47 protein-coding genes (2 of these 47 cut by a window edge) are annotated in these 57671 nt (G+C 58.9%); 10 read left to right on the forward strand and 37 right to left on the reverse strand.

Translation table 11 applies throughout. The features are described from left to right. Both I2I05_RS14840 and I2I05_RS14845 read right to left on the reverse strand, forming a co-directional pair. Nucleotides 1-1517, reverse strand: partial view of a carbamoyltransferase family protein gene (locus I2I05_RS14840; protein ID WP_196283061.1) — the 5' portion only. The gene continues 193 nt to the left of window position 1, outside the view; the window shows 1517 of its 1710 coding nt (coding positions 1-1517); its start codon is at nucleotides 1515-1517; its stop codon lies off the left edge, out of view. 249 nt (nucleotides 1518-1766) lie between these two features. Then, nucleotides 1767-3437 (reverse strand): M1 family metallopeptidase, encoded by a 1671-nt coding sequence (locus tag I2I05_RS14845; protein WP_196283062.1) that lies wholly within the window; start codon nucleotides 3435-3437, stop codon nucleotides 1767-1769. 256 nt (nucleotides 3438-3693) lie between these two features. Between I2I05_RS14845 and I2I05_RS14850 the strand changes: the two genes are divergently transcribed. Next, on the forward strand, nucleotides 3694-4659 hold the full coding sequence (locus tag I2I05_RS14850) for an EamA family transporter (protein WP_196283063.1): 966 nt from the start codon (nucleotides 3694-3696) through the stop codon (nucleotides 4657-4659). Nucleotides 4660-4772: 113 nt separating this feature from the next. After that, nucleotides 4773-5159 (forward strand): group III truncated hemoglobin, encoded by a 387-nt coding sequence (locus I2I05_RS14855; RefSeq protein WP_196283064.1) that lies wholly within the window; start codon nucleotides 4773-4775, stop codon nucleotides 5157-5159. Nucleotides 5160-5228: 69 nt separating this feature from the next. Here I2I05_RS14855 and I2I05_RS14860 read toward each other — a convergent pair whose 3' ends face one another. The 3 genes from I2I05_RS14860 to I2I05_RS14870 form a co-directional block, all read right to left on the reverse strand. Further along, a complete protein-coding gene (locus tag I2I05_RS14860; protein ID WP_196283065.1) occupies nucleotides 5229-5753 on the reverse strand; it encodes a DUF4126 family protein in 525 nt (174 codons plus the stop codon). A gap of 112 nt (nucleotides 5754-5865) precedes the next feature. Continuing rightward, on the reverse strand, nucleotides 5866-7596 hold the full coding sequence (gene odhB / locus I2I05_RS14865) for a 2-oxoglutarate dehydrogenase complex dihydrolipoyllysine-residue succinyltransferase (RefSeq protein WP_196283066.1): 1731 nt from the start codon (nucleotides 7594-7596) through the stop codon (nucleotides 5866-5868). A gap of 113 nt (nucleotides 7597-7709) precedes the next feature. Continuing rightward, nucleotides 7710-10640, reverse strand: a complete 2931-nt coding sequence (locus I2I05_RS14870) for a 2-oxoglutarate dehydrogenase E1 component (RefSeq protein WP_196283067.1) — start codon at nucleotides 10638-10640, stop codon at nucleotides 7710-7712. Between the two features lie 662 nt (nucleotides 10641-11302). Here I2I05_RS14870 and I2I05_RS14875 point away from each other — a divergent pair. Continuing rightward, a complete protein-coding gene (locus I2I05_RS14875) occupies nucleotides 11303-11644 on the forward strand; it encodes an RlpA-like double-psi beta-barrel domain-containing protein (protein WP_196283068.1) in 342 nt (113 codons plus the stop codon). 88 nt (nucleotides 11645-11732) lie between these two features. Here the strand turns inward: I2I05_RS14875 and I2I05_RS14880 are convergent, their stop codons facing one another. From I2I05_RS14880 to I2I05_RS14895, 4 genes are all read right to left on the reverse strand, one after another. Continuing rightward, the gene (locus I2I05_RS14880) at nucleotides 11733-12920 is read right to left on the reverse strand and encodes an SMP-30/gluconolactonase/LRE family protein (protein WP_196283069.1); all 1188 of its coding nucleotides are present in this window, start codon (nucleotides 12918-12920) and stop codon (nucleotides 11733-11735) included. Nucleotides 12921-13075: 155 nt separating this feature from the next. Further along, the gene (locus tag I2I05_RS14885) at nucleotides 13076-14014 is read right to left on the reverse strand and encodes an SHOCT domain-containing protein (RefSeq protein ID WP_196283070.1); all 939 of its coding nucleotides are present in this window, start codon (nucleotides 14012-14014) and stop codon (nucleotides 13076-13078) included. A gap of 25 nt (nucleotides 14015-14039) precedes the next feature. Beyond that, the gene (locus I2I05_RS14890) at nucleotides 14040-14771 is read right to left on the reverse strand and encodes a hypothetical protein (RefSeq protein WP_196283071.1); all 732 of its coding nucleotides are present in this window, start codon (nucleotides 14769-14771) and stop codon (nucleotides 14040-14042) included. Nucleotides 14772-14800: 29 nt separating this feature from the next. Next, complete coding sequence (locus I2I05_RS14895; protein WP_196283072.1) at nucleotides 14801-15055, reverse strand: hypothetical protein; 255 nt, start codon at nucleotides 15053-15055, stop codon at nucleotides 14801-14803. A 133-nt stretch (nucleotides 15056-15188) separates the two neighbouring features. Here I2I05_RS14895 and I2I05_RS14900 point away from each other — a divergent pair, with 133 nt between their 5' ends. Continuing rightward, complete coding sequence (locus I2I05_RS14900; protein ID WP_196283073.1) at nucleotides 15189-15377, forward strand: hypothetical protein; 189 nt, start codon at nucleotides 15189-15191, stop codon at nucleotides 15375-15377. 245 nt (nucleotides 15378-15622) lie between these two features. Continuing rightward, on the forward strand, nucleotides 15623-17557 hold the full coding sequence (locus tag I2I05_RS14905) for a sensor histidine kinase (protein ID WP_196283074.1): 1935 nt from the start codon (nucleotides 15623-15625) through the stop codon (nucleotides 17555-17557). A gap of 54 nt (nucleotides 17558-17611) precedes the next feature. Here I2I05_RS14905 and I2I05_RS14910 read toward each other — a convergent pair whose 3' ends face one another. From I2I05_RS14910 to I2I05_RS14930, 5 genes are all read right to left on the reverse strand, one after another. Beyond that, on the reverse strand, nucleotides 17612-19771 hold the full coding sequence (locus I2I05_RS14910) for an FUSC family membrane protein (protein ID WP_196283075.1): 2160 nt from the start codon (nucleotides 19769-19771) through the stop codon (nucleotides 17612-17614). Nucleotides 19772-19890: 119 nt separating this feature from the next. Next, nucleotides 19891-20763: a cyanophycinase gene (locus tag I2I05_RS14915; protein WP_196283076.1), complete on the reverse strand. Its 873-nt coding sequence runs from the start codon at nucleotides 20761-20763 to the stop codon at nucleotides 19891-19893. A 38-nt stretch (nucleotides 20764-20801) separates the two neighbouring features. After that, nucleotides 20802-22376: an FAD-dependent oxidoreductase gene (locus tag I2I05_RS14920; RefSeq protein ID WP_196283077.1), complete on the reverse strand. Its 1575-nt coding sequence runs from the start codon at nucleotides 22374-22376 to the stop codon at nucleotides 20802-20804. 87 nt (nucleotides 22377-22463) lie between these two features. Beyond that, complete coding sequence (locus I2I05_RS14925) at nucleotides 22464-23429, reverse strand: bestrophin family protein (protein ID WP_196283078.1); 966 nt, start codon at nucleotides 23427-23429, stop codon at nucleotides 22464-22466. A gap of 157 nt (nucleotides 23430-23586) precedes the next feature. Beyond that, nucleotides 23587-24000, reverse strand: a complete 414-nt coding sequence (locus I2I05_RS14930; RefSeq protein WP_196283079.1) for a RidA family protein — start codon at nucleotides 23998-24000, stop codon at nucleotides 23587-23589. 173 nt (nucleotides 24001-24173) lie between these two features. On the opposite strand from I2I05_RS14930, the gene I2I05_RS14935 reads away from it, so the two are divergent. Both I2I05_RS14935 and I2I05_RS14940 read left to right on the forward strand, forming a co-directional pair. Beyond that, the gene (locus I2I05_RS14935; RefSeq protein ID WP_196283080.1) at nucleotides 24174-25004 is read left to right on the forward strand and encodes an energy transducer TonB; all 831 of its coding nucleotides are present in this window, start codon (nucleotides 24174-24176) and stop codon (nucleotides 25002-25004) included. 68 nt (nucleotides 25005-25072) lie between these two features. Further along, complete coding sequence (locus I2I05_RS14940; protein WP_196283081.1) at nucleotides 25073-26569, forward strand: DNA integrity scanning protein DisA nucleotide-binding domain protein; 1497 nt, start codon at nucleotides 25073-25075, stop codon at nucleotides 26567-26569. A 36-nt stretch (nucleotides 26570-26605) separates the two neighbouring features. Here the strand turns inward: I2I05_RS14940 and I2I05_RS14945 are convergent, their stop codons facing one another. From I2I05_RS14945 to I2I05_RS15055, 23 genes are all read right to left on the reverse strand, one after another. Beyond that, nucleotides 26606-27100 carry a PaaI family thioesterase gene (locus I2I05_RS14945; protein WP_196283082.1) on the reverse strand — a complete coding sequence of 165 codons (495 nt, stop codon included), beginning with the start codon at nucleotides 27098-27100 and terminating at the stop codon, nucleotides 26606-26608. A 47-nt stretch (nucleotides 27101-27147) separates the two neighbouring features. Then, nucleotides 27148-27696, reverse strand: coding sequence for a PPC domain-containing DNA-binding protein (locus I2I05_RS14950; protein WP_317192356.1), 549 nt, complete (start codon nucleotides 27694-27696; stop codon nucleotides 27148-27150). Between the two features lie 78 nt (nucleotides 27697-27774). Next, nucleotides 27775-29031 (reverse strand): hypothetical protein, encoded by a 1257-nt coding sequence (locus tag I2I05_RS14955; protein WP_196283083.1) that lies wholly within the window; start codon nucleotides 29029-29031, stop codon nucleotides 27775-27777. Continuing rightward, complete coding sequence (locus I2I05_RS14960; protein WP_196283084.1) at nucleotides 29028-29801, reverse strand: hypothetical protein; 774 nt, start codon at nucleotides 29799-29801, stop codon at nucleotides 29028-29030. The genes I2I05_RS14955 and I2I05_RS14960 overlap by 4 nt, the downstream gene beginning before the upstream one ends. A gap of 125 nt (nucleotides 29802-29926) precedes the next feature. Beyond that, the gene (locus I2I05_RS14965) at nucleotides 29927-30499 is read right to left on the reverse strand and encodes an RNA polymerase sigma factor (protein ID WP_196283085.1); all 573 of its coding nucleotides are present in this window, start codon (nucleotides 30497-30499) and stop codon (nucleotides 29927-29929) included. Nucleotides 30500-31153: 654 nt separating this feature from the next. Continuing rightward, nucleotides 31154-32386: an acyltransferase family protein gene (locus tag I2I05_RS22455; protein WP_196283086.1), complete on the reverse strand. Its 1233-nt coding sequence runs from the start codon at nucleotides 32384-32386 to the stop codon at nucleotides 31154-31156. Nucleotides 32387-33143: 757 nt separating this feature from the next. Further along, nucleotides 33144-34454 (reverse strand): acyltransferase family protein, encoded by a 1311-nt coding sequence (locus I2I05_RS14975; RefSeq protein WP_196283087.1) that lies wholly within the window; start codon nucleotides 34452-34454, stop codon nucleotides 33144-33146. Between the two features lie 9 nt (nucleotides 34455-34463). Further along, complete coding sequence (gene amaB / locus I2I05_RS14980; protein WP_196283088.1) at nucleotides 34464-36071, reverse strand: L-piperidine-6-carboxylate dehydrogenase; 1608 nt, start codon at nucleotides 36069-36071, stop codon at nucleotides 34464-34466. A gap of 280 nt (nucleotides 36072-36351) precedes the next feature. Beyond that, nucleotides 36352-36813 carry a hypothetical protein gene (locus I2I05_RS14985; RefSeq protein WP_196283089.1) on the reverse strand — a complete coding sequence of 154 codons (462 nt, stop codon included), beginning with the start codon at nucleotides 36811-36813 and terminating at the stop codon, nucleotides 36352-36354. Between the two features lie 275 nt (nucleotides 36814-37088). Then, complete coding sequence (locus tag I2I05_RS14990) at nucleotides 37089-38594, reverse strand: S1C family serine protease (RefSeq protein ID WP_230688358.1); 1506 nt, start codon at nucleotides 38592-38594, stop codon at nucleotides 37089-37091. A 232-nt stretch (nucleotides 38595-38826) separates the two neighbouring features. Further along, nucleotides 38827-39264 carry an Hsp20/alpha crystallin family protein gene (locus I2I05_RS14995; protein ID WP_196283090.1) on the reverse strand — a complete coding sequence of 146 codons (438 nt, stop codon included), beginning with the start codon at nucleotides 39262-39264 and terminating at the stop codon, nucleotides 38827-38829. Between the two features lie 349 nt (nucleotides 39265-39613). Next, nucleotides 39614-40465 (reverse strand): hypothetical protein, encoded by an 852-nt coding sequence (locus tag I2I05_RS15000; RefSeq protein WP_196283091.1) that lies wholly within the window; start codon nucleotides 40463-40465, stop codon nucleotides 39614-39616. A gap of 30 nt (nucleotides 40466-40495) precedes the next feature. Then, a complete protein-coding gene (locus tag I2I05_RS15005) occupies nucleotides 40496-41686 on the reverse strand; it encodes a M20 metallopeptidase family protein (protein WP_196283092.1) in 1191 nt (396 codons plus the stop codon). 16 nt (nucleotides 41687-41702) lie between these two features. Continuing rightward, nucleotides 41703-42260: a hypothetical protein gene (locus tag I2I05_RS15010; RefSeq protein WP_196283093.1), complete on the reverse strand. Its 558-nt coding sequence runs from the start codon at nucleotides 42258-42260 to the stop codon at nucleotides 41703-41705. After that, nucleotides 42241-42909, reverse strand: coding sequence for a deoxyribose-phosphate aldolase (deoC, locus tag I2I05_RS15015; RefSeq protein WP_196283094.1), 669 nt, complete (start codon nucleotides 42907-42909; stop codon nucleotides 42241-42243). The genes I2I05_RS15010 and deoC overlap by 20 nt, the downstream gene beginning before the upstream one ends. A gap of 31 nt (nucleotides 42910-42940) precedes the next feature. Next, a complete protein-coding gene (locus tag I2I05_RS15020; protein WP_196283095.1) occupies nucleotides 42941-44764 on the reverse strand; it encodes a T9SS type A sorting domain-containing protein in 1824 nt (607 codons plus the stop codon). A 159-nt stretch (nucleotides 44765-44923) separates the two neighbouring features. Further along, a complete protein-coding gene (secA, locus tag I2I05_RS15025) occupies nucleotides 44924-48328 on the reverse strand; it encodes a preprotein translocase subunit SecA (protein WP_196283096.1) in 3405 nt (1134 codons plus the stop codon). Nucleotides 48329-48559: 231 nt separating this feature from the next. After that, nucleotides 48560-49738 (reverse strand): UDP-galactopyranose mutase, encoded by a 1179-nt coding sequence (gene glf, locus I2I05_RS15030; RefSeq protein WP_196283097.1) that lies wholly within the window; start codon nucleotides 49736-49738, stop codon nucleotides 48560-48562. Nucleotides 49739-49811: 73 nt separating this feature from the next. Then, a complete protein-coding gene (locus I2I05_RS15035) occupies nucleotides 49812-51113 on the reverse strand; it encodes a glycosyltransferase family 1 protein (protein ID WP_196283098.1) in 1302 nt (433 codons plus the stop codon). Between the two features lie 192 nt (nucleotides 51114-51305). Beyond that, nucleotides 51306-51845: a GNAT family N-acetyltransferase gene (locus I2I05_RS15040; protein ID WP_196283099.1), complete on the reverse strand. Its 540-nt coding sequence runs from the start codon at nucleotides 51843-51845 to the stop codon at nucleotides 51306-51308. Between the two features lie 23 nt (nucleotides 51846-51868). Then, nucleotides 51869-52666: a diaminopimelate epimerase gene (dapF, locus tag I2I05_RS15045; protein ID WP_196283100.1), complete on the reverse strand. Its 798-nt coding sequence runs from the start codon at nucleotides 52664-52666 to the stop codon at nucleotides 51869-51871. A gap of 144 nt (nucleotides 52667-52810) precedes the next feature. Continuing rightward, the gene (locus I2I05_RS15050; protein WP_196283101.1) at nucleotides 52811-54634 is read right to left on the reverse strand and encodes a peptidoglycan D,D-transpeptidase FtsI family protein; all 1824 of its coding nucleotides are present in this window, start codon (nucleotides 54632-54634) and stop codon (nucleotides 52811-52813) included. A gap of 223 nt (nucleotides 54635-54857) precedes the next feature. Continuing rightward, nucleotides 54858-55346, reverse strand: a complete 489-nt coding sequence (locus tag I2I05_RS15055) for a DinB family protein (protein WP_196283102.1) — start codon at nucleotides 55344-55346, stop codon at nucleotides 54858-54860. 148 nt (nucleotides 55347-55494) lie between these two features. On the opposite strand from I2I05_RS15055, the gene I2I05_RS15060 reads away from it, so the two are divergent. From I2I05_RS15060 to I2I05_RS15070, 3 genes are all read left to right on the forward strand, one after another. Then, nucleotides 55495-56379: a class I SAM-dependent methyltransferase gene (locus I2I05_RS15060; protein WP_196283103.1), complete on the forward strand. Its 885-nt coding sequence runs from the start codon at nucleotides 55495-55497 to the stop codon at nucleotides 56377-56379. A 137-nt stretch (nucleotides 56380-56516) separates the two neighbouring features. Then, nucleotides 56517-57470, forward strand: coding sequence for a Ppx/GppA phosphatase family protein (locus I2I05_RS15065; protein WP_196283104.1), 954 nt, complete (start codon nucleotides 56517-56519; stop codon nucleotides 57468-57470). 131 nt (nucleotides 57471-57601) lie between these two features. Next, nucleotides 57602-57671, forward strand: partial view of an Ldh family oxidoreductase gene (locus I2I05_RS15070; RefSeq protein ID WP_196283105.1) — the 5' end (the start) only. Its footprint extends 995 nt past the window's final position; the window shows 70 of its 1065 coding nt (coding positions 1-70); it begins with the start codon at nucleotides 57602-57604; the stop codon falls past the right edge of the window.

Raw genomic sequence — 57671 nt, forward strand, 5'->3', positions numbered from 1 at the left:
CGCACAGATTGCAGGCGGCCCGTTCCGTCGTCGTGCGTCACGGCGGGCAGGCGGGCCTGCACCTCGGGGCGCAGGGGAAACACTTTTTCCATGAAATAAGCGGTTTCGCCAGGCGGCAAATCGAAGATTTCGTGCTGGCGCTCCTCCGGCACGGCCGGCGCAAAAGGCCGGAAGCCTTCGCGGTGCTTGATGCTGGCGTTTACGCGGCCCTTCATGTCGGGGCGCGTGGGGTCGGCTAGGATGCTGCGGTGGCCCAGCGCGCGTTGCCCAAACTCCGAAGCTCCCTGGAACCAGCCTATCACCAGCCCGGCGTGCAAGAGCGCCGCTACCGCAGCCGGCACTTCGGCCAGCCGCTCATAGCGCAGCTTGCGCCGCTGCAGCTCGGTTTCAATAGCGGCATCAGAGTACTCGCGTCCGAAGAAATTGTGAGACGCAGACACGTCGGCGGGCACTGGCAGCCCTAGCACAACTTGCCGGCCATACAGGGCGCTGCCCACGCTGATGCCGGTATCGTCGGGTGTGCCGCCGATGAAAATTTCTTCGTACGGCGTGCGGTGGCGCAGCTTGCCATTAAGCACGGAGTTCATCAGCACGCCGCCGCCCAGCACGAGGCGGCGCTGACCGGTTTGGGCGTGCAGGTTGGCCAGGAGCTCAACCACCACTTCTTCTACCAGATGCTGCACGGCAGCCACAATGTCGTATTCCCGCTGGGTGAGTGGGGCGTTGCGGGCCAGCGCCGGGCCCAGCAACGCTTCCAGCTTGGGCGAATAATAATGCGGCGTGAAGGGCAGAAAAAACTCGAAATAGCTCAGGTCTACCTCGTAGTGCAGGCCGGTTACAGTGAGCAGGGGCTGGAGCTGCTCGTAGTATTTCCGCCAATCGCCGCGGGCGGCCAGCGCCATTATTTTCCACTCGTCGCCGTTGGGCTGAAAGCCGAGAAACTCGGTGAAAGCGGAGTAAAACAGCCCCAACGAGTGCGGCGTGCGGTTGGCGGCCAGCTCGGCGAGGCCCGCGGGCGTGCCCGTGCCCAGCAGACCCGTGGTGGTTTCCCCAAAGCCATCGGCGATGAAGAAATCAGCTTCGGCAAAGCCCGACGGAAACCACGCGTTGGCCAAATGCGCGTGGTGGTGGTTGACGTAGTGCAGCCGGGTTTGGCTGCCGGAAAAGTCGGTCAGGGTTTGGCCAACGCTGGCAACACCGCCCGACAGACTGGCCAACTCGGCCATGGCCAGCTGGGCCAGCTGGCCGCGGTCTTGGAAAGCCGTTTGGCCGCTCAGGGCCGATTTGGTGAGATACGAAGCGGGGTTCCAGCCAATGAAAACGTCGGTGACCGACGCCAGCGAAATCCCGGCCGCATCGCAGCAATACCGAATGGCCCGGCGCGGAAACGATTTGTCCTGCTTGATGCGCGTGAGCCGTTCTTCCGCAATGGCCACCCGCACTTCGCCCGCCGGGCCCAGCAGGCACGCCGACGAATGAAATCCACTGCAATTGATACCCAGAATAACAGGTGGCATGAAGGGGCTTTGGTAATCGAATGGCCAAATTACGGCGCAGGCGCTTGGGGCCACTTGGCGCGCTTCAAGAAACGTTGAGCAACAGCATTGGGAGCTTTTTTGTCCCTCTGTTAAAAGCCATCACGAACCGGCCGCAAACACCGGTCATGCAGAGCGCAGCGAAGCATCTCGCGTGCTCCCAGTAATTAGTTAAAGCACGCAAGATGCTCCGCTCTGCATGACCGGCATTATTCTGCATGACCGGGGGAATTACTCCACCAGCACGCCGATGTAGTAGTTGAACGTGTCGACTTCCAGGTTTTCTTTGGTGGCGCCGGCCAGTTCTTTAACGGGTTCAAACTTGGTGGTGAGCGGAATAAACTGGTATTCCCCGCCTTTCAAGCGCATGCGAACCGGCATGTCGAATCCTTTCACATCGGATACCCAGCGTGCCAGCACTTGGTTGTTTTCGAAGCGTATTTCCAACGTGGGCAGGCTGGGATGGCGCAAGTATTGGTCGAAGATTTTGGTAAGGTCCCGGCCGCTTTCGCGGTTGAAATAGTCGATGACTTGCTGGCCGGTCACGGTTTGGTGGTAGAAAGTCGATGACAAGCCACGCAGCAGCTGGCGCCACTTCGCGTCGTCGTTGATGACGGTGCGCAGCATGTTGAGCAGGTTGCTGCCCTTGTCGTACATGTCGCCCGAGCCTTCCTGGTTCACGCCGTAAGGGCCGATGATGGGGCCGTTGTTCTGAATGTTGCGGCGCTGGCCGTGGATGTATTTCTGCCCGGCTTGCTTGCCAAACTGGCTTTCAACAAACAGGGCTTCTGAGTAGCAGGTGAAGCCTTCGTGCACCCACATATCGGCAATATCCTTGGTGGTGATGTTGTTACCGAACCACTCGTGCCCGCTTTCATGGATGATGATAAAATCCCACTTGGAACCCCAGCCCGTGGCCGACCGGTCGTTGCCGAGGTAGCCGTTCTGGTACTTATTGCCGTAGGCCACGGCACTTTGGTGCTCCATCCCGAGGTGTGGAGCATCTACCAGCTTGTAGCCGTCTTCGTAGAAAGGATACGGACCGAACCAGTTTTCCATGGACTTAAGCATGGGGGGCACGTTGTCGGCAAACTGCTTTTTGGCCTTGGCCAGGTTTTCGGGCAGCACCCAGTAGTCAACCGTGAGAGGACCCTTTTCGCCGGCGTAGGTGCCGCCGCTGAAGTGCTGGTAGTTGCCCACGTTCAGGGCCACGTCGTAGTTGTTGATGGGGTTGCGCACGGCCCAGTCGAAACGGGTGTAGCCGCCCTTGAGCTTGGTGGTTTTGCGCAAGCGGCCGTTCGACACGTCTTTGAGGCCATTGGGCACGCTCACACTGATGAGCATGCTGTCGACCTCATCGGCTTGCTGGTCCTTCGTGGGCCACCAGATGCTGGCACCCGTGCCCTGGCAGGCGGTGGCCACCCAGGGCTTGCCCTTGGCGTCCTGCGTGAAGACCATGCCGCCGTCCCAGGGCGCTTTTTTCGCCACGGTGGGATTGCCGGAATAGTACACCTTGAACTCGTCGCGACTGCCTTGGGCAATGGGTTTGGGGAAAGTGACGAACACCGCATTGGCCTCGCGGGTAAAGGGTACTTCCTGGCCCTGGTAAAGCACCTTCTCCACTTTCAAGTTGGCAAACAAGTCGAACTGCAACCGGGTAAAATCCTGCGCGGCCGTGAAGCGAAACAGGTTGGAGCCGCTGATGAACCGCTTGGCCGGGTCCAGCTTCACGTCGAGGTGGTAGTAGTTGAGGTCGTAGCAGGTGCGCAGCGGTGTGGTGAGGCTGCCCCGCAGCGAATCGGCGCGGGTAAAGGCAGGCTTGGGTTGCAGCAACTGGGCCGTGGCGGTACCGACAGAACCTAGCAGCAACAGCAGTAGAGTAAGCGCTTTGTTGTTCATCATGCTACAAAGCAACAAAGGCAACGGGTATTAATGCTACGTGCTTGGGTCGGCTACGATGCTGTAAGAACGTCTGCCTCTGAAAAATGTCATGCAGAGCGCCGCGAAGCATCTCGCGTGCAGATAGTAAAACCAACCGATTGAGTTAGTAGTGGCACGCGAGATGCTTCGCGGCGCTCTGCATGACGGCCTTTTTACAAAGCTTTCCCACGTTGCCGCGTGCCCCGAACGTAATTTTGCGGCAGTTTTTATCGATTGTATGCCGAATTCGAATTTAGTTGCTGCCCCGTCGCGGGTGGCCCTGTTGTTAGCATTTGCTGCCGTTTATCTAATCTGGGGCTCTACCTATCTGGTTATGAAATTTGCCGTGGCCAGCATGCCGCCGCTGCTCATGGCCGGCACGCGCTATGGCATTGCAGGCGGGCTGCTCTATGCTGCCATGCGGCTGCGCGGCGAGCCCCGACCCACCTGGCGGGGTTGGGGCCATGCCTTGGTCATCGGCATTTGCTTGTTGGGTTTTGGTAACGGCGGCACCACGTTTGGGGTGCTGTATCTGCCCAGCGGCACCACGTCGCTGCTGGTGGCCACGGTGCCCATGTTCCTGGCGTTGCTGGGGTGGTTGAGCGGCGTTACGCCCCGGCCCACGCGCTGGGTGTCGGTGGGGCTGGCGGCGGGCCTGCTGGGTATGTATTTACTGGCCGCACACCCCAGTTCGGCGGGCGTGCCGCGGCCGGGCCACTCTGAAATTGGCATTACGCTGGTGCTGCTGGCGGCCGTGATGTGGTCGGTGGGCTCACTGTACTCCAAGAAGCACCAGCCGGCTTCCTCGCCTTTCATCTCGGGCGGCATGCAGATGATTTGCGGCGGTGTGGCCATGCTAATTCTGGGCCTGGCGCGGGGCGAAAGCGCAGGATTCGAGGTAGCACAGGTTACCGCCAAATCCTGGATGGCCTATGCCTACTTGGTCACGTTCGGGTCCATCGTGGCGTTCACGGCTTATATCTGGCTGCTGCGCGTGGTAGAGCCGGCACTGGCGGGCACCTATGCTTTCGTCAATCCGGTGGTGGCCGTGCTGCTCGGCTGGGCTTTCGCCGGCGAAGTGCTGAACCCGCAAATGCTGGGCGGCGCGGCGCTCATTGTACTGGCCGTGGTGCTGGTGGTGCTGGGCGGGCGACGCAAAACCGAAGCACCAGTTACCGTACCTGAAGTAGCAGTAAAAAACTGAATCTGCTAGCTGTGGGCACCCGGCGCGGGGCTAGCGGTGGTGATTAAATCCCGCGCGGCCCACTTTCAAGGCCAACGCATTTATCCCTAATTGGCACCATTGCCCGCTTTCCCATGGCCACTCCCCTGCCCGACCTGAATACCGAAGCCTACATCGTGAAGCTCGTCGACACCTTTTATGCACGCGTGGATGACGATGCGCTGCTCCGGCCCATCTTCAACGACGTGGCGCAGGTGGACTGGGCCACGCACCTGCCCACCATGTACGACTTTTGGAGCAGCGTGCTCCTCGGCACCAGCCGCTACAAGGGCCGGCCCATGGCCAAGCACTTCCCATTGCCCATCAAGGCGGCGCACTTTCAGCAATGGCTGGCGCTGTTCAACGCCAGTGTCGACGAACTGTTTGCCGGGCCCCATGCCACCGAGGCTAAGCTCAAAGCCCAAAACATTGGGGCCATGTTCGAGCACCGCATGAGTCCCAACCCGCTGTCATTGCTATAATAGCGTGGACTTTGCGAGTCCGCGTATGCACGGATTGGCCGAACGAAACGCGGACTCGCAGAGTCCACGCTACATGGGGTGCCACTCGCTAGCAGCCGGGCGCTGGGCGCTAATCAGTGCCGCGCCACTGGCCAGCACCAGCGCATCCTCGCCCACGCCCACCAGCGCAATCGGTACGCCCGATTTATCGCTGATGCCCGTGCGCAGCGCGTAGCTCACGATGGTGGCCGCAAACGCCGCTGCGGAGCCCAATAGCCCGCCGCCTACTGCGCTGCCGTGTCGCGATTTGTACCAAGCTGCTCCCACCAACGCCCCTGAAATCAGCCGCCCCGTCATCACGGGTAAGGCAATGCGGTCGGGCGTATTCGGCAGTTTGTCGGCCACGATTTCGCCAGCCGCCGCCAGCTTCAGCAAGCCTGCCGTAAATGGCTTTTGCAGGAAGCGCAGCGGCGAGCCATCCAGGCCGGCATGGGGCTGCCGCGAGAGGTAATGGCTTAGAAAGGCCGGCGCACTCATGCTGCGCATACCAGCCAAAGTGGCGAAACCCATCACGGGCCAAAATTTAGCGGGGCGGGACTTTTTGGATTGTTTCATAGCGAGAGCGGATGAGTCCTCTTAAACGCCAGGAAATGACTTTGGGCCATCCAGCGCACAAAAAAAGTGGCCGACATTACTTGTCGGCCACTTTTTGTATCAAAAATCCAGCTTACACGCCCAACAGCAGGCGCGTGGGGTCTTCCAGCAGCTCCTTCACCCGCACCAGGAAGCTCACCGATTCGCGGCCGTCGATGATGCGGTGGTCGTAGCTCAGGGCCAGGTACATCATGGGGCGAATCACCACTTGGCCGTTTTCGGCGATGGGGCGCTGCACGATGTTGTGCATGCCCAAAATGGCCGATTGCGGGGCGTTGATAATCGGGGTGCTCATCATCGAGCCAAACACGCCGCCGTTGGTGATGGTGAACGTGCCGCCGGTCATCTGCTCGATGGTGAGCTTGTTGTCGCGGGCCAGGGTGGCGAGGCGCACCACTTCCTTCTCCACGCCATCAAATGACAGCAATTCGGCATTGCGAATCACCGGCACTACGAGGCCTTTCGGGGCCGAAACAGCGATGCTGATGTCGCAGAAATCGTTGAACACGATATCCGTGCCGTCAATCTGGGCGTTCACCGAAGGCCATTCCTTCAGGGCCACGCACACGGCCTTGGTGAAGAAGGACATGAAGCCGAGGCCCACGCCGTTCTTTTCCTTGAACTTGTCCTTGAACTTCGTGCGCAGGTCCATGATGGGCTGCATGTTCACCTCGTTGAAGGTGGTAAGCATAGCCGTCTCGTTCTTCACCGTCACCAAGCGGCGAGCCACCGTTTTGCGCAGGTTGCTCATCCGCTCGCGGCGCTGGGTGCGGGTGCCGCTGGCGGCGGGTGCGCTGCTGGCGGCCGGGGCCGGAGCGGCCGGAGCAGCGGCTGGCGCGGCCTGAGGGGCTGGCGCAGCTGGTTTGGCCTGCGCGTTTTGGGCATCTTCTTTGGTGATGCGACCGTCGCGGCCGGTGCCGGCCACGTCGGTGGCCGCAATGCCTTTTTCACCCAAAATCTTGCCAGCAGCCGGCGAAGGCACTCTAGTAGCATACGTGGCCGCACCACCAGCGGCGGGGGCCGAAGCCAGCGCGGCAGTAGGAGCAGCTTGCGCAGCCGGGGCCGCAGCGGCCGGAGCCGGGGCAGCACCAGCGCCACTGCCGCCTTCAATCCGCGCAATCACGGTGCCGATGGCAATAGTTTCGCCTTCTTTCACGGCGTGGCGCAGGGTGCCGCTGCCTTCGGCGGGCAGCTCAAACGTGGCTTTGTCCGATTCCAGCTCGGCAATTACCTCGTCGCGGCTCACTTGGGCGCCGTCTTCCTTCAGCCACTTGGCCACGGTTACCTCGGTGATGGACTCGCCCACGGTGGGGATTTTCATCTCAATGGTTCCGCCACCAGCCGGGGCGGCACCGCCAGCAGCGGGCGCAGCAGCAGCTGCCGGAGCGCCGGGCGTAGCCGGGTCCTTGCTCTCGTTGCCAGCGGGCGCGCCGCCGTAGCCAGACTGGTTGCTGGCCGCCGGGTTTTCCTCGCCTTTAGCAACTGGGTCGGCCGTCGCTGTGGGGACTGCGGCTGGCGCTGCTGCCGGAGCAGGACTTGCTGCCGCCGCAGGGGCCGCACCGTTGCCGCCCGCGCCATCCAAATCGGCGATAATGGTGCCGATGCCGATGGTTTCGCCCTCGGCCACGCGAATTTTCAGAATACCGTCGGCTTCGGCGGGCAGCTCAAACGTGGCTTTGTCCGATTCCAGCTCGGCAATTACTTCGTCGCGCTTCACGGCGTCGCCGTCCTGTTTGAGCCACTTCGCAATCGTGACTTCGGTAATGGATTCGCCAACGGCGGGAATTTTGATTTCGAGGGCCATAAACTAGGGTGGCGGGAAAAGAAATTTTCTGAATTTGATTGAGTGCTAGGCAACGCTCACTTCCTACGCAGAAAGTAAGCTGAACCGCCACATCGGCGGCCCACAGCCGGCAGCTAGTCCTGTTTCTTGGCGATTTCCGCCGTGGCTTCAATGGTGTCGTTGGCCACGGCCTCTTTCGGCTTGTCGAAAGCCCGGCCCACCAGGTCCTTCTGCTCTTTTACGTGGATTTTGTTGTAGCCCGTGGCCGGCGACGCCGACGGCTTGCGGGCAATAACGTCTTCCAGCTCGCGGCGCATGTAGCGGAGCATGTAGTTCCAGTAGCCCATGTTTTCGGGCTCTTCCTGCACCCAGTACAGCTTGGCCTTGGGGTACTTGGCCAGCTCGGCATCGAGCTGCTTTTTGGGGAAAGGGTGCAACTGCTCGAGGCGCACAATGGCCACGTCGGTGCGCTTGGATTCGCGCTGCTCTTCCAGCAGGTCGAAGTAGACTTTGCCCGAGCACAGCAGCACGCGCTTCACCTTTTTGGCGTCGGCAAACGTGTCGCCGAGCACCTCGCGGAAGGTGCCGTTGGTGAACTCCTCAATGGGCGACACGCACAGCGGGTTGCGCAGCATCGACTTCGGCGACATCACCACCAGTGGCTTGCGGAAGCTCCAGGTGAGCTGGCGGCGCAGGGCGTGGAAGAAGTTGGCCGGCGTGGTCATGTTGGCCACCACGATGTTGTGCTCGGCCGCCAGCTGCAGGAACCGCTCGGGGCGGGCGTTGGAGTGCTCCGGGCCCTGGCCTTCGTAACCATGGGGCAGCAGCATCACCACGCCGTTCATGCGCTGCCACTTGCTTTCCGAGCTCACGATGAACTGGTCAATCATGGTCTGAGCGCCGTTGGCGAAGTCGCCGAACTGCGCTTCCCACACCACCAGGGCCGTGGGGTTGGCCATGGCGTAGCCGAATTCGAAGCCCAGCACCGCGTACTCGCTCAGCAGCGAGTTATAGATGCTCAGTTTCTCGTTCTCGCCTTCCATGAAGTTCAGCGAGTTGTAAGGCGCCGAGGTTTCGGCATCATGCAACACGGCGTGGCGGTGCGAGAACGTGCCACGCTGCACGTCCTGGCCGCTCACGCGCACAATGTGGTTTTCGGCCAGCAGCGAACCATACGCCAGCAATTCGCCGGCGGCCCAGTTCAGCACACGGGTGTCGTAGAACATTTTCTTGCGCTCCTTCAGCAGGTTATCAATCTGCTTCAGCGGCTTGAAGCCTTCGGGCAAGCTGGTCAGAGCTTTGGCCACGCGCTGCACCGTGTCTTCGCTGACGCCGGTTTCGGGCGACTGGTCGAAGTCCTCGGGCTTGGAGCGGCGCAGGCTGCGCCACTCGTTTTCCAGCGCCTGGTAGTTGTAGGGGAGCGGCTTCTGCTTCACCAAGTCCAGGCGGGCCTGCAGGGTGTCGCGGAACTCCTTGTCCATCTGGGCGGCCAGTTCGGCGTCCACGTCGCCGCGCTGCACCAGCATGGCGTTGTACACCTCGCGCGGGTTCTGGTGCTTCGAGATGATGTTGTAGAGCGTGGGCTGCGTGAACTTGGGCTCGTCCGACTCGTTGTGGCCGTGGCGGCGGTAGCACACCATGTCAATGAAGATATCGGCGTGGAACTGCTGGCGGTATTCCGTAGCCAGCTGCACGGCAAACACCACCGCTTCGGGGTTGTCGCCGTTCACGTGCACCACCGGCGCATCAATAATTTTGGCCAAATCGGTCGAGTAAATCGACGAGCGGGCGTCCTCAAAATCGGTCGTAAAACCAACCTGGTTGTTAATTACGAAGTGGATGGTGCCGCCCGTCTTGTAGCCTTCCAGCAAAGACATTTGGGTCAATTCGTACCCAATGCCCTGGCCGGCCAAGGCGGCGTCGCCGTGAATCAGAATGGGCAGAATCTGGTGGTAGTCGTTGGCGTACTGGTGCTCGATTTTGGCGCGCACGAAGCCTTCCACCACCGGGTTCACCGCCTCAAGGTGCGAGGGGTTGGGCGCTAGCTTCAGGTTCACTTTCTGGCCGCCGCTGGCTTCCACCTCCGAGCTGTAGCCCATGTGGTACTTCACGTCGCCGTCGCCCATGGTCAGGTCGGGCACGGCGGTGCCTTCAAACTCCGAGAAAATCTGCTCGTAGGTCTTGCCCATGATGTTGGCCAGCACGTTCAAGCGGCCGCGGTGGGCCATGCCAATCATCACCTCTTTCACGCCTAGCTCGGCGCCCTTGCCGATGATGGCATCCAGCGCGGGGATGGTCGTTTCGCCGCCTTCGAGCGAGAAGCGCTTCTGCCCCAAAAACTTGGTGTGCAGGAAATTCTCGAACACGACGGCCTCGTTCAGCTTCTTCAGAATGCGCTTCTTGTACTCCACGCCGGGGTTGAACGCCAGCGAGGCGCGCTCCACTTTCTCGCGGAACCAGTCCAGCACCTGCGGGTCGCGGATGTACATGTACTCGAAGCCAATGGCGCCGGTGTAAATCTTCTCCAGCGCCGCCACGATTTCGCGCAGGGTGGCTTTAGAACCCAGGCCCAAGCCCTCGCCATTGGAAAAAGCCGTGTCCATGTCGGATTCGCTCAAGCCAAAATCGGCCAGGTCGAGGCGGGCTTTGCGGTCTTTGCGCTCGCGCACCGGGTTGGTTTTGGCGCGCAAGTGGCCGCGGCTGCGGTAGGCGTGGATGAGGTTGCGCACGGCCGTTTCCTTGTCGCTGGCCACCGCCTCACCGCTGCTGAAGCCGGGCGCGTTGTTGGTGGAAGCGGCGGTTTCCAACACCCCAAATCCGTCGATTTGCGGACCGGTCGGGGTGCCTGCTGCTGGCGCGGCCGGGGCAGTGGTAGCCGAACCGTTGGTGGTGCTGCCGTTGCCGGGAACGACGGGGGCGCCTTCCGGAAACTGCTGCGAGAAGTCAAAACCCTCAAAAAACTTACGCCAGCCAAAATCAACCGACTCCGGGTTTTGCTGGTAGGCTTGGTAGAGGGTTTCAATAGCCGCCGCGTCGGCGTTGGCGATATACGAGTATGCGTCCATGAGAAAAGCAGGGTGGGTAAGGCTGCGTAAAAGTAGGGAGCTTAAAAGTCAGGCAAAAACCTAAATTCGACTAAACGAATTAACCTGACGTTAAACGCTATAATTTTCCGCTTCCCCAAATTCTATTTGGGTTGGCTGGCCAATTTATCAAAAATTGAGGGGATGAACCGGGACACTGCTTACGCAGGTCCAGCCGAGATAATATAAGTCGCAGCTTTTTATTCCGAGCAGTTCGGACCGTAACCTCCTGCATGGGCCTGATTTCTTCTATAAACTTTCGACTATTAAGGCGCCATACAGCCCGTAAAGCACCTTCGAGTTGGATAATTTATTTTCGGAAAACTTATCTATCTATCTAATCGTTAACACTTTTCCCTTGCACAAAAATCGGGGGACGCCTATACTGCCAGGCGAAGAATGGCGGACGAACGAAACCCTTTTAAATGAGTAGTGTACGGTTATTTCTAGACATCCTTTTAGCAGCCTCCGCATTTACAGCACCCCTTTTCTCCTCGTCACCAGCCACTAACAAAGCAACCGGACTGGTTAAGTTTATATCGCCGCTAGAAGTTGCCCGCCGCCCAGCTGAGCGCCGGATGGAAAGTGAAAAAATTAACGTTAAAAAGGCAAAAACATACGTCGCCCAAAGCCTAACTTATCGGGTGACGGCCACCATCTACGAAGCTGTGCCGGGCCAAACGGACAGCGAGCCGTTCATCACGGCCGATAATTCGCGGATTAAACCGCACTACGGGACCAAAAAGCGCTGGATGGCCTTGTCGCGCGATTTGCTGAAGCCCTGGGGTGGAAAATTCGCATTCGGGGACACCGTGCGCGTCACGGGCATCTCCGCCAAACTCGATGGCGTGTACACCATTCACGACACCATGAACAAGCGGCACCGCCACTGCATGGACATTCTGGCTCATACCAGTGAAAACCTGGACATCTTTACCAAAGGCGTTAAAATCCAGAAAGTCGCTTACCAGGTAAGCGCGCTGTAAGCCACTGGTTGCCGCAACGGCTGCCCCACTAAAAAAGCCCCGCCTCTTGAAGGCGCGGCTTTTTTTAGTGCCTATTGAACCAGTCATTTTACTTTGGCAAGGCCATCTTGAAGATGCGGAAGGGCTGTTGCGGCTGGCCCACGCCCTTGTTCCAGCTTGGCATTTTGTGAATGGCCGAATTGGCCACGTAGAGGCTGCCGTCGGCAGCAAAGCTGTAGGTATCGGGCCACTGCAGGCGCGGGTCTTTGGCAATGGTTTCAATCTTGCCAGCGGGGGTGCGGCGCACCAAGGCACTCTGCTCGAAGGAAGTGAGGTAAACGTTGTTGGCCGCGTCGATTTCCATGCCGTCGGTAGCCGGAATGGTCCCCAGGTTCTCCACCTGCTGGCCAAGCTGGGCGGGGCTGAGCGTGGCATCGCGCAGGGCGGCGGTTTTGATGCGGTAGAGCGTGTGGCCCGTGAGCGGGCAGTAATACAGGTAGGTGTTGTCGGTGCTCAGGGCAATGCCGTCGGCGTTGAACTGCGCGGGCTTGCCCTGGGCGTCAATCATGGCGTGGCCCTCGGCTTTTATCACCAGTCCTTTTTCGGCCTTGGTAGACGGGTGGGTGTCCAGGAGGCGACGCGACTTATTGGTTTTCAAATCGACCACCACCAACGCGCCGGTGCCGGATTCGGTAAGGTAAGCGTAGTTGTTTTGCAGGTCAATCCGCACATCGTTGAGGTAGGACTTGCGGGGCGCCACGCTCTCCGGGAACGGAATGGTGAGCAGCACCTGCCCGGTTTTGGGGTCCGTCTTCACCAGCTTGGGGCCACCGGGCACGGTGCCTTTGATGCCGGGCGAGGCCGGGTCGAGCACCCACACCATGCCCGCTTTGTCGGTGTGCACGGTTTGGGGGCAAATCCAGTGCTTTTGCGGCGCATTCCTTACCGAGTCATTCCACAGGCACCAGCTGGCATTGGGGTAGGGAGTGAGGGTATTGTTGGGCCCGACCTGGGCAATGGGGTACACGGGATTGTGGTCCCAGCGCGGAAAGCAGGCGAAAACCTGGCCCCCGGGTGCCACCGCCACCCCAACCATCTGGGGCCCCGCGAATTCGGCCACTACCTGTAGGGGCGAGTTGGCCGGCACGTCATCGAGCCCGGTTGCCGTGGAATCGGGACCCGCCGATACCGCAATGCTCTCCGAATCTTTGTTGGGCGACGAGCAGCTGCCCAGCCCGAGGCTTGCAGCAGCCAGCCCCACCAGCAGGGCCGACGATAGAAATTGAGAAAAAGCCATGAATAGCCAGCGGATTAGTGGAAAGAAAAAACCTCAGCCGGTCAGGGCTGATGTTTTTCTTACGGCCCCGTGGCCGGGATGTTGAATAGCGAGGGTACAAATTCCGCGGGCGGCGAAACGATAAGCAGCAGCAGACGCGCCCCCGTGCTAGTTACTTAAGGTGTGTCCGTCGAATCGGCTGGTGCGGGCGCGGCGGGCGTCACGGCCACCGAATCCTGTACTACCGGCGCGGGCCGGCTTGGAGCCAGCGGCGCCGGATTGGTAGGCACCACGCGAATGGTTTCGGGCACGGCCTCGGCTGAGGGAGGCAACGGCTCGGCCTGCGGGCCAACCTCGATGCTGGTTGCCACCGAATCAGCAGCAGTCCGGCTGGTGCTGGACAGGCGCTCCGAAGGCGGCCGGTTGAGCGAGAGGTACAAAACCAAGCCCAGCAACGCCAGCAAACCGCCAATGGACAGAATCAGGGCCAGCGGACTGCGGGCCGCTGGCCTTGCGGATTCCGGAAACTCGTCGTCCGTCCAGCCTTCCGGGTCCGCTTCCGGCACGGGAGGCGGCTCGGCGAGCACCGGCGGCACTGCCGGTGGCACCGTGCTGGGTTCAGAATACCGGGGTGGCAGCGAGGCAACGGGCGCGGGCGGCACAGGGCGGCTGCCGGCGGGCGCCTTATTAAGCGACTCCACAATCAGCTGGGAAAGCGGGGTAGCGGGTGGCACCAGACCAGATGGCCCGGCTACCGGCGGCTGCGGACTGCCAAGCGAAGTAAGGGATTCCTGATGCGCTGGGGCAGGCGTACTGCCAAAGTCTGGTGACCCCGGTTCCGTGCTTATCTGCTGCGGCCGGGCCACGGGCGGCCCGTAATCCGTGGGCGACGACTTAACGGGAGGCAAAGCAGGCGGAACGGCGGTCGGTGGAACCGATGCAAATGGCGCCGGGGCAGGTAGCAGCGAGGTGGACGGCGGCGGCGACTGCAGCGCTTGCTCGCTGAACACCAGACGCTGTTTCAGGGCCTCAAATTCGGTGGGGGTTAGGGCCCCGGCATCCAGCATCTCCTTGAGTTGACGCAGGGTATCGAGGGGTGAAGATGGGTTTTCCATAGCCTGAGTACGGCCCGCGCCCGGCCTAGTTCTTGCGGTCGAGTGCCGAGAGCCGGTCGCGGCGGCGCTGCAGTTGCACGCGGCTCTGGTCGAGGACCTGCCCGGTTTTGATAAGCGAAACCGAATCAGAACGCATTTGCTGCGCATTTTCGACGTTTTTCTTCAACAGCTCTTCAATTTTGGCCAAATTGGAAGTGGTGTTGTTTTGGAGGTAAATCCGGTTCTTTTCGAGCTTCTCTTTTTCCTTTTCGGCGTTCTTCAGATTTTTCTCGGCTTCGGCAATCTGGTCGCGGTAGGCTTTGAGGCGGGCGGCGGTGGCAAAGGTTTGGGCCATAACCCGCAGGGCCGAGTACTCGGTGGCCGTTTTGTCGGGGTCGAAGAAGGTGTTATCGTCGAAGCCCCCGAACACGGCTACTTCCGAAGTGGAATCGGTAGGCGCCACCACGGTGGCGTACAGGTCCACGAGCTTTCCGGAAATGGCGTTGGCCGCCGTTTGGCGGGCAATGAGGGCGTCGTTTTTGCCCAGCAGCCCCAGCAGGCCGCCGTTCTTAAACTTGACGTTGTAGTTCTTCTTCATCCATTCCTGGAAAAAATCCCGCACGTCGGACGCTTTGCCATCAACCTGCACCTTGAGGGCCGCCCGGGTCTTTTTGTCGTAGTTCACCTCGCTGGCGCGCACGTCGTAGAGCTGAGCAAAAGCCGGCGCAACCGTGAGCAGGCTCACCAAGACCAGCAGTGGAGCGAATAATTTGGGCATCGGGAAGGGGAAATGATTAGTGAAAGGGCCTAGCGCAGCTCGTGGCGCTCGAAGGCGGCCTGCAAGTCGGCGCGCATGTCCTGGAAGCGGGCAATGGCAGCGGCGAGAAACGCTTCGTCGAGTAGCTCGCGCACTTCGGCGTCGGTGCCGGTGAGCAGGTCAAGCTCCGCAACTTTGTAGGTCTGCTCCAGATTGCCTTGTTCTAGCTTCAGCAAAAACTTGCCGTTCCAGGCCAAGAGCGTGATTTTAACGGCGGGATGGGGAATGTCGGCGACGTGGCGCATAAGCAGAGTGGGAAGGCCAGCAGCGAAACGAAGGTAGCAAGCGCTACCTAACTCCTACCCTGCGGCCCACGTAAAAATAAGATGCGCTTGCTGCCCCAAGCCCTATTTCTTCCATCCACAAACAGCTACGGTCATGCCACAGGGAGATAAGTCGAAATACACCGACAAGCAGAAGCGCCAAGCCGAGCACATCGAAGAAGGCTACGAAAAGCAAGGCGTGCCCAAGGACGAAGCCGAAGCGCGGGCATGGGCCACGGTGAATAAAAACGACGGCGGCGGAAAACTTCCCGGCGGTTCAGGGCGGAAAAAACCACGCAAATAATTCGAGCGGCCACGCTGCGCCAGCCGCCAGTCACCACTCCTATTCTACAAGTCCCGCAACGTAAAAAAAGCCAGTTCAAAATCGGAACTGGCTTTTTCATTTTACTGATATCCTTGCTGCTTATCCCTTCGAAATAAGCCAGGCCGGCACATCACGAACTACCCAGAACGGATTACTTTTAAATACTTGAATTTACAGTTATTTGCGGTTATTTGCTTTGCTTAGTTCGCTTTTTCCTTGTCCTCATGCGGCGTCTTTTCTTCCATGCCTTGCTGTTGGGATGGTGGCTGGTGGGCACTGGAAACGTACAGGCAGCTCCCGGCCCGGCCCGGCGCGACACGCTTCTACTAAAAGACGCCGATGAGCCGCACGTATCGGAAGCGTACCGCTACTATACCGAGCCCTTCAGTGTGCCGCCCAACCCAGAGCAGGCCGAGGCCCAGTGGCGGGCGGGCAAATTCCGGCCCGGCGCCTGGCACAAACCCCTCAACCTGGGCACGCTGCACCAACGGGTTTGGATGCGGCTGCCCGTGCGCAACACCGCGGCCGAGCGCCTGCGTTTTGTGTGGAGCATCTTCAACTTCACCGATAGCGCCGCGCTGTACTGCCGCCGGCAGGGCGAAACCCGGTTCACCCGCCTGGGCGCGGCCAGCTCCTGGACGCCAGCGGCCGAACGGCTGTTTCCGGCCCGCGCGCTCAGCTTTCCCTTCACGCTGAAGCCCGGCGAGGCGGCAGTGCTGTACCTGCGCGCAGACGTGCACACCGGCGGCGTGTATTTGCCCACGTACATCGAAACCACCGAGCGGTTTCTGAGCTGGGAAATGGGGTTTCCATTTGAGCGCCACTGGGTGCTGCTGCTGGGCTTTTACCTGAGCAGCGCGCTCTTCAACTTGGTGCTGTTCGCCTTTCTGCGCGACCGCATTCACCTCTGGTACGGGGCCTACGTGGTGTGCGTCACGCTGTTTCTGATGATGGAGGACGGGCTGGATGCCCTGCTGCTGCCCCCGGCGCCCTACCGGCTGCTGTGGTCGGTGGGGCAGTACAATTTCATCATTCTGGCAGGGGCGGCGGGCATTCGCATCATGCAACTGTTCCTGCGGCTCCGCAGCGGCTGGCGCGGGTTGTATCGGGCGGGGCAATGGCTGGCGGGGGGTGCGGCGGGCTTTGTGGGGGTGTACTCGGTGCTGTACCCGTGGGCCGTGGGCCACAGCCTGGCGCTGGTGAATTGGCTAAACGGCACGCGCGAAGTGCTGCTGCTCTTCATCTTTGGCTATGGCTGGTTTACGCTGCTGTCGGTGTTGAGGCGGCGCCGTCGTCGGCGCCTGGCGGCTTATTATGCCCTCACCTACTTGTTCTTTTTCACTGGCTTCGCCGTGTTCTGGCTCAATCATTTGGGCCTCACCAGTTTCAACCCGGTGTATCCTAATGCCCTGGCCTGGGGCCTGTTTTGGGAGCTGCTGGTGCTCAGCGCCCTGCTCACTGGCCGCTTCCGCCACACGCTGCGGCAAAATACCCGCCTGCGCATCCGGGAGCTGCAGCAGCGCAACGCACTGGGCAGTCGCCTCATTGCGGCCCAGGACGCCGAACGCGAGCAACTGGCCCGGGAACTGCACGACGCCATGGGTCCCAACCTGGCGGCCCTGCACATGGCCTGGCAAAGCCAAGCTGTGCGCGACGCCTTGGCCACCGCCCCGGCCGCTGCTTCCGTGGGCCAGCTCACCGAAGAAATGCTGGGCCAGCTCTACGCGCAGGTTCGGCAGCTCAGCCACGCCCTGCTGCCCGCCGAGCCCGGCACCAGCCGCCTCACCACCTCCGTAGCCGCCCTCTGCCGGGCCCTGAACCTGCACGGCACGCTGCAGGTCCACACCCACTTCGACGCCGGGCTCGACCACCTGCCCCAAACGGTGCAATCGGTGGCCTATCGCATCGTAGCCGAGTTGGTGAACAACGCCATGCGCCACGCCCAGGCTAAGCACGTGCAGGTGCACCTCCGCTGCCGCCCGCCCGTACTGGAGCTGTGCGTGCAAGACGACGGCCGCGGCTTCGGCAAAGGCGAAGATGCGCCCATCACCGGCATTGGCTTGCGCGGCGTGCGCACCCGCGTTGCTTACCTGAATGGCAACCTGAGCATTGAAACGCCCGAAGTGGGCACCCGAATAGTCGTGCAGCTGCCGTGCTGAGAGCTGCGCGAAAGCCAACCGGCGTGCCCCGACGCATACCTGCTTCGCGCCCGGCTAACGGCTTGCCCCCACCAAGCCTTCGGTTACTTTGCTGATGTCGCTGCTCACTTTTTGTAGAAACGTGAGCTGTTCCAGCAGCGACTTATCGTCTTCAGCAATGGGCGCGGCCGGTTCGGCGGCGGGCAGCTCGGGCGCGGGCATTGTAGCAGCGGGGGCAATGAGGGCGAGGCTTTTGTGCAGCGTGGCCAGGGCGCTGGTGAGGGCGCGGCGGCTCTCGGCTGGGAAGGGCGGCACGGCGGGTGCGGCCTCGCGCAGGGTGGCGGTGAGGGCCGCAATATTAGACGAGAGAATGTGGTTCAGTACCACAAACTCGTGGGTTTTGGTGGGTTGGTGCTGCTTGCTTTTGGGTTCGGTGAGCATGCGCTGGAAGGCCGCCGCGAGGTTGGCGCCGCTCACGTACACGTCTTTGCGCAACAGGCGGTACTCGTTGGGCGGCAGGGGGCGGCCGGCGAGGCGGTTGGCCAGCTGGCGTAGGTAGGCCAGGTTGGCGCGCAGGGCGGCCGACATGTGGTCGGTCAGTTGGTCCGATTCCCAGTTGGGAAACAGGAAATAGCCGGCCGAAAAGGCAATGGCGCACCCCATGAGCGTATCCGCAATCCGCTCCTCCACCACGCCAATGTAGTTCAGCCCCAGGAAGCTGAAAAGAATCAGCAGAAAGGCCGTCAGGAACACCACCGTTACCAAATACTTGGTCCGTTGAAAGCTGTAGGCCACCACCATAAAAACCACCAGAATCGCAAATTGCGCATCGGTCCAGGGCACGAGCCAGAGCACGGCCGCCCCCAGCGCGCCGCCCGCCAGCGTGCCCAGAATCCGCTCGGTGTTGCGCTGCCGGGTGAGGCTGAAGCCGGGCTTGAGCATGATGGTTACGGTCATCAGAATCCAGTAATTGTGCTCGCCGCGCCAGAGCCACTGGGCCACGCCAAACGCCACCAAACAGGCCAGCATCATCCGCAGCGAATGGCGGAAAACGGCCGATTTCATGGCCAGATTCTGACCCAACGCCTGAAGCTCCACCTCCTGGTGCGCCACAAACCGGCCGTGGTCGCTGGTGCGGTCCGGCGCGGGCGCGGCCGCCGCCAAGCTCTCGTCGAAGTAGCGGCGAATGTTACCCACCCGCCGGGTAATGTCGCGCAGATTAACGAGTATTTTCTTCAGCACCAGCGTACTGCCATCAACTTTGGGGTCGGCGTCGAGGGCGCTGATGCGGACTTGCAGGTGCGCCAGCTCGGCGCTGAGGTCGGGGCCGGCGCCGGCATAGGGCCGGTTGGCTTGAATGGCCACCCCCAGGTGGTCGATTTCGGCGGCCAGGTGGCGAATGAGGGCGGCCACCTCCGGCAGCACCCCGCTGGGGCCAAAGGCGGCGCGCACGGCGGCATAGTCGTAGTAGCCAGCCGTGATGCGCTCGTACAAATCCACGGTTTCGACGAAAGTGAGCACCAGACGGCGGCCGGTGCTGGTGCTTTCGCTCACAATCTGGCGGGTGCGGAACAGCACGTCGCGCACGGCTTCCTGCCTTTCATTCACCACCACCTGCTGCGCTACGAGCTGCCGGTAGTCGTCGTCGAGTGCGGTTTGGGGGTTGTAGAACCGTGCTTTTATTTCCAGAAACTGCGCCAGGGCGTGAATGCACTCGCCTAGGGCCTGCTGGGCTGGGCGGTAGGGCCGCACCTGGTGCACCAGCAGCGCCAAGCCCGCATACCACAGGCCACCCAGCAGCAACAGTCCCACGTGCGGCAGCAGTTGCGGCAAGGTGGGCGGCTGGGCCAGCACCAGCACGGCATTCAGCAGGGCGGCGGTGCCCACGGCCCCGGCCCGGGCGCCCCACACCAGCAGCATGGTCAGCCCAAAGCTGAGCCCGCCCACCACCAAGCCCAGCAGCCACACGTTGCTGGCTGCCAGCCCCGTGACCAGCGCGGTGACGACCACCAGCGCCAGTGCGGCCAGCATGCCGTTGCGCCGGTGCCGGGCCGGGCCGGGCACGTCGGTCACGCTCAGGCACACGGCCCCGGTGGAAACCGTGATGCCCGCTTCAAAATGGCCCAGCTGCGCAAACACCAGCGCCGGCACCAGAATGGCCAGCGTGGTGCGCACCCCGTCCGAGAAATTCTGCCCGAAGAAGAAGTACTGCAGTTGGCGCGTTTGGGTATTCATGCAGCGCAAAGAAACAAGCTTCGCGCAACCGGAGCCAGTCTAACTTCATTTTCCATAGGCAAACCGAAATCTTGCGAATCAACCGCGGTGCCTTTGCTAGAAAGTGAAAAACGGGCGGCTCAGCGGTGCAGGGCTTCTTGGATGGGCAGAGTGTAGCGCTCACCACAGCTGAGGATGTGGACCCGCAGGTCGCGGATGGTGAAGGGTTCGCCCGGCTCGATGAGGTGGATGTTGGTGGCGGTCACGGTCTGGCCTTCCACCACGGTCACCACGCCGCTGCCGATGACTTCCAGTTCGTAGCCTTGGGTCACGACCACGCCCGTGTCTTCCTCCAGGCCCAGGCCGATGCAGCCGGGGTTGGTGGCAATAATCTGGGCCATGCGCACAATGCGCCCACGGGCCACAAAGTGCGTATCGATGGCCACGTCGTGCATCAGTTGTAGGCCGGTGGTGATGTGGATTTCGTCCTTCCGCATGCCTTGGTTGTCGCGCCCCTGGTAAATCATGGGTGTGCTCATGGCGGTGGCGCCGGCGCTGGTGCCGCCTATCACAATGGCATCGGTGGCGTAGCGCTCTTTGAGGCGGCGCAGCCACGCCGTGCCGCCCAGCAGCGCGGTGAGTCGCAATTGGTCGCCACCGGTGAACAGGACGCCCGCCGCTTCGTCGAGCAGTTGTAGCGCTTGTTCGTCTTCAGCATCGGCCCGCTCCCGGGCATTGAACACTTCGACCCGCTTCACCCCCAGCGCGGTGAATACGTCGACGTAGTCCTGGGCAGCGGCTTCGGGCTCGTCGGAGGCGGTGGGCACCACAATGACCAGCCCTTTGCCGTGCAACTCCTGCACAAACCGGCGCAGAATGGCATCAGGGGCATGTTCGGCATCGGCATCGGCCCCGGGGTGCAGGCTTTTTTCTTCGTGCCCGCCAATAGCGATGAGGATGCCGTGGGGTAGTGGACAAGGGCTTTTAGGAGAATTCTTTTTACGAGTGGGCATTGGTATTTGGAACAGAGGATTGGGGCTGCGAGGCTGGATTAGGCGGGGCTCAGGCCCGAGTTGGCGGGGCCGTTGAGCAGTTCGCCCAGCGCCGTGAAGCGCGAGCCGTGGCAGGGACAGTCCCAGCTTTTTTCCAAGCCGTTCCAGTGCACCACGCAATGCAGGTGGGGGCAAATGGCCGAGCGTTCGTGCACAAGGCCCTTTTCGTCTTTATAAACCGCCACTTTTGTGAGGCCCCGCCGCAGCACGGCGCCCGAGCCGTTGGGAATGTCATCCACGGAATTCACGTCGCCGGCAGTGAGCAGCTCGGCGTATTCAATGGCCACGTTCACGTTTTCCCGGATGTACTCCTGGGCACTTTCGCGGGTGAGCGTGATGCGGCCGGGGTCGTAGAGCTTGGCCCAGGCGTTTTCGCGGTTGTTGATGAGGTCGGTCACAATCATGGCGCCCAGGGTAGCGTGGGTCATGCCGTGGCCCGAGTCGCCGGTGATGACGAAGACATTGTCGGCATCGAGCGGGTTGCGGCCGGCGTAGCCCAGGCCATCGGTGGGCTCCATCACCTGGCCAGACCAGCGGTATTCAAAGTCCTTCACCATTGGAAATCGGTCGCGCGTCCATTCTTCCAGGCAGCGCAGGCTGGCTTCGGGGTCGGCCGACTGCCCCGTTTTGTGGTCTTCGCCGCCCACAATTAGTAGGTCGTATGCCGTCTGGCCGCCGCGGGGCCCGTTGGGCACGTCCTGCAGACGCACGTAGTGGTACGGGTCGGCCATGTCCCAATACAGGGCTTTGCTCACCGAGCCTTTCGGCACCCGGGCGGCCACCACGTAGGTGCGGTAGGGGTGCTGCTTGGTATGCATCACCACCCGGTCGTTGAAGGGCGTGTTGGTGGCGATGACAATGCCTTTTTTGGCCTTCACTTCGAAGCCGTCGGCAGTCACGACGCGGGCTTGCGGGCCGCCATGCACCTCGCTCACGCGGGTGTGGGTGCAAATGCGGCCGCCCTGCAGCACGATGGCCTGGGCAAGGCCGGCCAAGTATTTTAAAACATGAAATTGCCCTTGATTCGGCCAGCGCAAGCATTCGCCCGTTTCGAAACCCGTGGTATTGGAATTAGCCAGCCGTTCCACGGCGGTGAGGCCGGCGCGGTGGGCGGCTTCAAGCTCGTTGGTCAAGTCCTGGGGCTTGCCATCGGCGTGCAGGAACAGGTAGCCGTCGAGGCGGGTAAAATCACAGTCGATTTGTTCGTTCTCCACAATCTCCTCAATCGCATCGACGGCCGCCGAGTGGCTTTGGGCCGCCAGCCGGGCGCCTTCTTCGCCAAAGAGGCTTTCCAGGGTGGTGTACCGGTCGTCGAGGGCAAACGAGAGGTGGGCCGTGGTGCGGCCCGTTTCGCCGCTGGCCAGTTCGCCGTCTTCCAATAAAATCACCTTCCGGCCCTCGTTGCTCAACAGGTACGCGGTGGTGAGGCCCGCAATGCCGCCGCCCACTACCACCACGTCGGCCTTGGCCTTTTTGGCCAGCGGAGCAAAGGAAGGCAAGGGCAACGCCGTGCCAAACCACGACGAAATGGTAGCACCGGAGGTACGGGCAGGATTGGGCAGTTTGGTGGGCATATGCAGCGGAGCAGGAAGTAGAGTCCTTGCTTACGCCGGGGCGCGACTTCGCGTTAGGCCGAGCTTATTCTAGCGCGGCGGCAGCAGTTAATAAAGCGTGTCCTTCACCGGCTCCACTTTGGGTGGCAGCTCGGTTTCGCCCAGCAGCTCGCGCAGGTCGATTTCGATGCTGCGGCAGATGGCCGTCATGGGAACATCGTTGATTTGGTTGTCAAAGGGGTTTTCGCTGGCGTGGCCCACCAGCTCGATGATGTTGAACACCCACGAAACGAGCACCGCAAACGGTACCATCAGCCAAACGTGGTACTCGCCCAACGCCTCGCGGTGGTCAAATTCCTCGACCAGGCCCAAAGGCAGGATGGCGGCAAATATCCAGACGAAAACGAAACTAAAAAACGCGTACTGTCGCGGAAACGGAGTGTTTTTGATGCGCTCGCAGCCACCCTGGGCGTCAAACATGTCCTGAATGGTTTCCATCAGGGCCACATGGCGGTACTCGGTGAGCAGGCCGCGCTGGTGCAACTGGCGCAGCTCTTCGCTCTGGTGGCGCAGCAGGTGGGTGGGCGGGTTGCTCATGCGCTTGGCCGCCTCCGATTCGGCCGGGTCGAGCAGAAAAGGCGCCACTTCTGTTTCCCAGCCCTCCGCGGTTTGGCGGCGCAGGTGCAGGCGCAGGGCGTTGCACCAGCCAATCTGGCGGTAGAGCAGGCGGCGGTGCAGGTCGCGGACTTCGCTCGGTTCGGGCTGCATTTCGTTGGGGGTGGGCTGCACGTAGTCGAACGCCCGAATGGCCCAGGTCCGGCTCACGTTCACGATGCTGCCCCAGAGTCGCCGACCCTCCCAGAACCGGTCGTAGGAGCCGTTGCTTTTGAAACCGATGTAGAACGCCACCGCCGTGCCCAGCGTGGCCACGGGCTGCCAGGGAATGTCCAGAAAATGGAAATTCAGGCGGCTATACAGCAAACAAATCAGCGTATCGTAGATAAAAAAGACCAACAGTCCGTTGCGCGACATGCGCCAAACAACCGACAGTCGAAGATTTTTGTGGACGTACATGAATAACGGGTAGGTAACGAAATAATAAAATGGCTTTGGGCAGGTGGCATATAACCGAACCACCGTCTAGCTTACGGCAACAGGACGCGCAGGAATGTATTTGGCGCACAACACCAGAAAAAAAGTCCGCCCCCACGCGGTGCCGACGCTCATCCAATCACCCCGACACGGCCGCAATGCACTTCAGCTCAATGGCGATGGGCGTGGGCAGGCAATTAATTTCCAGGGTAGTGCGGCAGGGCTGCGCCGTGGCAAAATACTCGGCATACAACCGGTTATAAACCGCAAAATCGTCCTTCATGTTGGTCAGGAATACGGTAACGTCCACCAAGTCGTCCCACGCGGCGCCCGCCTCTTCCAGAATATAGCGTACGTTCTGGAACACGGCGCGGCACTGGCTTTCAAAATCATACGCCACGATGTGGCCCAATTCGTCGAGCTCGACGCCGGGAATGGCTTTTTGCCCGCGCTGGCGCGGGCCCACGCCCGACAGAAACAGTAGGTTGCCCACGCGGCGGGTGTAAGGGTAAGCGCCAACGGGCTCGGGGGCGCGGGAGGTTTGCTCGGTCATAAGAATAAAAGTGGGGCGGGAAGGAAAATAAACCGGCTCAAAGAACGTCAGCACCATTGACACCGGTGAGTGCCCTTCCTGGCAAGGTTTTTAGGGACGCTGCATTTCGGTTGCCAGTTCGGTTGCCGTTATTTGTAAATGTGGTCCTACATATTACTCAACTATTGTCCGTTATGACATTTCGTATAAAGTCCCCGCTCCTCGTGCTGCTGAGCTGCCTGGGCTTCAGCTGCCTTAGTTTCAGCAGCCACGCCCAAAAGCGTAAGATGCCGCCCAAGCCTTCGGCCGCGGAGGTGTACGACTCGGTGGCCCAGCCCGCCGTGCCGCTGGGCGGCACCGAGAAGTATGCGCGTTTCCTGGGCGACAACCAGCGCTATCCGGCCACGGCCATGCAAAAAGGCATTCAGGGCACCGTGAAAGTGAGCTTTATCGTGGAGAAAACCGGCACCGTGAACGAGGTCAAAGTGGAGACGCCGCTTTCGCCGGAGCTAGACGCCGAAGCCATCCGCCTCATCAAGAGCGGCCCCAAATGGACGCCGGCCAAGCACCGCAACCAAGTGGTGCGTCAGCGCATCTACGTGCCGGTTTCGTTCGTGATGTCGCCCGGCAGCGAAGTGGTGATGGCCGCGGGCAAGGACCGCCCCATCACCACCTCGGCCGCCGACATTGCCGCCTCGGCCAACCCTGACCGGCCCGCCGTGGTGGCGCCCGACCGCCCCACCCAACCCGTGGGCGGCAACCAGGCTTTTTTTGATTGGATTGAAAAAAACCAGAAGTACCCGTTGCTGGCCCGCCAGCGCAAGATTCAGGGCAAAGTTATGGTTGAGTTTATGGTGCAAGCCGATGGCAGCCTGACCGATGCCCGCGTAATTAGAAAGATGGGTTCTGGCCTCGACGAGGAAGCGTTGCGCCTCATCAAAACGGCTCCTAAGTGGGAACCGGCCATGTTCCAGGGCAAGCCATTAAAGCAAAAGATGGTCTTGCCTGTTCTGTTCCAGTTGTAATCCAGCCCCCGACTCTTTTCCTTGAAAAAGCAAGAAAAGGAGCTGGGTTCTGCTCTTCTTTTTCTGCCATGACGCCTACCCTTGCCCCTGCTGCCGCCCTACTCTGGCCGCACCAAACCCGTTACCGGCAAGCGGCCCAAGCGTTGGCAAAGGACCTGTTTGACGCGCTTGATGACGACCTGCATCCCTTTGTGGTGTTGCTGGCCTTGCCCACCGACCCGGCTCTGCCCGCCCGCTGCCTGGAGCCCGACGACTGCGGCCTGCCCTCCGAGGCATTCTCCGGCGTGATGGCCCGGGGCCGCGTCATCCAAAATACCCGCCCGAGGCCCCAGGTCGAGACGGACAGCGTGAGCGCCGTGATGCAGCGGCGCAAGCTCGAGGGCATTGGCGTGCGCGATGCCGTCCAGGAAATTCTCGACGTGCTGGACGAGCACGCGTCCCACCAGCATTTTGCCGGCTATCCCATTCAGATTCATGGGCATTTCGTGGTCACCATCATGCGCCTGCAGCGCAAGCCAGTGCGGGCCTACCCTTCGCTCCGCCCCCACCGCTACTACACCGATGGCCGGCCGTTGGCGCCGTCGCTGTTGGTAGCGGCCATGTACCGCTTCAACGAGGAAAGTGCGAAGGCCCTGAGCGAGCCCGAGCCCGGAGCCGTCTTCATTGTGCGCCCGCGCGAAAGCGAAGAGTTGCTGCGCTCCGCGGGCAAATCCTTGCTCGATACGCCCGCCCAGGCTTTGGGCTTCGACCCCGCCACCACCAAGCTGTTTGCCACCTGCAACACCATCAGCAGCCTCCGCTACGAGGGCGCTGAGGGCGTGGGCAAGCTGCTGCTGGCTCGCCGCGGCCACCCCAACATCGAGGAGGTTTTTGCCCTCACCTGCCCCACTGAGCTCACCGACTACCGTGCCGTGCGCAAGCTGCTGGAAATGACGACGCCTGACGTGCACCTACTCGCCGATGGCGAAAGCGTGTATGCCTTGGGCCGGCAAGTGGGCAAATACGACGCCGTGCGCGAGGATTTGTTCGTCATCAACTTTGTCACGCATTATTCGTGGGAATTGCAGCACGACGGCCATGTGTTGCTGCGCTCGCACTACGGATTGCCCGGCCTGCCGCGCACCCGCATCAACCGCTCGGGCTTTCGCCGCGCGCTCAAGCGCACCTTCGGCCTCATCGAACCGACGAAGGTGGAGCGCTTGTGGGATGTAGTGCTCGAAGCCAGCCGCCAAAAGCACGGCACCCTGCTGGTCATCACCACCGAGGCCCTGGCCGAAGCCGACCGCCTGAAGCTCCAATGCACCCTTATTGAGCCCGTGCCGCTCACGCCGCTCATCACCCGCCTTGTCACCAGCATCGACGGGGCCGTGCTGCTGGACCCCGAAGGCTACTGCTACTCCATCGGCGTTATTCTCGACGGCCGGGCGTCGGGCCGCGGCGACAGCACGCGCGGCGCCCGCTACAATTCGGCCCTGCGCTACGTGGAAAGCTCCGATTATCCCTGCATCGCCATTGTGGTAAGCGAGGACGGGCTGGTGGACGTGATTACCTCGGAGCAGGAATAAACGACATCATTCGCCCGCGCCACCGGAGGCGCAGGCTTACTTTTTTGCCCGGAACGACCAGGTGATGCGGAACACGGCCACTAGGTCGCCGGCGTCGTCGAGGCCGGTGCTGGTGGCTACCACGGTGCGGCCTTCGCCCGTGGCGCGGCTTTCGGCCACTGCTTGGGCAATGCGGGCGCCATCGGCGCAAGTGAAAGATATCAAGCCGACGGCCTTTTTGCTAAAGTCCGCCTCCAGCTTCGTTACCAGCATCGAAACGGGCCCGCCGGCCTGCACGTGCATCATGGCCTGTATGCCGCTGGCAAACTCCGCCGCCATGGCCAGGCAGGCGAAATAGATGCTGCGAAACGGATTTTGCGTAAGAAACTGAAACCGGATGGTGACCACCGCCTGCTCGGGGGTGAGCGCCGTGAGCCGCAGCCCCGCCAGCCCGGCCATGGGCAGCTTTTGCATCAGAAACAGCCGCAGCTTCAGGGGGCTGAGAACCTGGCGACGAAAAGCGGCGGCTTGGGGGGTATCAGTTGCAGTCATAGTGGTTGTAGTGAGCAGTTGCCAGCAAAAGACGAGAATACAACTGGTTATTTCGCGGGTTTCAAACCGCTTTTTTTACTTGAGCGGACTGGCAGAACCGGGGCTGGGTACACCTCTAGCTCCTTATACCCAAACGTGGAATCCGTTTCGCGCCGAAATTCCAGCGCGGGCAGTTCGCCTACCACGATTTCGGCTGTCGTGTACACCACACAGCCATCGAGCAAGTGCCCGCCGATGGTGCGGCCCGTGCTATCGGCAACGGCCAGGTGCAAGTGTGAGCCGTTGGTAGACAGCGTCCCAACCAAGGACACAATTTCGAAATGCCCGCGGTAAACGCTCGGTCCTTCTTGGTTGGCCAGCCGTAGGGTGGCTACCGTGAGGCTGCCCACGCAGGTAAGCATGGTGCCCGCGGCGATGTGATGCGCTTGCACAAAGGCGGCAAGCTGCTGGCGTAGGTCGTCGCCGGGTTTTAGGCGCAGGGCGTACGTTTTCAGTGGCGACGACAAGGCAACGGGCACGGCGGACGGCGTTTGGGCGCGCGCTGGGCTGGCAAGCAGGCCGAGCAACAGCGGCAGCAACAGAAGGAGACGAAACACGCCGCAAAGTAAGCCGGCTATGCCGCACAGGCTTGGTCAGGTCAAAATCGGCCTGAAAGCGCAATTGCCCGCAAGCGACTACTTGCTGAACCGCACCGTGCCGTAACGCACCTTGATGTTGACGTTGCCGGCGTTGGGCGTTGGCAGGGCGCCGCCAAAGGTACCCAGCACGTCGCTCGTCTGCGGGCCGTTTTCCTGGGAAAGCACCCGCACCATTTTTCTGTCAACCAGCAACTGCCCTTGCTCGGTGCTCACGTCAAACCGGAAGCTCGGCGCTTCGGCAAAACCCAACCGAATGGTGCTAAAGCCCCCGTCCAAGTTCACTTGGCGGAAATTGGGACCCATGTCGCGCACTACGAAATCGGGGCAGTACCGCAGGGCCATGTCCAGGCCCTGGTCGAGCTTATCGACTGTGAACCGGGTGTAGCCCGACGAGCCCCGTAGGTTGCGCACCGTGCCCAGGGCCACGTCGCCGTATTTGCTATGAATGGTCAGGTCCTGCACCGTTCCGATGTCGATATCGGAGTGATTGTTTCGCAGGCCAACGTTAATGCCTTCATCCAGGCGCAGGCGGGCGTAGCTGGCATCGATGCTGGCTTGGCCAGCGTATGCGATGATGCAGCTGCCGTTGGCAATGCGCACGAGGTTTTGCGGCCCTTCGAGGCGGTTGGTGCGCAGGGCACCGTATTCCACGGCCAGCTCGGTGGGGCCGCTCATGGCGCTGGCAATATTCACCTCGCCAAAATTATTGTAAACGCTCAAGGCCGTGGTGCGGGGCAGCCACACGGTGTAGTTCACTTCGTAGCGGCACCCCCCCGCCCGCCCGCGCAGCAGGGCACCGAACTGGGTGCTTACGGTTACACCGCCGGTTTTGGCGTCGTATTCCAGGTATTGTACCCCCAGCGCATCCAGCACTTGACGGGCGCCGGCCTCCGTTTCAGAGCGGGCCACCAGTTCTGCTTCAACCTTTATTTCACGCTTGTTCCACGGGTTGATTTGCACCCGCCCGTAACGCGTATTGAGCGAGAAGGCGCGCCCCGCCTTGGGCACCGCAAAGCTGCGGCTCGAGCGGCGGCGTTGCTCTACTTGCAGAATGCTGGCGTCCTGCCCATAGGACTGGTCGGGCTGCGGATTTGGCTGAGCTTGCGGGGCGCTACAGGTAGCGTCCTCGGGTATGTAAAGCTCAATATCGATGCTTCTAATGACCACACCGGTCCCGCCTGCTCCTGCCGTGGTGGGCAGCGCTACGGCAGCCCGGGGGCGCACCAACCCAGTCATGGCCAGCATCGCTACTACCGTCAGGCGCCAAACAGCACGGGATACAAGCGGTTTCATTTGGCTTGCCGGCTATCTGCCAGCACGTAAGAGCTAGAGTTGCGGTCTTCGGCAGTTGCAGTGCCCAGATTCAGCTGTTGGTCCAGAATGTCGAGGCGTACCTGCAGGTTGCGGTTCATGGCCGTGAGCACGGCGTCGGGCTGCGGGTGGTGTAGCAGTTCCCCTTTCAGCTGGCGGTAGCTAGAATCGAGCGACACCAACTCCCGTTTCCAGTCAGCCGTCATAGCGGCCGTGCCGGGCCCGCTGAGTTGGTGCAGCTCGTCTTGACGACGAGCCAATTGGGTGGTATAGTAGGCCTCCATGCCGCGCACGGCCCGCACCAGTTGGCTATCGGCGCCGGCGCTGCGGTCGGCCGCAGTCATGGCCACCGGGTTGCCGCCTTGGTACAAGGCCTCGTCGGGGGCATCGGAGATATTATCGGTGCCCGCTGGGGCAGTGATGGCAACCACTTCAGTCGGTTTTTGGCTTGATTTCCAGGCCTCGCTGGCGCCAGCCGCAAAGACCAACAGTGCCAACGACGCCGCTACACCGTAGCGCTGTAGCCAGTTACCCCTAACCACCGCCGGCAAGGAAGCCCCGGTGCCGGGAAGGGCTGCAACGGTATTTGCAGCGCCCATCAGGCGCATAACCGGCGCCGCGGGCGTTGAAACGGGTTCCGCCAATTGCTGTTCGAGCGCAGCCCAGAGGTCAGGGCGCGGCTCGTGGGTGTCGAAATCGGCACGGTGCCGCTCGACGAAATTTTCTAATGACTTGTTCTTATTAGAGTCCATGAATGAGGAGCAGACGCACGGTTCTTCCAGATTGAAGGAGGCTGCGGGGGATACAACAACCGCGGCCGGACGAAAAAGGATGAAGAGTAGTTAAAAAGTAGCTAAACTGGTAAAACGATAGATAATTAGCTTAAGCCGCGCTGGGCGGCCAATTCGCGCAGCCGAACGCGGGCCCGGCTGTATTGGGATTTGGAGGTTGACTCGGAAATGCCGAGAATGGTGGCAATTTCGAGGTGGTCATAGCCTTCGAGCAAGTACAAGCTCAGCACCACGCGGTAGCCATCGGGCAGCTCTTGAATGCAGCGACGGAGCACGTCGGCGCGATAATGCGTGTCGGCCTCGTCTTCGTACGAAAGGCTGGCGGGCTCGGCGGGTTCCTCGTGGTGCTGCTCGCCTAGCGGCACCAGCGCCAGCCGCCGCTGCCGCAGGCAATTGATGCTTTTGTTGACGACAATGCGCTTGAGCCACGCCCCAAACGAAGAGTCGCCTTTGTAGCTGCTCAGCTCGCGAAACGCACTCAGAAACGATTCCTGAAGCACGTCTTCCGCCTCCGCATAATCGCCGGTGATGCGTAGGGCCGCGTTGAACATGGCCTTGGCATAGCGACGGTAAATCTCGGCCTGCGCTTGGCGGTCGTTCAGGCGGCAGCGCTCCACCAGGGGCGCATTGATGTCAACGTAGGCAACGGCGGCTTCCATGCAGAAAGGCGAATTAGTAGGGCTTAAGCAAGTAAAGGACCCTGGCTTGATATAAGGGGTTGCACCTGTAGCTCACAACCGATGAACTTCATTTCCAGTTGCCCTAAAGTAAGACTATTTCAGATTCCAAAGGCCAAACCACCAAGCAATAATGTCATTCGCAACGGCGCGGCAACAGACAACCCCGCAACTAAAGATGCCACTTAAAAGGCCTGTGCGACGAATTGCGCAGGTCTTTTAAGTGGCACAGTACCAAACCAAATAGTTCACAGATGGACAAGCTGAACTTGTAAACCAGTTTCCAAGCACACCCGCGCCGCCCTTACCTACCGGATAGTAGCACCACCACTGTCTTGGTAAGTAGATTCCAATTGTTCTGTTTCTCAAACATTTCCTAATCAGGAAATTTTGAGGTGCTATCAAGCTCATGCCAAATAACAACGCAAACGTAATTAGAGCCATTAATTAGCATTGGATAATACTTATCAGCAGCTAGTATTCAATTGGTTTTATAACAATCCAAGAAACTTATTATTTAAATTATATCATCGCAGGATTGATAAAGTGGCAATGACCCAAAGGGGTTTTTGAGTAGTAGAGACGAATAAACTAGCTATTTTTAACAGCTTCTAGCGAACCTTGTTAAATCTATTCTCAGCTTCTTTCAACCAGTTTCACGGCCCACTTCTGATACCTTTTTTCCAAGAAATACGCAGAAGCGATAACTACACACAGATAGATTATCAGCCTAATTAGTGCAGTGTACAGTGTGCCGGAAAAAGGTGTGAATCTTATAAATAGATACCAAATTGGCAAGTGCACAAGATAGGTACCATATGAAATTCCTCCTAAAAAACTCAATCCCATTTTTATCCGTGTAAAACTAAACCGGAATGGAAACACGAGCAATAACACGCTAGTGAGAAATAATGCAATGGAAATCTTCATACCTAGGTCGAGGTTGCCACTATACAACAAATAGAAACTACGCCCTAAGGGTGGCACATAAATTACAGCAACTAAATACTTATGCCATGCATGTATCTTGTTATTGAAAGTTGACAATATCAGAATGCAATATGGGACAAACTGTAATACTATAAAAAATTTAAATCCTTGAGTCGTGACGTCTAGGTTAGGAATATGAAGTTTATTGAATATAAATTGATAAACTTCTAATCGTTGGTAACAAAATAATAGAATGAGTAGCGATATACAAAAAGAGGTGGGATGAACATATTCCCTAAATTTTATATCAGCACAGAGTATACCCATTGCGAAGTATATCAGCCCCAAAGAGTACCGTATTAAATTTGGGTGAACATTGCTGGGAAAGAGTAATACAGTCAATGCCACTAAAGCAGCAACTATTACATAGAGAGGTCTAATCGATAAAAATGAAATAATAATGAAGCTTATGTAAAATACTATCTCAAAATTCATTGACCATATCGGCGTATTCTCAATTATTACATCTGTGGCAATATTTTGTAAAAACAAAAGATGGCCTATTAAACTCCAGAACAAATTTGATTCCTTTGCAATTAAAAAGCTGAATAATACTGCTAAGAAATAAACTGGGTAAAGCCTTTTACACCTCTTTTTGACAAAGGATTTTATCTCATTAAAATTAGCTAAAGGATTCTTGTTAGTTAGGCCAAGCATGTAGCCAGATAACATGAAAAACAGAAACGGCCGCATCGTGCCTACGGGGACGAAAAAACCGTACAAGTGATATATTGGGTCGACATACCCTCGCATGCCAGCGTGACTCCAGACAATTACTAAAGAAGTGACCCCCCTTAGCATTTGAAGCTTCTGCTGTATTCTAGGCTTAACTTCTGCTTTCTGAATATTTGCAGATTCAATTAGTAAAGCAATTGACATAAAATCCTTACAATGACTATTTTACCAGTTTTTCATTTGCGCTATTGAATAAATGAATTATAAGAAAGCAAGAATGAAATTGACCAGTAAAGCCAAGATTCTTATTGCTTATAATACAGTTACTACTTCGCAAAGATAGACGCGAAAAAACTTAAAATATGGCAATTAATCATATTTAAGGTTATAAGTATTGAATATGAATGGTATTCAACGAATACTACCTCTCTCCTGCGATGCAAAAATGTGGTTTGCAGCTTATTTGATAATAACTTGATTAAAGTGCATCGTGGTATTGACTATGAGAAGCAAGGCTTTATAACTAGCGGGAGCAAAGCCACAGCCTAGTGGCGAAAGCAGACTAACTAGGCAAAGGCGCGCTTAACGACCTAGCGCCAAGCCAACGACATGAAGCAGTTTCCACTAAAGGGCTGGCTAGCCGCTCCAATTGCAACCCCAGTGGCAGCCGGCAAACTTCACTATTGATATTGACGGCCTGTGCGACAGATACAGCACACCATATCGAGTAAGTACACCGTGGGAATTCAACCGACAATAGACGTGGCGTGGAAAAAGGGGCGCAACTACAACTGTAAGTCAGTATGGAGTTAATAGCCAGCAACCATACGATAGCCAGCGCCTAAGAACGCCGACCATTACCTATGAGCTTGTTTGTTTTTTGGCTGCTAAAACTTTCAATTATACCCCAACCTGAACTGATTATTAAAAATCCTTCCCCCGATGAATCACAAGAATTAGTTTATCTAATTATCATGTTTCGGAAAAACGGCTGCATTTTTTTCTCCAGCAAATAGCCTACGCTTAAAGTAGTTGCGAGATAGATTATCATACGAGTACTAAACTCGAAAGCACTGCCGCTGAAATAGCTGAATGAGCCGATAATGAATATAATCGGATAGTGAACCACGTAAATACCGTAGGAAATGCTACCCAATGGAATAAGCCATGCAATGACCTTGCGGGATAACTTGTCAAGGGCCTCTGCTTTTAGTAAGAAAAGCAAGCTAAGCAAGTAGAATAGGATGGTGAAGCCGACCCCCGTATTTTCTATTAGACTCATCAGGTCGCCCTTGTTCAGACGAACAGCCAGATAGACAATCGGCATAAAGTATATCACAAATTTTAGCCCTCTATAAACGCGTATCTTTTTGTCAGTAAAGAGCATAATACCGACCATGCAAAATAATAGGTACGACAAATCTGAGAACTGCACAATTTGTTGATGATAGTTATCAACTTGCTTTAGTGAAATATCCAACCCAAGCATTTGGAATACCCGCTGCATGTAATTCATCTGCTCAAAGCTGAGAAACAGCAACATAAACGACACCAATTGGGGAAATTTTGTAGTTGTGTTGGAAGTGTGGCATTTGGCCAACCACAATCCAATTACCCAATATATTAATCCGTACCCGTAAGAAGCTAGCATTGGATGCAACCACTGAGGCATAACTGTCGCTATCACCACCACAAGCAAGCTGATAGCAATAATCAAAGCCGGCCTAATTGAAAAAGATGATATTACAATAAAAATGACATAATAAACTACTTCATAATTTAACGACCAAAGTGGATTATTTTCTTTAATAACCACTCCCAGAGTGACTTGCAAAAACGTAAGGTGCTGGATGATTAATGACCAGCTATAGACTTTATTAAGCAGCAAAAAAGCAACAGCCAGCGTAAGTATTATGCTTAGCAAGTATATCGGGTAGAGTCTAATAAATCTTCGCTTTAAATATTCTCCGCAACTTTCCCAAGAGTTTATCGGCGTTTTATTGGTTAAACCAATAACATAGCCCGAAAGCATAAAAAATATCAATACGCTTAAGTGTCCTGGAGGAACATATTTCCAAGGGCCAGGAATTTCGTATCCCTTCATGAGGGAGGGCGACAAAAGTATGGCGTGCCTAATGACAACGATTAGCGCCGCCCCCCCCCGCAAAGCTTCTAGATTTAACTCAAATTTACGTGGATATTCACCTGCCTGTTGAGGTTGAACCGAAACGGCGTGTGGAACAGGTCGTGACATCCAATTTTTATTAATCAAGTAACTGCGCTACACGTCGAACTTAATCCCCTGCGCCAAAGGCAATTCGGTGGAGTAGTTAATCGTATTGGTCTGGCGACGCATGTAAACTTTCCACGCGTCGGAGCCGGACTCGCGGCCGCCGCCGGTTTCTTTCTCGCCGCCGAACGCGCCGCCGATTTCGGCCCCGCTCGTGCCGATGTTCACGTTGGCAATGCCGCAATCCGAGCCATTGGCGGCCAGGAAGGCTTCGGCCTCGCGCATGTTCAGGGTGAAGATGCTGCTCGACAGGCCTTGGCGTACGTCGTTCTGCAGCTCAATGGCATTCTCTACGCCGCCGCTGTATTTGATGAGGTAGAGAATGGGCGCGAAGGTTTCTTCCTGCACCGTGTGGTAGTGGTTTTCAACTTCTACCAGCGCGGGCTGTACGTAGTGGCCGCCGTGCAGTTCGGCGCTGCTCAGCACCTGCCCGCCGGTGAGCAGGGTTCCCCCTTCGGCTTGCACGTTTACCAAGGCCTCCTCGAACATCTTCACAGCGTCGCCATCGATGAGCGGGCCCACCAGCGTGCCGTCTTGCAACGGGTGTCCGATGGGCAGCTTGGGGTAAATGGCCAGCAGGCGGCTTTTCACATCTTCAAAAATGCTGTCTTCGATGATGACGCGGCGGGTGCTGGTGCAGCGCTGCCCGGCCGTGCCCACGGCCCCAAACACGATGGCTCGAATGGCAATGTTGAGGTCGGCGTTTTTGGTAACGATGATGGCGTTGTTTCCGCCCAGCTCCAGCAGGGCGCGGCCCAGGCGGGCGCCCACTACCTCGCCAACTTTGCGGCCCATGCGGGTGCTGCCGGTGGCCGAAACCAAGGGTACGCGCTTGTCGGCGGCCATAGCGGCTCCGATGTCGGCACCACCCACAATCACACTAAACACACCCTCAGGAATATCATTCTCGGCCAGCACATCGCGGATGATGTGCTGCACGGCCACGGCCGTGAGCGGAGTTTTCTCCGACGGTTTCCAAATGCTGACGTCACCGCACACGGCGGCCAGCATGGCGTTCCAGCTCCACACGGCCACCGGGAAGTTGAAGGCCGAGATAATGCCCACCAAGCCCAAGGGCTGGTACTGCTCGTACATGCGGTGGGCGGGGCGCTCCGAGTGCATGGTGAGGCCGTGCAGCTGGCGCGAGAGGCCCACCGCAAAGTCGCAGATGTCAATCATCTCTTGCACTTCGCCGAGGCCTTCCTGCAGGATTTTACCCATTTCGGCGCTCACCAGCTTGCCCAGGGGCTCCTTGTATTCGCGGAGCTTGTTGCCAATCTGGCGCACGATTTCGCCTCGCTTGGGCGCGGGCACCAGGCGCCAGGTTTTAAAGGCTTCCTGGGCGGTTTGCACCACGGTGTTGTAGTCGTCGACGGTGGCGAAAGCCACGCTGGCCATCGGGCGGCCGTCGGCAGGGGCTAGCACGGTGCGGCGGTTGGGATTGGCGCTACCGCCCCAAGTGCGGCCGGTGCTGTAGGCAGCGTTGTCGGCGGTAATGCCCAGTTGGCGCAGCACATCCTGGATGCCGTGCGGGTCGGTGTGCGGCTGGGGAACGGTAACGTCGGCAGCTGAAGTGGCTTCTTCGAGGGCTTGCTTCATGGGAAGGGGTGGGAAATCGGGTGGGTGGTGTGGCCCAAAGGTAAGAACCTAGCCCCGACCCTGACCATGCGTCACATCGCGCGACAAAGCTTTTGCCCAACGCAATTGCTCCTTGCTTCAGTAGCCTGCGCCGGAAGCCTTGTGATATTGGGTAGCAGAATTAGCTTGCTGGGCGTTTCGCTCCACAAGCGCGTAACTTCTGCTTATTCAAATAAAAAGCCCCGGCCATGTAGTGGCCAGGGCTTTTTATTTGAACAAGATAACGATGCAATGCCCGCCGCTAACGTTGTACTACCCGCTTCAGGGGCCGCACGCCGGCCCGCTCCTGCTGTTCGGTGAGCCAAGCCACGGCTTCGGCTTCGTCGTCGTAAAACAACGGGTAAGAATCCAAGGTGGCGGCGTGGCGTAGGTGGAGTTCCATTTCGGCGCTCTCGGCGGCTACCCGCTGGTGCGGGCCGGCTAGATATGCCGTGAACAAAGGGCCATTTAAAGCCGCCGCTACCTGCGGCGAAAACTGTTCGCGAAACCATTGGTTCAGGTCGGGACCAGCCAGGGGACGGCGGCGCAAGTCCAGGAGCCAGAAGCGGCAATTGTCGTGCGCTTGGGCGTGGGCCAGCATGGCCTGGTAGGTGCCTTGCAGCTCGGGCGGCGGCAGGGCCTGCAGCCAACGCCCGATGAGAATGCCCAAATCGGCGCGGTACTCAAGCGAAAAAGCGGAATTTGAAAATGTCGTTTGAGGCACGGCAAATAAGCTAGTCTGATGACTATACGGCCCGGCTAAATCCCAGGTTTAGGCGAGCTGCAGGCTTTAGAGTGCTTTGCTAATTGTTTTTCAGCAGTTTTTATCGTCTTCGCTCGGACAGTCAGCGCGCAACTATCTACAAAAGGGCAACTACCTGTTTTCGCATGAAGCATCTAACATGTCTGTCAGCATTGATGCTATACCTTGGATTTTTCTATACAAAAAAATCCCCTGCCGGGTCCGGCAGGGGATGTTGTTTTCATAGCGCAGAAGACCTATTCCTGGCCGATGGGATAGTATGCTTTACGGCCGTCGGGGTACACCCCTTCAACCAGTGCGCCCGATTTATCGCGGGCCTCGTCCAGGTACTTTTTCACATCGGCGGGCTTCGTCACCTGGTTTTTATCGATGCGGGTGATGATGAAACCGTCGCCCATGCCCGTCTCGCGGAAATTGCTGCCCCGGATGCCGCTGATTTTCGCGCCGCCTTCCAAGCCCAGTTTGGCTTGCTCGCGGGCGGATACGGGGGCCAGGGTAGCGCCTTCGTATTTCACCGAGGCCAACGCGGGCTCCTCGCGCACCACGCTGGTGGTTCCGGTGGCATTGCGTAGCACAGCAGTCACTTCGTTCGGGGCATTGCCACGCTGGAAGTTCACCTTAATCTTATCGCCAGGGCGGAAACGGGCCACCTGCTCCTGCAATTGCGAGGAAGTGTTTACCGGTACGCCGTTGATTTGGGTGATGACGTCGCCCGTTCTCAAGCCGGCGGCGGCGGCGGCGCTGCTTTCGCTTAGGCCCTGCACGTACACGCCGTTCAGAGTCGTCAACTTTTTCTCTGAAGCCAGCCGGGCATCGACCTCCTGAATATTCACGCCGAGCAAGGCGCGCTGCACCACTTTGTACTTCAGCAGGTCGTCGACTACTTTGCTGGCCAGCGAGCTGGGAATGGCAAATGCGTAGCCTTCAAACGAGCCCGTGTGCGAGGCAATGGCCGAGTTAATTCCAATCAGGTCGCCGTTCAGGTTCACAAGGGCGCCACCCGAGTTGCCGGGGTTCACCACGGCATCGGTCTGGATGAAGGACTCGATGCCCATGTTGTCCTTGCGGCGCAGAATGTCAATATTCCGGCCCTTGGCCGAAATAATACCAGCCGTTACCGTGGAGTTCAGATTGAAGGGGTTGCCCACGGCCAGCACCCACTGGCCCACCCGCACGTCGTCGGAGTTGCCGTACTTCACAAAAGGCAGGTTGTCGGCTTTCACTTTTAGCACCGCCAAGTCGGTGTTCGGGTCGGCCCCTACCAACTCGGCCTCGAACTTGCGCTTGTCGTCGAGCACCACCTCAATCTTCGAGGCTTTCTCAATGACGTGGTTGTTGGTCACGATGTAGCCGTTGGCGGCAATAATCACGCCCGAGCCCGAGCCCTGGCCACCGCCCCGGGGTTGCTGTTGCCCCCGGAACTGCTCCAGTTGGTCGCCAAAGAATTGGCGCAGAAAGGGGTCCATTTGCATCTGGCGCTGGTCCACGGCGGGCGCAGCGTATTCGGTCATCACGTGCACCACGGCCGGGGTTACGGCGGCGGCGGCAGCTACGAAGTTCAAACCTTCGGGCACGGCGTACGTGCTACTGCGCATCTCGGACGTATAGCGCACCTGGGGGTCGGCTGCCACAGCCTGAGGCGCCACAGGGGCCGGCTCCAGCAGCTTGTACCCCCCCACGGCCACGCCGCCGCCCAGAATGGCGGAACCGAACAGGCCGAGCATCATTTGTTTTGCTTGCATGGGTAAGGGAGATGGTGATTTGGGTTGAATGAAGAACCTAATTTAACAACTAGTCGGTAAAAACCGCACGTGCAAACCACGATTATTTCCGGCAACGCTGGAAGGATTCACTTTCGTGTCTTCGGGTTGCTTTAAGCAGAAAATAGGCCAATCGGAGCTTGCTACATCCTAACAAAAGCAGCGGCAAAAAAGGCACCCGACCGGGCGCCTTTTTTTACCATACCGCCCGCTGTTATTGAATTTCGATGTGTTGCTTGGTTATTTTCTCCGTGTCGAAGGGCAGCGTAACGCGCAGGATGCCGTCCGTCAGCTCCGCCGCAATGGCTTTCACGCTCACCGTATCGGGCAGGCGGAAACTCCGGGAGAAACGGCCGTAATTGGTTTCGAGGCGGCGGAATTTGGGAACTGCCGGCGTTGCCGACTCTTTCGGTTCAGGTTTGTAAGCATCGTTCCCGTTGCCCACGGCCGCGGATTCGCTGGCCGTGGCGGTATTGGGCCGCTCGCCGGAAATCACCAACTGGCCGTCGAGGAACTCAATAGTTACTGCTTCTTTTTTCACCCCCGGCAAGGCCAGGTGCAACTCGAAGCCCCCGGCGGCTTCCAGAATATCGGCCGCGGGAACAAAAGCGGGTGTGGATTGAACAGAAGCTATTTGGGGCTCGCGGAGCATGTCGGCAAGCATTGCGATCAACGCACGGCTGGGACGCAGGGAAGGGCGGGGATTATACAGCAAAGTGGCCATCAGGATGGTAGTGGATTAAGGTTGTGAATAAGGCGTGCATCGCAAGGCGGCACACATCTTCGTCCTTAAAATCTATACCAATCCAACTACACTACCCAATAGCGACATTTTGTCTCACTCTTAATTACTCGCTAGGAGAAATCGACATTAAGATTTTGCAAAATGTCATTACAGCGCATTGAACAAGCATTTTCGGCCGAATCACTAGGCGCCAATCTGACACAATTGGGCGTCCTGAAGGGTTTTTCCATACAGCCACTCATGCTTTTTTTAAACGTTAGTGCTGGGTGGGCAGCTGCTTGCGCTCGAATACATCCTTCCCCTCAAAAAGGGTGAAGCGCACGTCAAGTCCAAGCACGGGCGCAACCTGATTGAAGCGACCACCGGGCAGGGTCACGTTTCCGTTTGCGTCGAGGCGGTCGACGGTGAAGTAATAGTTCGTCTGGTAGGCGAACCAGGGCGTTGCGTCAAGCCGGTCGCTCAGGCGGCAGCCCACTTCGCCGCGCAAGCTCGTAAACTGGATTCCCCGCTCCTTGGCGTCGGTATCAGACCGCAGCAGGCGCACGTGGGTGGCGGCTTCGTAGCTCAGGCGGGGGCGCAGGGCCACGCTGCCACTGCCCACGGGCAACAGCTTTTCCAGGTCGACTCGCAGGCGCGCCCACGTTTGGCCATCGGGACCGGGACCACCAACGTAGCCGGCGTTGTTGGGGAAAGTGCGCTCCAGGCTCAAGCGCTGCCCAAAAGTGAGCGGCCCCACATTGCTGCGGTGCCGGAGCAAGGCTTCGGGAATTAGCGCCAAACGCTTGTTGCCGAAAGATTCGAGCCGCAGCGTGCCGCCACCGCTCCAGTGCTCGTTCCAGAAATGTTCGTACCCCAGCGTAAAGCGCCGCTCGTCGAAACCCAAGCTGCGGCCGTCGCCTTCGTAGCTCGTGCGCTCCACGTCGCGCTGGCCGCGAAGCCCCAAAAAGAGGTAGTCGCCGTTTTTCAGGGCCAGCTCGGCTTGCAATTCAGGCCAAACTTGCAAGTTGCCAACATCGCGGCGGGCCTGGGCAGCCGCCGGCTGTGCACACACCAAGCCGCCAACCAGCGCCGCTACTCCCCAACGAGCAAAAGAATACCAATATTTCATATAATTGAAGGTAACGAGCGTACGGTGGTGCTACTGTCCGGCCAGCTCTTTCACGGCCAGCCACGCCATCAGGCCCGGCCCGGTGGCGAGGGCTTTTTCATCAATATCGAAGGTGGGCGTGTGCACAGAAGAAGCAAAGCGGCCGTCTTCGTGCCGGGTACCGAGGCGATAAAAACAGGCCGGGGCCGCCTGGGAAAAGTAGGCAAAATCTTCGGCAGCCATCCATTGGTCCAGTTCCACCACGTTTTCGGGGCCGAGGTATTCCTGAGCGGCGGCTTTCACGCGGGCTGTGAGGGAGGGTTCGTTCTCCAGATACGGATAGCCGCGCCGGATTTCCAGCTCGCACACCGCGCCCATGCTGTCGGCCAAGCCTTCGCAGAGGCGGCGCAGGTGCCCGTGGGCTTCGTTGCGCCACTCCTCGTTCAGCGTCCGGAAAGTGCCTTCGATGTAGACTTCGTTGGGAATCACATTGGTTGCGCCGTTGGCAATAACTTTTCCAAAACTCAGCACCGACGGAATCTTGGGGCTGGCCCGGCGGCTTACAATCTGCTGGGCGGCCACGATGATGTGCGCGGCCACCAGCACCGGGTCGAGGTTCATTTCGGGCATGGCGCCGTGGCCGCCCTTCCCGCGCACGGTTAGGTACAGTTCGTCGGTGCTAGCCATGTAGCGTCCCGAACGCAAGCCTACCTTCCCCGCTGGCAGGTGTGGGAATACGTGCTGCCCAAGCACATTCGACACCGCGGGGCTTTCCAGCACGCCCTCCTTTATCATGAGTGAAGCGCCACCGGGCAACCGTTCCTCGCCCGGTTGAAACATCAGTTTAATGTTGCCTTTGAACTCGCCTTTAAGTTCATTCAGAATGCGGGCGGCACCCAGCAACGAGGCCGTGTGCACGTCGTGGCCGCAGGCGTGCATCACGCCGGGGTTGGTGGATTTGTAGGGCACATCGTTGGCCTCCGTGATGGGTAGCGCGTCCATATCGGCCCGCAGAGCGATGGTGGGGCCGCCAGGCTGGCCTTCAATTAGGGCCACCACGCCGGTATTGGCAATGGAATGGGGCTGCAGACCGAGCTTTTCCAGCTCTCGCGTCACGAAAGCGGCGGTGTTGGTCTCTTCAAACGACAACTCCGGGTGGGCGTGCAAGTGGCGGCGCAGGGCCACGGTATCGGCCGCGTGGTGGGCCGCTAGGCGTTGAATTTGGGGAAGAAGTTCGGACATGGGGTTCTCCTAAAAATTAGGGGTTCTTGTTCAGCAGCACCTGGGTGGCTTCCAGCTCCAGCTTGGGCGCCAAGCCCCGGAGCTTGGCCAGGCCGCGGGCCGCCTCCAGCTTGGTCAGGTAGTCGCCGATGTACAGCCGGTAGACCGGCGATTTGAAGGAGATGTAGTCGGTTTCGTCGGGGTAGCGTTCAATGATGCTGCGGCGGATGGCCATCACCTGGTCGCGCTCCAGGCCCAGATATACCAGAATGCGGTAGCCTTGCGCGTACTTCACCTTCTCGTTCGTGTACGCCTGGTCGCGGAGGCGCTGCTCCATTGGAGCATTCACATGGTTGCTGGGCGTTACCGTCGTTTTGGCTGTTACGATTGTGCCGGCTGGTACAGCCTTTGGCGCCGCAAATACGGGCCGGTATTTAGTCACGTCCTCGGCCGGCATGGTGGGCACGGCAGCCGTAGTCTTCTTCGCCGTATCGGCCGGAGCACTGGCGCGCGGAGACTGGGGAGCAGTACTAGCACAGGCGGCCAGCCCCAGCAGCATGGAAGCCATCAGCATTTTAGGCAGCAGTTGTTTCATCGGTTGAAGTAATCAGGGCCACACTATTGGATGAGCCGATGCGGTCGGCGCCGGCCGCTACTAGGGCCAGAGCGGCTTCGCGGGTACGAATGCCGCCGGCGGCTTTAATGCGCACGGTTTCGGGCAGCACACGGCGCATCAGCTCCACATCGGCCACCGAGGCCCCCCGGCTGGCAAAGCCGGTGGAGGTTTTTACAAAGTCAGCCTCCCCGCCCACACACAGCTGGCAAGCCAGTTCTATTTCGGCTTCGGTGAGCAGCGCGGTTTCTATGATGACTTTTAGCAAGGCCTGGTGCACGTGGCAGAGGTCGGCCAAATCAAGGATTTCGGCTTGAATGGCCTCGGTTTTGCCCGACTTCAGCGCCGAGATATTGATGACAATGTCCAGTTCGGTGGCTCCATCATACAGCGCCGCTTCGGCTTCTTTAAATTTCGCGCTGCTGGTGGAATAGCCCAGCGGGAACCCAATCACGGTGCAGATTCCTACAGCTGTACCGGCCAGCTTCTCGGCGGCCAGGGCCACGTAGCACGGCGGTACGCACACCGTAGCAAAGGCATTCTCCCGCGCCTCCTCGCAAAGCTGGATAATTTGGGCTTCGGTGCAATCCGGGCGCAGTTGGGTGTGGTCTATTCGGGCGGCTAGGGTCATGGGGCAAAGGTAGGGCGGGATGCTGCCTCCCCTACTCCACTACGAGGCGCTGGGTTGTAGTGATACCGCCGGCTTCCACCTGCACAGCGTAGATGCCAGCGGGCAGGCCTGTCAGGTCCAACTCGTGGCGCAAGCCAGTAATGGACGGCGTTGCGGTTTGGGTACGCACGGAGCGGCCCAGGGCATCCAGTACGGTGAGCGTGGCCGTGCTGGCGCCAGCCAGGGCGGGGAACTGCACCGTGGCCCGGCCGTGGGCAGGATTGGGGAAGAGGGCGATGCGCTGCAGCACCGCTGAGGGGACGGCAGCGGTGATGGTTTGGTCAACGAACGAAGCCACGAAACCCACGCTGCCATTAGCCGGACCGGCAAAGGCAAGACTGCCGAAAGTGACTGTCTTACTCGCCTCGCCCGTTAGGAAAACACGGTTACCGTTAACTGCTAAGCCAATAACAGTCGAATAACCAAGCCCGCTTACTCCTTTTGCCCAACTGAAGGTTGCGGTGCCTGCGCCCTGTGTCTTGGCCACGAACAGGGCGTTTGGGTTAGGTGTGCCAAAGGCCGGATTGGTCAGCGTGGTGCCATCGAAGTCCGAGGTGGCACTGGTAAGTGTTCCAGCCACGTACACGTTGTCCCCGGATATTGCCAAATCAGTGTAAAGTCGTTGGCCGTTATTGCCGCCACCCTGCCTTACCCATGCAAATGTGCTGCTGGAACCCTCATCAGTGAGCTTGGCCAGAAAACCATCCCCGAATATATTGGGAGTGGTCAAGCGAATTCTTCCCCATTCTGCGGTGCCATGAAATGTACCTATCATGTATATATCCGATGCGTTCACAGCCAATTGAGTCACCGATTCATCAGTATATGCCCCTCCCACCTGCTGAGCCCATACCAAGCCAATAGATGAGCCGGCGTCTACCAATTTCAGCAAAAAACCATCGATGTTACCAGTGGAGCCTCCGCTGGTATTCTGCAGAATATGTCGCCCACGTACGGGCGCCCCAAAGTAAAGGTCGTCGCCTCGAAAGTTGCCTGCCACATACACGCTGGTGCCATTCACAACGAGGGCATTCATCTCGGTTCTGTACACTCCTCCTACCGTACTGGCCCAGGCAAAGCCCGCGCTGTGGCCAGCATCTACTAGTTTGGCCACAAACCCAAGCTGCCCAGGACCAATATTAACCAGAGTGTTGGCCCCGAAAGTTACCCGATTAAAAGAGGAGCACGTGTTGCCTCCCGGTCCATAATAACCTCCAGTACTGCTCATGCCCCCCATAAGGTAGATTTGGTTGCCACTAACGGCTAAACCACTTATCCTCTCGTCGAATATTCCCTGCGCCTGTTGTACCCAAGCAAAGGACGCGCTGTTGCCGGCGTCCACCAGCTTGGTTACGAAGATATCCGATGGTTCGTACTGGATACAATCGGTACTGATATTGGTCAGGCTCAAAGCCCCAAAAGAGGCTGTTTGGCTGGCGAAGCTTCCGCCTATGTACACGTTCGCGCCGCTCACTGTCACTGCACTCACCTCGTCGTACAAGCTTCCCCCCATCCGGTAAGCCCACAACCAACTCTCGGTTACCGGGTTCCACTTGGCTACGAATCCATCGGCGCCTCCCGCGCTGGTCAGCGTGATAGTGCCCAGGGTGATGGTATCAGTAAAGCGGCCGGTCACCAACACGTTGCCATTTGCATCCAGCGTCGTGGTCTGCACATAGGGATTCCCGTTGGTGGTATTGATTTGATGAGTGCTTGCCAGCATTTGCCAAGCCGGTACTTGCGCCTTGGCCTTTGGTGCAGCCAGGAACAGCAAGGCCAATAGCCAGCCGTATGAAAGTAGAACAGTAGTCTTCATAGCGACCTGGCAGAATTATAGGCAGAATTATAGGGAGAATTATAGGGAGAATTAACCAAAAATACTCCGGTAAATTCTTATGTATCGATAAACAAAAAATACCCCAGCTGATTGCAGGGGCATTTTTTGTTTATGCTTTATTGATTGGGCTCCGACCGACTAGTCCACCAGCACAGCGCGGCCGCTCACCACGTCTTGTTCCACGGACTTGTACTTGACATCGCGCACGATGCGGCCGTCCATGTACTGCACGCTCACTTTATCGTTACGGTTGGCTACTTTCTGGCTGCGGGCGGGAGTTTGCTTTTCGGCGATGGGGGCGTTGTCGGGGCCCATGTCCTCAGGGCCGGCACCGAGCGAGTCGAGCATCGATTCGTGCTCCACGGTGAGGCGGGGCGCGGGCTCCTCGTCTTCGAGGTAGTAATCGGGCTCTTCGTTGGTGCCCACCATGCCTTGCTGCACCGGCACGTCGGCGTGAAACAGGAACGAAGTAGTGTCTTCGTTCACCTTGCCAATCATGCGCTTAAACAACTCAAACGACTCGAACTTGTAGACCAATAGCGGGTCTTTCTGCTCGTACACCGCGTTTTGCACCACTTGCTTGAGGTCGTCCATCTGGCGCAGGTGCTGGGTCCAGGCCGTGTCAATCACGCTTAGCACCACCACTTTTTCCATTTGACGGAGAATGTCGTGGCCACCGGTGGCCTGGGCCTTCTTGAGGTTGGCGATGGCCTGCACTTGCTTTTTGCCATCCGTGAAAGGAACGGCGATGTTCTCGTAGGGCGAGCCGTTGTTCAACAGGTCGTTTACCAGCGGCAGGGCGTTGGTGGCGATGTGCTCGTTCTTGCTCTGGAAGTAGCCCAGGGCTTCTTCGTAGAGCTTCTGGGTGAGAGCGGGCAGTTGCAGGCTCGTGAGGTCCTGCTGGGTGAGGTACGTATCGTAGCCGAATACCTTGATGACGGCCAGCTTGAAATCCTCGAAATCACCCGTGATTTTGTGACCGGCGGCGATGTCCTCACTCACGTCGTAAATCATGTTGAGAATGTCGACTTCCATACGGTCGCCGTGCAGGGCGTTGCGGCGGCGCTTGTACACCACTTCGCGCTGGGCATTCATCACGTCGTCGTACTCCAGCAGACGCTTGCGCGTGCCGAAGTTGTTTTCCTCCACCTTCTTCTGGGCGCGTTCGATGGAGTTGGTAATCATCGAGTGCTGGATAACCTCGCCCTCTTCCATGCCCATGCGGTCCATCAGCTTCGCAATCCGGTCGGAGCCGAACAGGCGCATCAGGTTGTCCTCCAATGAAACGAAGAATTGCGACGTGCCGGGGTCGCCCTGGCGGCCGGCGCGGCCCCGCAGCTGGCGGTCAACCCGGCGCGATTCGTGGCGCTCCGTGCCGATAATGGCCAAACCACCCGACTCGCGGCTGGTTTCGCGCAGCTTAATGTCGGTACCGCGGCCGGCCATGTTGGTGGCGATGGTCACGGTGCCGGGGTAACCGGCGGCGGCCACAATCTCGGCCTCGCGCTGGTTCTGCTTGGCGTTCAAAACTTGGTGCGGAATACCGCGCAGCTTCAGCATGCGCGACATCAGCTCCGAAATTTCTACCGAAGTGGTACCCACCAGCACGGGACGGCCGGCTTCTACCAGCTTCTGGATTTCCAAGGCCACGGCGTTGTATTTCTCACGCACCGTTTTGTACACCTGGTCGTCGGAATCTTTGCGCGAAATCACCCGGTTGGTGGGAATCACCACCACGTCGAGCTTGTAGATTTCCCAGAACTCGCCGGCTTCGGTTTCGGCCGTGCCGGTCATGCCGCACAGCTTGTGGTACATGCGGAAATAGTTCTGCAGCGTTACCGTGGCGTAGGTCTGGGTGGCGTCTTCCACGCGCACGTTTTCCTTGGCCTCGATGGCTTGGTGCAAGCCGTCGGAGTAGCGGCGGCCTTCCATCACGCGGCCGGTCTGCTCGTCCACGATTTTTACTTTGCCGTCCTCGGTCAGGATGTACTGGTCGTCCTTCTCAAACAGCGTGTAGGCCTTCAGCAGCTGGTTCACGGTGTGCACCCGCTCCGATTTCTCCTGGTAGTCGCTCATCAGTTTCTCCTTCTGATGCAGCTTGTCTTCGGCCGAAATGGTGGCGTTTTTCTCGATGTCTGCGATGGCCATCCCGATGTCGGGCATGATGAACAGCTGCGGGTCTTCGCCCTGGGCCGTAATCAAGTCAATGCCCTTTTCGGTCAGCTCAATTTGGTTGTTCTTCTCGTCAATTGTGAAGAACAGCGGCATATCCGCCTTGGGCATCTGGCGCGAGTTGTCGGCCAAGTAGTGGTTTTCGGTGGCTTGCAACACCGCCCGGATTCCAGGCTCGGAAAGGAATTTGATGAGCGGTTTGCTCTTAGGCAGGCCGCGGTGGGCGCGGAACAGCATCAGGCCGCCCTCGCCGTTTTTGTCGCCTTCCTCGGCACCGGTTTTGCCTTCGGCGATGAGCTTGCGGGCCTGCACGAGGTAGTTCTGAACCACCTTCTTCTGCTCGTCCACCAAGCGCTGAATGCGCGGCTTGAGCTGGTAGAATTCGTGCACGTCGCCGCGGGGCACCGGGCCGGAGATGATGAGCGGGGTCCGCGCATCGTCAATCAGCACGGAGTCAACTTCGTCGACCATGGCGAAATGGTGCTTGCGCTGCACCAATTCCTCGGGGTCGCGCGCCATGTTGTCGCGCAGGTAATCAAAGCCGAATTCGTTGTTGGTGCCGTAGGTGATGTCGGCCTGGTAAGCGGCGCGGCGCTCCGGCGTGTTGGGCTGGTGCTTGTCGATGCAATCCACGGTGATGCCGTGGAACTCGAACAGCGGCGCGTTCCATTCGGAGTCACGCTTGGCGAGGTAGTCGTTGACGGTTACGAGGTGCACGCCGCGCTTCGACAGCGCGTTGAGGAACGACGGCAAGGTCGAAACCAGCGTTTTGCCTTCGCCCGTGGCCATTTCGGCAATTTTGCCTTGGTGCAACACCACGCCGCCGATGAGCTGCACGTCGTAGTGCACCATGTCCCAGACGATTTCAGCGCCGGCGGCCAGCCACTTGTTGCTCCAAATGGCTTGGTCACCTTGAATCACGCAGTTGGGGTGCGTGGTGGCGTATTCGCGGTCGTGGGCGTTGGCCGTCACCACCAGCTGGCCGTTTTCTTTGTAGCGGCGAGCTGTTTCTTTCACAATGGCGAAAGCGGGCGGTAATACCTCCAGCAGCACGGCTTCGAGGTCTTTGTTGCGCTGCTTTTCCAGGGCATCAATCTGCTCGAACAATACCTCCTTCTGGGCTACATCCAGCTGCGGCTGATTCTCGATTTGCTGGTGCAAACCGGCAATCTGCCCATCGAGCCCCGCGAGGCGCTCATCGATGCGGGAGCGGACAATTTGGGTCTGCTCACGGAGCTGGTCATCGGTCAAGCCGGCCAGTTTGGCATATTCGGCATTAATCAGCGCCACGTAGGGCACGATTTCTTTTAAATCGCGCTCCGACTTGGAGCCAAATATTTTGGCGACGGTCTTGCCTAGGAATTCAAACATCAGGTAGTTTTTTAACGAATAAGCGCCGGGGCGCACCCCAAATTTACGGAGCCTTCCGCTAAAACCGTCCCAAAACAAAAAGCCCCGCCAAAATGGCGGGGCTTTTTCTGTAGCGTGGACTCTGCGAGTCCGCGCCTCGATGGGTAACAGTGGATAATCGTGAGGACGTTTTGCAGTCCCGTGTTAGCCGCATTGCGGCGAGGCGCGGACTCGTAGCATCCACGCTACATGCTACTCTTGCTTTGGCGAGCGGCTCACGAGCTTTTCAACCAGCGCCGTGCTGCCCGAAATAGCGGGGCGGACGGGCTTGGCAGCGTTCTCCTTCTCAGTCAGCTTCTTGTAGAGCGTCAACGCTTGGGCCACTACCTGGTCCATGTTGTAGTACTTGTAGGTGGCGAGGCGCCCCACGAAATGCACGTTGGGCGTCTCATCGGCCAGTTTCTTGTACTTGTTGTACAGCTCGGCATTCTCCGGCATCGGAATCGGGTAGTACGGGTCTCCCTCTGCTTGCGGGTACTCGTACACGATGGCCGTTTTGGGGTGGTCCTGGCCGGTGAGGGCTTTGAACTCCGTGATGCGGGTGTAGGGGTGCTCGTTGGGGTAGTTCACCACGGGCGCGGCTAGGTGCTTTTCCTTGTTCAACGTTTCGTGCTTGAACTCGAGCGACCGGTAGGGAAGCTTGCCGAATTTGAAGTCAAAATACTCGTCTACCGGGCCGGTGAAAATCATTTCCTTGAAGGGAATGAAGTCCATCACCTCGTGGTAGTCGGTGTTGAGCATCACCTTGATGTTCGGGTGGTCGAGCATCTTCTCAAACATCCGGGTGTAGCCGTGCAGGGGCATGGCTTGGTAGGTGTCGGTGAAGTACCGGTCGTCGCGGTTGGTGCGGGTAGGCACGCGGCTGGTCACCGACTTATCAAGTTGCGAGGGGTCTAGGCCCCACTGCTTATTGGTGTAGTTCTTGAAGAATTTATTGTACAGCTCGCGGCCAACCTTGCTCACCACCACGTCTTCCGACGTTTTGATAACCGCCACGGGCTCGGCCACGGACGCAAAAAACTCGTCCAGCTCAAAGCTGGTCAGGTTCAAGCCATAGAGCTTGTTAATCGTGTCGAGGTTGATGGGCATCGGCACGTGCTGGCCGTCTACCGAGGCCAGCACGCGGTGCTCGTACGGGCGCCAATCGGTGAAATTGCCGAGGTAATCGAACACGTCTTTCGAGTTGGTGTGAAAGATGTGCGGGCCATACTTGTGCACCAGAATGCCGGCCTCGTTGTAATGGTCGTAAGCGTTGCCCGCAATGTGGCTGCGCTTATCGATGATGAGGACCTTCTTATTGCTGCGGGTAGCTAGCCGTTCGGCGAGCACGCTGCCGGCAAAACCGGCCCCAACGATGAGGTAATCGAACATAGTGCGTAGTAGGAGTATGGAAGTATGGAAAGCAAGGGACTAGTTAAAAGGCTGCCAGTAGGCAACCTGCTGCTTAATGGGCAGCGGTAATTGGCGGCAGCACTACTTCGGAAACCTTCGTGGCCATGGGCGGCGGCCCGGTTAGCGTGGTGCTGGCGTCGGCGGTTTTGGCCCCCAAGCGCTGCTGCATCAGGTCCACCATGCCCTGCCAGGTTTGGTCCCAGGAGATGGTGGCCAGGTAATCGTCGGTGCGCTGCCGCCAGTCGGCATCAGCGCGTTGAGTAAGCGCCTTTTCAATGGCAGCGCCGAAATCGGCGGCATTGTCGGCAATGTGCACAAGCTTCAACTCACCGTAGGGACGCACCACGTCACGAATTGGGGTGCTCACGACGGGGTTGCCGGCAGCCAGATACTCTGGGGTTTTGGTCGGCGAAATAAACTTGGTGCTTTCGTTATCCGCAAACAGCAATGTTGCTACATCCCAACCCTTTAAATAGGCAGGTAGTTCCTTGTAATCCTTACTGCCGAGGTAGTGAACGTTGGCGGTGCGAGGCAACGTGGCCGGGTCAATCTTCACCACCGGGCCAATGATGACAAATTGCCACTCCGGATGATTTTGAGACAATTCACGTAGCAGTTCAATATCGAGCCGCTCGTCGACCACACCGAAAAAGCCAATGCGCGGGTGCGGAATGGCAGCTTGGTCGGCGGGCTCGAGCATGGGACCTCGGGCCTGGCCAAAATGGTCCTTGTCGATGCTGCTGGGGAAAGCGTGCGCGTCGGGGTGCTGTTCGCGCTTGGCTTCGTAGAGCGTGTGGCCGCCCGTAAACACAAGGTCGGCTTTCTGGAACAGCTCCTGCTCGCGCTTTTTCAACTCTGGGTGGGCAAACTTGAAGTTGGCCAGTTCGTCCATGCAGTCATACACGGTGAGCAGCGGATGGAAATGGCGCGACTTGCCGAGCGCCATGGGGGTATAGTACCAAAAAACGTATTGGGTAACGCTGTGCTCGGCAAAGAAGTGGCTTAAAACTTCGAATTGGGCTTGGTCGCTGGCGGTTTCATCATCGCGCAGACGCTGGGGCAGATGCACCACCACCACCTTCACCCCGTTGTCGCGGTCTTTTACTTCAACGTGTGGCTCAACCAAGTTGTCGTTGTGGTAGAAGGCATCCTCCACATAAAATACCCGGCCGTGCTGCGCAAAACGCGAAAACAAATGCTGAGGGCGCTGCCACACAAAGTCCCAGTGCAAATGCGCAAAGCAAACCAGGTCAGGCAGGGTATAAGAAGCAGTATTTTCGGCAGCTGATGCGCTGGGCCGGGCAGCGGTGGAGGAGGCACGCAGAGGTGCTTCCGCCGTCGACGATGGTGGCATGGAAAACGGCAAGAAGGTAAGATTTCGCGCCGCTCCGGGACAACACAGGAGATACTACCGGGGCGCTTGTCCTACTATACGCACCCGCCGGGCCGAAGGATATGGTTCAGCTTACCGTACTAAATAAGACGCCCATTTTCATGGTTTCATTACAATATACAAGTAATTTGTTAATCCTAAAGCAGCTCTGATTTAGAGCAGACACTGCCATTCTACGGCATCTTCCCAGCTCGTAGGTGTGCGGAGCCACTGCTGCCGGGTGCCCACGCGCCGAAACCCGGCTGCGCGGAACAGTCTCAAACTACGCGTATTAGTAGCCCCCACAGTAGCATAAAGCTGGTGCAGCCTGAGCACCTGCCGGGCGTGGGTTTTCAGCAGCTCCAATGCCTGCCGGGCGTAGCCGTGGCGCCGCTCGGCGGCCAGGATAGTGATGCCAATTCCGGCGCGTTGGTGCAGCGGGTCGTAGTCGAATAGGTCAACGACGCCGACCGGAACACTGCTAATTTCAGTAGTAACCACAAGCCGTAGCTGTCGCACTACGTAGAAATCCGCAGTGGCATGAGCCAAATACTCCGCCAAGGCGTGGCGTGACACCGGCGCCAGCGTATCCGACACGCCCCAAATGTCGGGGTCGTTTTCCAACGCGAAAAGAAAGTCGAGGTCTTCGGGTTCCAATGCGCGCAAATACACGGCACCGGAGCGGGCGGGTTTCGGAATGGAGGAGGCAGCCATTGGCTAAGGTCAAAAACCCGAAACTAGATTTTCCCTTCAAACACCCGCACGGCTGGCCCGCTTAGCCACACGTTGTCGAAACCACCGTCGGGGCGCTGGTTGAAAGCGACCTCCAGTTCGCCGCCGGGCGTGCTCAGGCGCACGGGCGAGGTAGCGCCGCGCTGCGAGGCCGCCAGCGCTACGGCCGTCACGCCCGTGCCGCAACTTAAGGTTTCGTCCTCTACGCCGCGCTCGTAAGTGCGCACGGGCCAGGGCTGGCTGGGGTCGGCGGGCACTTCCACAAAATTTACGTTGGTGCCAGCCGGGTCGTAGGCTTGGTCATAACGAATATCGTGACCAGTGGCGAACACGTTGAAATTGGCCAGTGCCGGCGACTCCGTGGGGTCGAGGAAGTGGACGTGGTGGGGCGAGCCGGTGTGCAGAAAGACGTCGTCCTCCCCCCCCTCCGCTTCTTGCGGCGCGGCTACGTCAATCATCTTCAGGCGCACGGTGCCGTCGGTCTCCACGCGGGCATCGTGCGGGCCATCCACGGCCAGAAAATGAGTTTGGTCGGCAATCAGGCCCAGGAATTTGGCAAAGGCCACGGTGCACCGGCCGCCGTTGCCGCACATGGAGCTAGGGCGGCCGTCGGCGTTGAAATACACCATCTCAAAGTCGAAATCGGGCTTATTGCGCAGTAAGATGAGGCCATCGGCCCCAATGCCAAAGCGGCGGTGACAAAGGCGCGCAATCAGAGCTTGGTCAGTTTCGTCGAAAGCGTGGGCGCGGTCGTCAATCATCACGAAGTCGTTGCCGGTGCCTTGGTACTTGTGGAATTGCATGGGATGGTATTTAGCACACAAAAATAACTGTGATAGTAACGAAACGTCATGCAGAGCGCAGCGCAGCATCTCGCGTGCTGTCACTAATCTCTAACCGTTGAGTTACTACCACAGGCGAGATACTTCGCTGCGCTCTGCATGACACTAGTCGTCGTGCGGGCGGCTGCGGCGCTGAATGCGGGCCTCCCAGCGCTTGCGGCGGGGAGCGATGCTGCCGCGCAGGTATTTCTCCATGACCATGGCGGCGCAGGGCGCAGCAGCAGTAGCCCCAAAGCCCCCGTTTTCGATATAGACAGCCACGGCAATTTGCGGGTCGTTGGCTGGGGCAAAACCGACAAACGTAGCGTGGTCGTCGCCCTCGTCGTTTTCTACGGTGCCGGTTTTGCCGGCAACGGCAATGCCCACGTCGGCCAAGCTGGAGGTTTCGGCGGTGCCACCGCGCCGCATCACGGCCAGCATGCCAGGTATCAGCGCTTCAAAATTTGCGCTATCGATGAGGGTGCGGTGCTTTTGAGTGAACCGCGGCAGCGGGCCGTTATCGCCCACACTGCGCACAAAGTGGGGGGTGTAGTACCAGCCGCGGTTGGCCACAATGGCCACCATATTGGCCATTTGCAAGCCCGTAAGGTTGATTTCGCCCTGGCCCACGCTCAGCGAGTAGATGGAGCGGTAGTTCCAGCGCGGGGTCCGGCGGGCCTTGTCGTAATACGCAGCGGTGGGCAGGAAGCCGGGGCTTTCGCGGGGCACGTCCACGGTCAGCAGCGAATCGAGCCCAAACGAGCGGGCGTAGCGCCGCCAAGCATCGAGGTTGGCGTGGCGGGCGGCCACGGTATCGGTCCGCAGGCTGTCGGGCACGCGGTTGATGAGGGCGCGCATCACCTGGTAGAAGTAGGGGTTGCAGCTGTATTGCAGCCCCATGGTCAGGCTTTTGGCCTGCGGATGGTGGTGCACGCAGCTGATGAGCGACTGGTCGCAGCGAAATGAAGCATTGGGCTCGATGGCGCCCATTTGCAAGGCCACGGCCGCATTCACCAGCTTAAACACCGAGCCGGGCGGATTGGCCAGCATGGCGGGACGGTTGATGAGCGGCATGTCCTCGTGCTGCAGCAGCTTGGCGCGGTTGCCCGCTTGGTCGGGGGCGGTGAGGGTGCCCGCGGAGTACGTGGGGCCCGACACGGCGCACAGGATTTCGCCGGTGCGCGGGTCCAGTGCCACCAAGTAGCCTTTGCGGCCACCCAGCAGGCTTTCGGCATACGCCTGCAGCTTCACGTCGATGGTCAGGTGCAAGTCCTGGCCTTGCTGAAAGGCTGTGTCGGCTGCCCAAGTGCCGTGTTCCTGGCCTGCGGAGTCCACGAGGGGGTGCAGAAAGCCCCGGTGTCCGTTGAGCAGGCCGTTGTAGTAGGTTTCGACCCCGCCGCTGCGCAAGCGGTAAAAGCGCCCGCGCCGGTAGCGCATGGCTTGCTTCAGAAACGCCTGGGCGTTGGCATTCATGTAGCCCAGTACGGGTGCCCCCACGCGGGTGGTGTAGGCGCGGCCGCGCCGCTCGGTGAGGGTGAGGGCGGGCCACTCGGTGCGGTGGCGGCGCACCCGCTCGGCTTCGGTTTTGGTGAGCAGCAGGTGCACAGGGTAGCCAGCGGGAGCTTCTTCGTAGGGCAAGGCGGCGGCAATGCGCTTTTTAGTGGCTATCGGCCCCCAGCCCAACAGCTGGCCCAAGGCCGCGGTGTCGAGCGGGGGGCGGCGCGGCAAGCTCAGCAAAAACTGCGGCCGGGTATCCACCAGCACCGAGTCGTGGCGGTCGAGGATGCGCCCGCGCTGCGGAATATCAGTCAGCACTACCCGGCGGCGGGTGTACTGCACCGCAGTGTCCTGAACGGGCGCACTGGCCGGCGTGCCGGGCGAAGAGCAGGCGCACAGCCCGTTCAATACCATCCCTAAAACCAACGCTTTACAAGTAACGAATAGCCTCATAGGGAAATATTAGGGGTGGCGCGCTGCGGTGGCTAAGCTGACCGGGACTATCCCAGCCAGACCGCCACTAGCTCGCTACCGCAGTGCGCATACGGTAAAGCTAATTTACTGACTACCGTGGGGCTCACATTCTTCGATGAATCGGTCTCAGGGCCGTATTAAAGAGGTTGAATTACCCTGGAAGCCGTTGGCGGTCAGGGCAGAGCTGTCATCAGCCGTGCTGTTAAGAAATGGCTTTTCGCAACAAGGCAATCTGCCCGGCGTGGTAGAGGTAGTGCTGGGCCACCCCGTGCAGCATGACGTAGGCCGAAGAACCTGGGCTTTGCGCCTTATCAGGAAAAACCCCGATGGTGTGGTCCAGACTATCATCAGCTACAGCGGCGGCGGTTTGCAGCAGGCGCTCATGGGCAGCACGCAACTCGCTCAGCACCTGCTGCCAGTCAGCTTCGGTTGGGTTTTCGGGCGGTGCGGGCCAGTCTTCGGCGTCGCTGATTTCCAGTTGCGCGTTTTGCTGAATGCGGCGGGTCACCACCTCGGCCCAGACGCCAGCATGCCGCGTAATTTCCCAAATACTATGGGCCGCAGCCACGGGATGCTGGGCAGCTTGAGCAGCCGTAATGCCGTTGAGGTTGGTTAGCAGAGAAGGACCGGACCACGGTTCCCCATCGAATGCCTGGCGGAGTTGGTCGATGATGCGAGCAGTTTCAGACATGATAGAAGGCAAAAAGAGGTGCAGTAGGTAAATATAGTTTTTTGCTCGCAACGGCTTTTGCCAAAAGCGGCGGGCAGCGTCCTTACTCTATCGGCCCTCCCGTCCTGGTACGACCCTGCCAGGCCCGGCCCCTACCTTTGCGCGTTCTATGTACGACTTCCTCACCACCTCGCCCTGGCCCGACTACGAACTCATCGATTGCGGCAACTTCCAGAAGCTGGAACGCTTCGGTAAGTATATGCTGGCCCGGCCCGAGCCCCAAGCCATCTGGGACCCGCACCTGCCCCTGAAAGAATGGGAAAAGGCCGATGCCGCTTTTGCCCGCGCCCCCGGCAGCACTGAAAAAGGCCAGTGGCGCCTCAAGCCCGCCATGCCCGAGCAGTGGGTTATTGCATACGAGCGGCCCGATGGCCTCAAGCTGAAGTTTCGGCTGGGCCTGTCGTCGTTCAAGCACGTGGGCCTGTTTCCGGAGCAGGACCCCAACTGGCAGTTCATCTACAACCAGACGCGGCTGCGGCGGGCCAAATTGCCCCGCGTGCTCAACCTGTTTGCCTACACCGGCGCGGCCACGCTGGCTGCCCGCGCCGCCGGCGCCGATGTCACGCACCTCGATTCGGTGAAGCAAGTCAACTTCTGGGCCCGCGACAACATGGAAGCCAGCCAACTCGACGGCGTGCGCTGGCTCGTGGAAGACGCCATGAAGTACGTACGGCGCGAAGTGAAGCGCGGCAGCAAGTACCAAGGCCTCATCCTCGACCCGCCCGCCTACGGCCGCGGCCCCAACGGCGAGAAGTGGCAGCTAGAAGACGAGTTGAACGAAATGCTCAAGCTCAGCCAACAGCTGCTCGACCCCGAAGACCATTTTTTTGTGGTGAACTTGTACTCCCTGGGCTTCTCGGCGTTGATTCTGGACAACCTGACCACGGCCATTTTTCCGGGCCCGAAATCGGTGCGGGAATTGGGCGAAATTTATTTGCACGACGCGGGCCAACGCAAGTTGCCGCTGGGCACGTTCTGCCGGTTCGCTAACTAACATCTTCGTTTCTCATCCGGAGCGTAAGAAAAGACCTTATCCAGTTGAAACGACTCTCGTTCAGCCGTGATAAGGTCCTTCGACCTCGCTTGACTCGCGACATGCTCCGGATGACAGATATATTATATTGTAATTTCATGCACACTGCCCACGCCCACCGTCGCCTCGCACTCATTGATTTGGGCACTAACACCTTCCACCTGCTCATAGTGGAAATGCCGACCGTACCCGGTGAAAAGCCGCTGGTTTTGCTGCGCACCAAAGCCGGCGTGCGCCTGGGCGAAGGCGGCATCAGCAAGGGCGTCATCGCCCCCGAAGCCTATGCCCGTGCCCTGCACACCCTGGCCGGCTTCAAAGAAGAAATTGAGCTGCATGAAGTGACGGAAACCCGCGCCACGGCCACCAGCGCCATGCGCGTTACCCGCAACGGCCCGGACTTGGTGCGCGACATATTCGAGCAAACCGGCATCCAGGTCGACGTTATTCCCGGCGAGCGGGAGGCCGAGCTTATCTGCGCCGGCATTCGCCAGGCCGTGCCGCTGGGCCCGGAGCCGCATTTGCTCATGGACATTGGCGGGGGCTCCGTGGAATTCATCATTGCCGATGAAGGCACCATCTTCTGGAAGCAAAGCTTCGAAATAGGCGCCCAGCGCCTGCTGGACCAGTTTTTCCCTAATCCCGCTGGCATAATCCCCGCCGCCGCGGTAGCCGCCGAGCAAGACTACCTGAACGCCGTGCTGGCCCCGCTCGCGGCCGCCATCAAGCACTACAAACCTGTGAGCTTGGTTGGCGCCTCCGGCAGCTTCGACAGCCTAGCCGACATGCAGCTCGGTGAGCTACGCAGCGAAGCCCACCTGCCACCTTTCACCGAGCTATGCCTGGCCAGTTTTCAGGACAGCTACCGGCACCTGCTCAGTGGCAACCACGAGCAACGCGTGGCCTTGCCCGGCATCTTGCCCATGCGAGCCGACATGCTGGTGGTGGCCGCCGTGCTCATTGATTACGTGCTGGGCATCTCCGAAATCACCCGCATCCGCACCTCGGCTTACGCCTTGAAGGAAGGCCTGCTTGCCGAAATGCTGGTTAATTAATCAACCCGTCATGCAGAGCGGAGCGAAGCATCTCGCGTGCCGCCACTAATCCTGACGTTTAATTTTACTGCAACACGCGAGATGCTTCGCTCCGCTCTGCATGACGGGTGGGACGAACTAATAAATCCCCGATGACTTTCTCCTACAACCAGCTTTTCACCTTCACCGAAGCCGTTTTCCGCAGCATCGGCTGCCCCGAAG

Origin of the sequence: Hymenobacter jeongseonensis, assembly GCF_015694725.1 — a bacterium.
Taxonomy (GTDB): Bacteria; Bacteroidota; Bacteroidia; order Cytophagales; family Hymenobacteraceae; genus Hymenobacter; species Hymenobacter jeongseonensis.

Coding starts and splice junctions, on each gene's coding strand:
- I2I05_RS14845 (WP_196283062.1), bottom strand. CDS start 3,437: ATGATGAACAACAAAGCGCTTACTCTACTGCTGTTGCTGCTAGGTTCT.
- I2I05_RS14850 (WP_196283063.1), top strand. CDS start 3,694: ATGCCGAATTCGAATTTAGTTGCTGCCCCGTCGCGGGTGGCCCTGTTG.
- I2I05_RS14855 (WP_196283064.1), top strand. CDS start 4,773: ATGGCCACTCCCCTGCCCGACCTGAATACCGAAGCCTACATCGTGAAG.
- I2I05_RS14860 (WP_196283065.1), bottom strand. CDS start 5,753: ATGAAACAATCCAAAAAGTCCCGCCCCGCTAAATTTTGGCCCGTGATG.
- odhB (WP_196283066.1), bottom strand. CDS start 7,596: ATGGCCCTCGAAATCAAAATTCCCGCCGTTGGCGAATCCATTACCGAA.
- I2I05_RS14870 (WP_196283067.1), bottom strand. CDS start 10,640: ATGGACGCATACTCGTATATCGCCAACGCCGACGCGGCGGCTATTGAA.
- I2I05_RS14880 (WP_196283069.1), bottom strand. CDS start 12,920: ATGGCTTTTTCTCAATTTCTATCGTCGGCCCTGCTGGTGGGGCTGGCT.
- I2I05_RS14885 (WP_196283070.1), bottom strand. CDS start 14,014: ATGGAAAACCCATCTTCACCCCTCGATACCCTGCGTCAACTCAAGGAG.
- I2I05_RS14890 (WP_196283071.1), bottom strand. CDS start 14,771: ATGCCCAAATTATTCGCTCCACTGCTGGTCTTGGTGAGCCTGCTCACG.
- I2I05_RS14895 (WP_196283072.1), bottom strand. CDS start 15,055: ATGCGCCACGTCGCCGACATTCCCCATCCCGCCGTTAAAATCACGCTC.
- I2I05_RS14900 (WP_196283073.1), top strand. CDS start 15,189: ATGCCACAGGGAGATAAGTCGAAATACACCGACAAGCAGAAGCGCCAA.
- I2I05_RS14905 (WP_196283074.1), top strand. CDS start 15,623: ATGCGGCGTCTTTTCTTCCATGCCTTGCTGTTGGGATGGTGGCTGGTG.
- I2I05_RS14910 (WP_196283075.1), bottom strand. CDS start 19,771: ATGAATACCCAAACGCGCCAACTGCAGTACTTCTTCTTCGGGCAGAAT.
- I2I05_RS14915 (WP_196283076.1), bottom strand. CDS start 20,763: ATGCCCACTCGTAAAAAGAATTCTCCTAAAAGCCCTTGTCCACTACCC.
- I2I05_RS14920 (WP_196283077.1), bottom strand. CDS start 22,376: ATGCCCACCAAACTGCCCAATCCTGCCCGTACCTCCGGTGCTACCATT.
- I2I05_RS14925 (WP_196283078.1), bottom strand. CDS start 23,429: ATGTACGTCCACAAAAATCTTCGACTGTCGGTTGTTTGGCGCATGTCG.
- I2I05_RS14930 (WP_196283079.1), bottom strand. CDS start 24,000: ATGACCGAGCAAACCTCCCGCGCCCCCGAGCCCGTTGGCGCTTACCCT.
- I2I05_RS14935 (WP_196283080.1), top strand. CDS start 24,174: ATGACATTTCGTATAAAGTCCCCGCTCCTCGTGCTGCTGAGCTGCCTG.
- I2I05_RS14940 (WP_196283081.1), top strand. CDS start 25,073: ATGACGCCTACCCTTGCCCCTGCTGCCGCCCTACTCTGGCCGCACCAA.
- I2I05_RS14945 (WP_196283082.1), bottom strand. CDS start 27,100: ATGACTGCAACTGATACCCCCCAAGCCGCCGCTTTTCGTCGCCAGGTT.
- I2I05_RS14955 (WP_196283083.1), bottom strand. CDS start 29,031: ATGAAACCGCTTGTATCCCGTGCTGTTTGGCGCCTGACGGTAGTAGCG.
- I2I05_RS14960 (WP_196283084.1), bottom strand. CDS start 29,801: ATGGACTCTAATAAGAACAAGTCATTAGAAAATTTCGTCGAGCGGCAC.
- I2I05_RS14965 (WP_196283085.1), bottom strand. CDS start 30,499: ATGGAAGCCGCCGTTGCCTACGTTGACATCAATGCGCCCCTGGTGGAG.
- I2I05_RS22455 (WP_196283086.1), bottom strand. CDS start 32,386: ATGTCAATTGCTTTACTAATTGAATCTGCAAATATTCAGAAAGCAGAA.
- amaB (WP_196283088.1), bottom strand. CDS start 36,071: ATGAAGCAAGCCCTCGAAGAAGCCACTTCAGCTGCCGACGTTACCGTT.
- I2I05_RS14990 (WP_230688358.1), bottom strand. CDS start 38,594: ATGCAAGCAAAACAAATGATGCTCGGCCTGTTCGGTTCCGCCATTCTG.
- I2I05_RS14995 (WP_196283090.1), bottom strand. CDS start 39,264: ATGCTCCGCGAGCCCCAAATAGCTTCTGTTCAATCCACACCCGCTTTT.
- I2I05_RS15000 (WP_196283091.1), bottom strand. CDS start 40,465: ATGAAATATTGGTATTCTTTTGCTCGTTGGGGAGTAGCGGCGCTGGTT.
- I2I05_RS15005 (WP_196283092.1), bottom strand. CDS start 41,686: ATGTCCGAACTTCTTCCCCAAATTCAACGCCTAGCGGCCCACCACGCG.
- I2I05_RS15010 (WP_196283093.1), bottom strand. CDS start 42,260: ATGAAACAACTGCTGCCTAAAATGCTGATGGCTTCCATGCTGCTGGGG.
- deoC (WP_196283094.1), bottom strand. CDS start 42,909: ATGACCCTAGCCGCCCGAATAGACCACACCCAACTGCGCCCGGATTGC.
- I2I05_RS15020 (WP_196283095.1), bottom strand. CDS start 44,764: ATGAAGACTACTGTTCTACTTTCATACGGCTGGCTATTGGCCTTGCTG.
- secA (WP_196283096.1), bottom strand. CDS start 48,328: ATGTTTGAATTCCTAGGCAAGACCGTCGCCAAAATATTTGGCTCCAAG.
- glf (WP_196283097.1), bottom strand. CDS start 49,738: ATGTTCGATTACCTCATCGTTGGGGCCGGTTTTGCCGGCAGCGTGCTC.
- I2I05_RS15035 (WP_196283098.1), bottom strand. CDS start 51,113: ATGCCACCATCGTCGACGGCGGAAGCACCTCTGCGTGCCTCCTCCACC.
- I2I05_RS15040 (WP_196283099.1), bottom strand. CDS start 51,845: ATGGCTGCCTCCTCCATTCCGAAACCCGCCCGCTCCGGTGCCGTGTAT.
- dapF (WP_196283100.1), bottom strand. CDS start 52,666: ATGCAATTCCACAAGTACCAAGGCACCGGCAACGACTTCGTGATGATT.
- I2I05_RS15050 (WP_196283101.1), bottom strand. CDS start 54,634: ATGAGGCTATTCGTTACTTGTAAAGCGTTGGTTTTAGGGATGGTATTG.
- I2I05_RS15055 (WP_196283102.1), bottom strand. CDS start 55,346: ATGTCTGAAACTGCTCGCATCATCGACCAACTCCGCCAGGCATTCGAT.
- I2I05_RS15060 (WP_196283103.1), top strand. CDS start 55,495: ATGTACGACTTCCTCACCACCTCGCCCTGGCCCGACTACGAACTCATC.
- I2I05_RS15065 (WP_196283104.1), top strand. CDS start 56,517: ATGCACACTGCCCACGCCCACCGTCGCCTCGCACTCATTGATTTGGGC.